The organism is Streptomyces sp. A18 (genome assembly GCF_059026065.1).
Window position 1 is genome coordinate 168571 of the sequence record NZ_JBWLKL010000008.1, and the last position, 55356, is coordinate 223926.

53 protein-coding genes and 1 riboswitch are annotated in these 55356 nt (G+C 70.8%); of the genes, 20 read left to right on the top strand and 33 right to left on the bottom strand.

Translation table 11 applies throughout. From position 1 onward, the window contains the following. Window positions 1-21 precede the first annotated feature (21 nt). Window positions 22-945 (top strand): SMP-30/gluconolactonase/LRE family protein, encoded by a 924-nt coding sequence (locus tag AC5P1C_RS16050; RefSeq protein ID WP_493866499.1) that lies wholly within the window; start codon window positions 22-24, stop codon window positions 943-945. 12 nt (window positions 946-957) lie between these two features. Here AC5P1C_RS16050 and AC5P1C_RS16055 read toward each other — a convergent pair whose 3' ends face one another. Next, window positions 958-3498: an MMPL family transporter gene (locus AC5P1C_RS16055; protein ID WP_493866613.1), complete on the bottom strand. Its 2541-nt coding sequence runs from the start codon at window positions 3496-3498 to the stop codon at window positions 958-960. A 171-nt stretch (window positions 3499-3669) separates the two neighbouring features. Between AC5P1C_RS16055 and AC5P1C_RS16060 the strand changes: the two genes are divergently transcribed. Beyond that, window positions 3670-4446: a response regulator transcription factor gene (locus AC5P1C_RS16060; protein WP_493866500.1), complete on the top strand. Its 777-nt coding sequence runs from the start codon at window positions 3670-3672 to the stop codon at window positions 4444-4446. Between the two features lie 17 nt (window positions 4447-4463). Next, window positions 4464-5906 carry a sensor histidine kinase gene (locus tag AC5P1C_RS16065; protein ID WP_493866501.1) on the top strand — a complete coding sequence of 481 codons (1443 nt, stop codon included), beginning with the start codon at window positions 4464-4466 and terminating at the stop codon, window positions 5904-5906. Window positions 5907-6133: 227 nt separating this feature from the next. On the opposite strand, the gene AC5P1C_RS16070 is transcribed toward AC5P1C_RS16065, so the two are convergent. The 3 genes from AC5P1C_RS16070 to AC5P1C_RS16080 form a co-directional block, all read right to left on the bottom strand. After that, window positions 6134-6547, bottom strand: coding sequence for an ATP-binding protein (locus AC5P1C_RS16070; protein ID WP_493866502.1), 414 nt, complete (start codon window positions 6545-6547; stop codon window positions 6134-6136). A gap of 146 nt (window positions 6548-6693) precedes the next feature. Further along, window positions 6694-8022, bottom strand: a complete 1329-nt coding sequence (locus AC5P1C_RS16075) for a metallophosphoesterase (protein WP_493866503.1) — start codon at window positions 8020-8022, stop codon at window positions 6694-6696. 29 nt (window positions 8023-8051) lie between these two features. Next, complete coding sequence (locus AC5P1C_RS16080) at window positions 8052-8294, bottom strand: SCO4848 family membrane protein (RefSeq protein ID WP_493866504.1); 243 nt, start codon at window positions 8292-8294, stop codon at window positions 8052-8054. Between the two features lie 118 nt (window positions 8295-8412). On the opposite strand from AC5P1C_RS16080, the gene AC5P1C_RS16085 reads away from it, so the two are divergent. After that, window positions 8413-9672, top strand: a complete 1260-nt coding sequence (locus tag AC5P1C_RS16085) for a D-alanyl-D-alanine carboxypeptidase family protein (protein ID WP_493866505.1) — start codon at window positions 8413-8415, stop codon at window positions 9670-9672. On the opposite strand, the gene AC5P1C_RS16090 is transcribed toward AC5P1C_RS16085, so the two are convergent. Genes AC5P1C_RS16090 through AC5P1C_RS16105 form a run of 4 tightly spaced genes read right to left on the bottom strand, consistent with a single transcriptional unit; the run spans window position 9620 to window position 12507 of the window. After that, window positions 9620-10594, bottom strand: a complete 975-nt coding sequence (locus AC5P1C_RS16090) for a YihY/virulence factor BrkB family protein (protein WP_493866506.1) — start codon at window positions 10592-10594, stop codon at window positions 9620-9622. The genes AC5P1C_RS16085 and AC5P1C_RS16090 overlap by 53 nt on opposite strands. Continuing rightward, entirely contained in the window at window positions 10582-11016 is a 435-nt protein-coding gene (locus tag AC5P1C_RS16095; protein ID WP_493866614.1) for a GtrA family protein, read from the bottom strand. The genes AC5P1C_RS16090 and AC5P1C_RS16095 overlap by 13 nt, the downstream gene beginning before the upstream one ends. 26 nt (window positions 11017-11042) lie before the next feature. Beyond that, window positions 11043-11993, bottom strand: coding sequence for a decaprenyl-phosphate phosphoribosyltransferase (locus AC5P1C_RS16100; protein WP_493866507.1), 951 nt, complete (start codon window positions 11991-11993; stop codon window positions 11043-11045). Next, window positions 11986-12507 carry a phosphatase PAP2 family protein gene (locus tag AC5P1C_RS16105; RefSeq protein WP_493866508.1) on the bottom strand — a complete coding sequence of 174 codons (522 nt, stop codon included), beginning with the start codon at window positions 12505-12507 and terminating at the stop codon, window positions 11986-11988. The genes AC5P1C_RS16100 and AC5P1C_RS16105 overlap by 8 nt, the downstream gene beginning before the upstream one ends. A 166-nt stretch (window positions 12508-12673) precedes the next feature. Here AC5P1C_RS16105 and dprE1 point away from each other — a divergent pair, with 166 nt between their 5' ends. Continuing rightward, window positions 12674-14083: a decaprenylphosphoryl-beta-D-ribose oxidase gene (dprE1, locus tag AC5P1C_RS16110; RefSeq protein WP_493866509.1), complete on the top strand. Its 1410-nt coding sequence runs from the start codon at window positions 12674-12676 to the stop codon at window positions 14081-14083. Window positions 14084-14103: 20 nt separating this feature from the next. After that, on the top strand, window positions 14104-14859 hold the full coding sequence (gene dprE2, locus AC5P1C_RS16115; protein WP_493866510.1) for a decaprenylphospho-beta-D-erythro-pentofuranosid-2-ulose 2-reductase: 756 nt from the start codon (window positions 14104-14106) through the stop codon (window positions 14857-14859). Window positions 14860-14926: 67 nt separating this feature from the next. Here the strand turns inward: dprE2 and AC5P1C_RS16120 are convergent, their stop codons facing one another. After that, window positions 14927-15514, bottom strand: coding sequence for a 2'-5' RNA ligase family protein (locus tag AC5P1C_RS16120; protein ID WP_493866511.1), 588 nt, complete (start codon window positions 15512-15514; stop codon window positions 14927-14929). A 75-nt stretch (window positions 15515-15589) separates the two neighbouring features. After that, window positions 15590-16603, bottom strand: a complete 1014-nt coding sequence (trpS, locus tag AC5P1C_RS16125) for a tryptophan--tRNA ligase (RefSeq protein WP_493866512.1) — start codon at window positions 16601-16603, stop codon at window positions 15590-15592. A gap of 226 nt (window positions 16604-16829) precedes the next feature. Here trpS and AC5P1C_RS16130 point away from each other — a divergent pair, with 226 nt between their 5' ends. From AC5P1C_RS16130 to AC5P1C_RS16140, 3 genes are all read left to right on the top strand, one after another. Next, a complete protein-coding gene (locus AC5P1C_RS16130; RefSeq protein WP_493866513.1) occupies window positions 16830-17453 on the top strand; it encodes an RNA polymerase sigma factor in 624 nt (207 codons plus the stop codon). Continuing rightward, on the top strand, window positions 17446-18321 hold the full coding sequence (locus tag AC5P1C_RS16135; protein WP_493866514.1) for a hypothetical protein: 876 nt from the start codon (window positions 17446-17448) through the stop codon (window positions 18319-18321). The genes AC5P1C_RS16130 and AC5P1C_RS16135 overlap by 8 nt, the downstream gene beginning before the upstream one ends. A gap of 78 nt (window positions 18322-18399) precedes the next feature. Next, window positions 18400-19248: a hypothetical protein gene (locus AC5P1C_RS16140; protein ID WP_493866515.1), complete on the top strand. Its 849-nt coding sequence runs from the start codon at window positions 18400-18402 to the stop codon at window positions 19246-19248. A gap of 61 nt (window positions 19249-19309) precedes the next feature. Here the strand turns inward: AC5P1C_RS16140 and glyA are convergent, their stop codons facing one another. Continuing rightward, window positions 19310-20641: a serine hydroxymethyltransferase gene (gene glyA / locus AC5P1C_RS16145; protein ID WP_493866516.1), complete on the bottom strand. Its 1332-nt coding sequence runs from the start codon at window positions 20639-20641 to the stop codon at window positions 19310-19312. 40 nt (window positions 20642-20681) lie between these two features. Next, a riboswitch (ZMP/ZTP riboswitch) is annotated at window positions 20682-20772 on the bottom strand. Between the two features lie 111 nt (window positions 20773-20883). Here glyA and rocD point away from each other — a divergent pair. Next, window positions 20884-22086 (top strand): ornithine--oxo-acid transaminase, encoded by a 1203-nt coding sequence (gene rocD, locus AC5P1C_RS16150; protein WP_493866517.1) that lies wholly within the window; start codon window positions 20884-20886, stop codon window positions 22084-22086. 105 nt (window positions 22087-22191) lie between these two features. Here the strand turns inward: rocD and AC5P1C_RS16155 are convergent, their stop codons facing one another. From AC5P1C_RS16155 to AC5P1C_RS16165, 3 genes are all read right to left on the bottom strand, one after another. Further along, a complete protein-coding gene (locus tag AC5P1C_RS16155; RefSeq protein WP_493866518.1) occupies window positions 22192-22980 on the bottom strand; it encodes an SAM-dependent methyltransferase in 789 nt (262 codons plus the stop codon). 84 nt (window positions 22981-23064) lie between these two features. Beyond that, window positions 23065-24258, bottom strand: a complete 1194-nt coding sequence (locus tag AC5P1C_RS16160) for a glutathionylspermidine synthase family protein (protein ID WP_493866519.1) — start codon at window positions 24256-24258, stop codon at window positions 23065-23067. A 56-nt stretch (window positions 24259-24314) separates the two neighbouring features. After that, entirely contained in the window at window positions 24315-24665 is a 351-nt protein-coding gene (locus AC5P1C_RS16165; protein WP_493866615.1) for a hypothetical protein, read from the bottom strand. 240 nt (window positions 24666-24905) lie between these two features. Here AC5P1C_RS16165 and AC5P1C_RS16170 point away from each other — a divergent pair, with 240 nt between their 5' ends. Next, window positions 24906-25757: a hypothetical protein gene (locus AC5P1C_RS16170; protein ID WP_493866616.1), complete on the top strand. Its 852-nt coding sequence runs from the start codon at window positions 24906-24908 to the stop codon at window positions 25755-25757. A 319-nt stretch (window positions 25758-26076) separates the two neighbouring features. On the opposite strand, the gene pdxR is transcribed toward AC5P1C_RS16170, so the two are convergent. Then, complete coding sequence (gene pdxR, locus AC5P1C_RS16175) at window positions 26077-27579, bottom strand: MocR-like pyridoxine biosynthesis transcription factor PdxR (RefSeq protein ID WP_493866520.1); 1503 nt, start codon at window positions 27577-27579, stop codon at window positions 26077-26079. Between the two features lie 47 nt (window positions 27580-27626). Between pdxR and AC5P1C_RS16180 the strand changes: the two genes are divergently transcribed. The 3 genes from AC5P1C_RS16180 to AC5P1C_RS16190 are packed head-to-tail and all read left to right on the top strand — an operon-like array spanning window position 27627 to window position 29298. Then, a complete protein-coding gene (locus AC5P1C_RS16180) occupies window positions 27627-28136 on the top strand; it encodes a carboxymuconolactone decarboxylase family protein (protein WP_493866521.1) in 510 nt (169 codons plus the stop codon). A 44-nt stretch (window positions 28137-28180) separates the two neighbouring features. Continuing rightward, a complete protein-coding gene (locus AC5P1C_RS16185) occupies window positions 28181-28582 on the top strand; it encodes a carboxymuconolactone decarboxylase family protein (protein ID WP_493866617.1) in 402 nt (133 codons plus the stop codon). Next, a complete protein-coding gene (locus AC5P1C_RS16190) occupies window positions 28579-29298 on the top strand; it encodes an isocitrate lyase/PEP mutase family protein (protein WP_493866522.1) in 720 nt (239 codons plus the stop codon). Before AC5P1C_RS16185 ends, AC5P1C_RS16190 begins: the two co-directional genes overlap by 4 nt. 158 nt (window positions 29299-29456) lie before the next feature. Here the strand turns inward: AC5P1C_RS16190 and AC5P1C_RS16195 are convergent, their stop codons facing one another. From AC5P1C_RS16195 to AC5P1C_RS16215, 5 genes are all read right to left on the bottom strand, one after another. Continuing rightward, window positions 29457-30422 (bottom strand): ABC transporter substrate-binding protein, encoded by a 966-nt coding sequence (locus tag AC5P1C_RS16195; protein WP_493866618.1) that lies wholly within the window; start codon window positions 30420-30422, stop codon window positions 29457-29459. An 8-nt stretch (window positions 30423-30430) separates the two neighbouring features. Continuing rightward, complete coding sequence (locus AC5P1C_RS16200) at window positions 30431-32407, bottom strand: ABC transporter permease (RefSeq protein WP_493866523.1); 1977 nt, start codon at window positions 32405-32407, stop codon at window positions 30431-30433. After that, window positions 32407-33528 carry a quaternary amine ABC transporter ATP-binding protein gene (locus tag AC5P1C_RS16205; RefSeq protein WP_493866619.1) on the bottom strand — a complete coding sequence of 374 codons (1122 nt, stop codon included), beginning with the start codon at window positions 33526-33528 and terminating at the stop codon, window positions 32407-32409. Before AC5P1C_RS16205 ends, AC5P1C_RS16200 begins: the two co-directional genes overlap by 1 nt. A 29-nt stretch (window positions 33529-33557) precedes the next feature. After that, window positions 33558-35093, bottom strand: coding sequence for a GMC family oxidoreductase (locus tag AC5P1C_RS16210; RefSeq protein WP_493866524.1), 1536 nt, complete (start codon window positions 35091-35093; stop codon window positions 33558-33560). Window positions 35094-35228: 135 nt separating this feature from the next. Next, window positions 35229-36749 (bottom strand): aldehyde dehydrogenase family protein, encoded by a 1521-nt coding sequence (locus tag AC5P1C_RS16215; protein WP_493866620.1) that lies wholly within the window; start codon window positions 36747-36749, stop codon window positions 35229-35231. Window positions 36750-36914: 165 nt separating this feature from the next. On the opposite strand from AC5P1C_RS16215, the gene AC5P1C_RS16220 reads away from it, so the two are divergent. Then, on the top strand, window positions 36915-37697 hold the full coding sequence (locus tag AC5P1C_RS16220; RefSeq protein ID WP_493866525.1) for a hypothetical protein: 783 nt from the start codon (window positions 36915-36917) through the stop codon (window positions 37695-37697). A 47-nt stretch (window positions 37698-37744) separates the two neighbouring features. Here AC5P1C_RS16220 and AC5P1C_RS16225 read toward each other — a convergent pair whose 3' ends face one another. The 11 genes from AC5P1C_RS16225 to AC5P1C_RS16275 all read right to left on the bottom strand — a co-directional run bounded on the left by AC5P1C_RS16225 (window position 37745) and on the right by AC5P1C_RS16275 (window position 48263). After that, window positions 37745-38302 (bottom strand): hypothetical protein, encoded by a 558-nt coding sequence (locus AC5P1C_RS16225; RefSeq protein ID WP_493866526.1) that lies wholly within the window; start codon window positions 38300-38302, stop codon window positions 37745-37747. Continuing rightward, the gene (locus AC5P1C_RS16230) at window positions 38299-38547 is read right to left on the bottom strand and encodes a helix-turn-helix transcriptional regulator (RefSeq protein ID WP_160506754.1); all 249 of its coding nucleotides are present in this window, start codon (window positions 38545-38547) and stop codon (window positions 38299-38301) included. The genes AC5P1C_RS16225 and AC5P1C_RS16230 overlap by 4 nt, the downstream gene beginning before the upstream one ends. 90 nt (window positions 38548-38637) lie before the next feature. Further along, on the bottom strand, window positions 38638-39387 hold the full coding sequence (locus AC5P1C_RS16235) for a serine/threonine kinase C-terminal domain-containing protein (protein WP_493866527.1): 750 nt from the start codon (window positions 39385-39387) through the stop codon (window positions 38638-38640). Between the two features lie 10 nt (window positions 39388-39397). Beyond that, window positions 39398-39778: a hypothetical protein gene (locus AC5P1C_RS16240; RefSeq protein WP_493866528.1), complete on the bottom strand. Its 381-nt coding sequence runs from the start codon at window positions 39776-39778 to the stop codon at window positions 39398-39400. Then, on the bottom strand, window positions 39775-41598 hold the full coding sequence (locus AC5P1C_RS16245) for an AbeC-like domain-containing protein (RefSeq protein WP_493866529.1): 1824 nt from the start codon (window positions 41596-41598) through the stop codon (window positions 39775-39777). The genes AC5P1C_RS16240 and AC5P1C_RS16245 overlap by 4 nt, the downstream gene beginning before the upstream one ends. A gap of 201 nt (window positions 41599-41799) precedes the next feature. Continuing rightward, window positions 41800-42789 (bottom strand): malate dehydrogenase, encoded by a 990-nt coding sequence (locus tag AC5P1C_RS16250; protein WP_493866530.1) that lies wholly within the window; start codon window positions 42787-42789, stop codon window positions 41800-41802. A gap of 399 nt (window positions 42790-43188) precedes the next feature. After that, complete coding sequence (locus tag AC5P1C_RS16255; protein ID WP_493866531.1) at window positions 43189-44337, bottom strand: XRE family transcriptional regulator; 1149 nt, start codon at window positions 44335-44337, stop codon at window positions 43189-43191. A gap of 426 nt (window positions 44338-44763) precedes the next feature. After that, on the bottom strand, window positions 44764-45447 hold the full coding sequence (locus AC5P1C_RS16260) for a response regulator (protein ID WP_493866532.1): 684 nt from the start codon (window positions 45445-45447) through the stop codon (window positions 44764-44766). Next, on the bottom strand, window positions 45448-46602 hold the full coding sequence (locus tag AC5P1C_RS16265) for a sensor histidine kinase (RefSeq protein ID WP_493866533.1): 1155 nt from the start codon (window positions 46600-46602) through the stop codon (window positions 45448-45450). It abuts the gene before it with no gap. Between the two features lie 272 nt (window positions 46603-46874). Further along, complete coding sequence (locus AC5P1C_RS16270) at window positions 46875-47378, bottom strand: DUF3017 domain-containing protein (RefSeq protein WP_493866534.1); 504 nt, start codon at window positions 47376-47378, stop codon at window positions 46875-46877. Window positions 47379-47396: 18 nt separating this feature from the next. Further along, complete coding sequence (locus AC5P1C_RS16275; RefSeq protein ID WP_493866535.1) at window positions 47397-48263, bottom strand: bifunctional methylenetetrahydrofolate dehydrogenase/methenyltetrahydrofolate cyclohydrolase; 867 nt, start codon at window positions 48261-48263, stop codon at window positions 47397-47399. 253 nt (window positions 48264-48516) lie between these two features. On the opposite strand from AC5P1C_RS16275, the gene AC5P1C_RS16280 reads away from it, so the two are divergent. The 4 genes from AC5P1C_RS16280 to AC5P1C_RS16295 all read left to right on the top strand — a co-directional run bounded on the left by AC5P1C_RS16280 (window position 48517) and on the right by AC5P1C_RS16295 (window position 51975). Then, window positions 48517-49239, top strand: coding sequence for an RDD family protein (locus tag AC5P1C_RS16280; RefSeq protein WP_493866536.1), 723 nt, complete (start codon window positions 48517-48519; stop codon window positions 49237-49239). Between the two features lie 116 nt (window positions 49240-49355). Further along, window positions 49356-50144 (top strand): FHA domain-containing protein, encoded by a 789-nt coding sequence (locus AC5P1C_RS16285; RefSeq protein ID WP_493866537.1) that lies wholly within the window; start codon window positions 49356-49358, stop codon window positions 50142-50144. Further along, complete coding sequence (locus AC5P1C_RS16290) at window positions 50141-51541, top strand: serine/threonine-protein kinase (RefSeq protein WP_493866538.1); 1401 nt, start codon at window positions 50141-50143, stop codon at window positions 51539-51541. The genes AC5P1C_RS16285 and AC5P1C_RS16290 overlap by 4 nt, the downstream gene beginning before the upstream one ends. Before the next feature lie 77 nt (window positions 51542-51618). Next, a complete protein-coding gene (locus tag AC5P1C_RS16295; protein ID WP_493866539.1) occupies window positions 51619-51975 on the top strand; it encodes a hypothetical protein in 357 nt (118 codons plus the stop codon). Here AC5P1C_RS16295 and purH read toward each other — a convergent pair. Beyond that, window positions 51947-53515: a bifunctional phosphoribosylaminoimidazolecarboxamide formyltransferase/IMP cyclohydrolase gene (gene purH / locus AC5P1C_RS16300; protein WP_493866540.1), complete on the bottom strand. Its 1569-nt coding sequence runs from the start codon at window positions 53513-53515 to the stop codon at window positions 51947-51949. The two genes, AC5P1C_RS16295 and purH, sit on opposite strands and share 29 nt — an antisense overlap. After that, the gene (gene purN / locus AC5P1C_RS16305) at window positions 53512-54141 is read right to left on the bottom strand and encodes a phosphoribosylglycinamide formyltransferase (RefSeq protein WP_493866541.1); all 630 of its coding nucleotides are present in this window, start codon (window positions 54139-54141) and stop codon (window positions 53512-53514) included. The genes purH and purN overlap by 4 nt, the downstream gene beginning before the upstream one ends. A gap of 250 nt (window positions 54142-54391) precedes the next feature. On the opposite strand from purN, the gene AC5P1C_RS16310 reads away from it, so the two are divergent. Then, complete coding sequence (locus AC5P1C_RS16310) at window positions 54392-55228, top strand: hypothetical protein (RefSeq protein ID WP_493866542.1); 837 nt, start codon at window positions 54392-54394, stop codon at window positions 55226-55228. Window positions 55229-55356: the final 128 nt, after the last annotated feature.

Sequence of the window (55356 nt, forward strand, 5' to 3'; positions counted from 1 at the left end):
CTCCGTCAGACAGGGGTCGTCATGTCCTCCCAGAAAGTCCCGACGTCGTACGAGGTTCTGGACGAGCGCTTCCGCACAGGACGGTGCGCCAACGGCGACGCCAAACTCGAAGTGCTGTACGACGACTGCCGGTGGGCCGAAGGGCCGCTCTACCTGCCCGCCTGGCGGCAGCTCATCTGGAGCGACATCCCCAACGACCGGCTGCTGCGCTGGGACGAGGCGACCGGCACCGTCGGCGTCTTCCGCGCCCCCGCCGGATACGTGAACGGCAACACCCTCGACCGGGAGGGGCGTTTGATCAGCTGCGAGCAAGGCAATCGGCGCGTGACCCGCACCGAGCACGACGGCCGCGTCACCGTCCTCGCCGACCGCTTCGAGGGCAAGCGGTTCAACAGCCCGAACGACGCCGTGGTCCGCTCGGATGGGTCAGTTTGGTTTTCCGACCCGGACTTCGGGATCACCAGTGACTACGAAGGGTTCCGCGCGGCCCCCGAGATCGGTGCCTGCAACGTCTACCGGATCGACCCCGTGACCGGTGACGTGCGGATCGTCGCCGACGGCTTCGACGGACCGAACGGGCTCGTCTTCTCGCCGGACGAGCGGCAGTTGTACGTATCCGACACGCGCGCCGCAGCGATCCGCGTCTTCGATGTGCGCGATGACGGGACCCTCGCGGACGGCGCCGTCTTCGCCGAGGCCAAGGACTCCGGCTTCGACAACATCCGCTTCGACGACGGAGGCCGCCTGTGGGCAGCCGCCTTCCACAACGGAGTGCACTGTTACGACCCCGACGGCACTCTCATCGGGCGGCTCACCGTCCCCGAGCCCGTCTCGAACATCGCCTTCGGAGGGCCGAAGAACAACCGGCTCTTCATCACTGCGACGACCTCGCTCTACTCGCTGGTGATGTCCGTGACGGGGTTGCCGAGGGTCCGGGTCCTCTGATCCGAGGGCCGGCTAGTTCACCGTGTCCATCTCCCCCACCGCCAGCTCCACGTCGTACACCAGCGGTTCGCCCGCGACCACGATGTGGCGCGCGCGGGACACGTATCCCGGGGCCGTGACGGCCAGCAAGTAGGCGCCCGCCGACGGGGCAGCGACGATGTACGAACCGTCGGCAAGAGAAGTGACGCGGTCCAACTGACGGCCCCCCTTGGAGAGGAGGGTCACGATCGCGCCCTCCACCGGTTCGCCCTCAGCGGTGCGGATGAAACCGTGCACTACTGAGGCGGCGCTTTCACCGTCGGACTTCGAGGACTTCGGGTACGCCTCGGACTTCGGGTACGCCTCGGACTTCGGGTACGCCTCGGACTTCGGGTACGCCGCGGACTCCGGGTACGCCGCGGACTCCACCACGCGCGCGTGGGGCACCGGTGCCGTACTCTCCGGCGCTTCCCGCGGCTCCACCGCCAAGTGCGGAAGGCGCTTCTCCAGGCCCGCGGGAAGCCACCAATTGGAGCGCCCGAGCAGGTGCATGGCGGCCGGGACGAGGGCCGTACGCAGGATGAACGCGTCCAGGGCGACCGCCGCCGCCAGGCCGATGCCCGCCATCGCTCCCTCCATGTCGCCGCTCAGGACGAAAGCGGAGAAGACGCAGATCATGATCAGGGCCGCACAGTTGATGACCCGGCTCGTCTCCGCGAGGCCGACGCGAACCGCTCGCGCGTTGTCCTTCGTGTGCACCCACTCCTCGTGCATACGGCTCACCAGGAACACCTGGTAGTCCATCGAGAGCCCGAAGAGCAGCGACAGCATGATGACGGGCAGGAAGGCCGTGATCGGGCCCTCCTTGCCGATGCCGAGGATCTCCGTGCCCCAGCCCCATTGGAAGACCGCCACCAGTACGCCGAAGGACGCCGCCGCCGCGATCAGGTTCATCAGGGCGGCCATCAGCGGCACCACCAGCGAGCGGAACGCGATCAGCAGCAAGAGGAAGCCGAGCGCGATGATCGCTCCTACGAAGTAGGGCAGTCGGTCTCCCGTCACCGCGGCGAAGTCCTTGAAGACAGCCGTGACGCCGCCTACATGGGCCTCGACGCCGGATTCCGGGATCACGTCTCCCCGTAGACGGTCGATGAGTTGATCCGTCTCCTCGGACTGAGGGGACGTGGTCGGGACGACGTTGATGACGGAGATGCCGTCCGAGGGTGGCGCCGCCGCCACCCTCGCGACGCCCTCCGTGTCGCGGATGGTCGCCACCAGGCTCCCCGTGTCCGCTTCTTCGGCCACTACTTGCAGTGGGCCGTTGAATCCCGGACCGAATCCCTCGGCGAGCATGTCGTACGCCTGACGGGTCGTCGTCGACTCCTGGTGGTTGCCCTGGTCGGTCGCGCCGAGCCGCAAGGAGAGCAACGGCAGCGCCAGGAAGGCCATCACCACGAAGGCGAGCGCCGCGATCGAACGCGGGCGCTTCTGGACGTACGAGGACCAGCGCGCCGCGAGGCCGCTCGCCTCGACGGGCTCCGGCCCCGTAGCGGCGAGGCGGCGACGCTGCCTGCGGCTGAGCACCCGAGGGCCGAGCAGGCCCAGGAGCGAGGGCAGCAGCGTGATGGCCGCGAGGACGCTCAGAACGACCGTCAGGGAGGCCGCGATGACGACGCCGTCCAGGAACCGCATGTTCATCACCAGCATCCCGGCGAGCGCGATACACACCGTGCCGCCCGCGAAGAGCACCGCGCGGCCCGAGGTGTTCAGGGCCTGCACCGCGGACTCCTCCGGCTCCATCCCGCGCAGGATGCCGCGCCGGTGCCGGGTGACGATGAAGAGCGCGTAGTCGATGCCGACACCGAGGCCGATCAGCGAGCCGAGCAGCGGGGCCACTTCAGGGATGTCCGTGACGTGACTGAGGAGCATCGTCGACAGCATGCCGAGGCCCACTCCGAAGACGGCGATGACGATCGGCAGAACCATCGCGAAGAGCGAGCCGAAGGCCAGGAAGAGGACGATGGCGGCGGCCCCGATGCCGACCATTTCGGCGACACCGGTGGGCGGCTCCTGGATGCGGGTGATCGCCTGGCCGCCCAGTTCGACCTGGAGACCGGAGCGTTCGGCGCTCTGAGCCGTGTCCACGACGTCCTGGACGAGCTCCTTGGGGACCGAGTTGGCCTCCTCGGCGAAGGTCACCCGGGCGTAGGCGGTGCGCCCGTTCTCGCTGGTCTGGGCCGCACCCGCCTGCCCGGACGCGTACGGGCTCTCGACCCCGCCGACGCCCTTCATGCCGGCGATCTCCTTCAGCACGGGCTCGATCCGGGAACGTACGTCCTCGTCACGAGCCGACGCTCCCTCGTCGACGCGCCAGACGACCGTGTCGGTGTCTCCGGAGCTCTCCGGAAAGGCCTGCGTCATGAGGTCGTACGCGCGCTTGGAGTCCGTGTCCGGCAGGGAGAACACGTTCGAGTAGTTGGTGCCCGCTGATGTCCCCGCCGCCCCCAGACCGAACAGTGCCGCCACCCACAGCACAAGGACCACCAGACGGTGCCGATAGCACCACCGCGCCAATGCCGCCACGATCCACTCCTCCTCAGCGTCGCCAGGTCCCCCGGGTCCGTGCCTTCAGGAGCCTCAGCATCGGCGGCAGCGCGCTCCTACGGCGCGAAGCGGCCATGATTCTCAAGTAACTCCAAGGCACGGACCGAGACTTCGTACAACGCGCGTGCCGATACTGAGGGCATGAGCCACGCCGAAGGCGAGCAGGGAACAGATGTCGGAGTGCGGACCGGTCCGGGTGTCGGGGGCCATGGCCCGGCTGTCGGGGTCCATGGTCCGGCTGCCGGGGCCACCGTCCTCGTCGTCGAGGACGAGCCGAGCATCGCCGACGTGCTGGCCATCGCCCTGCGCTACCACCGCTTCGACGTGATGGTGGCGGGCACCGTGCGCGACGCCCTCGCGCTCGCCGAGCGCACCCGGCCCGACGTGGCGCTCCTGGACGTGATGCTGCCGGACGGCGACGGCCGCGCCCTGGCCAGGGAACTGCGCGCCCGGCGTCCCGAACTGGCCCTGCTCTTCCTGACCGCGCGGGATTCGCCCGCCGAGGTCGTGGGTGCGCTCGGCTTCGGCGACGACTACATCACCAAGCCGTTCAACATCGACGAGGTCGTCGCCCGCATCGGGGCCGTCCTGCGCCGCACCAGGGCGGGCGACGTACTCCCCCAGCGCCCGCCGCTGCGCTACGGGGACCTGGAGCTGGACGAGGCGACGTACGTGGTGCGCCGCGCGGGACGCACGGCGCAGCTCACACCCACCGAGTACGCCCTGTTGCGCTTCCTGGTCCGCAACGGCGGCCGTGTGGTGCCCAAGGAGCAGCTTCTGCGCCATGTGTGGCAGTACGAGCACCAGGCCGAGTCGACCGTCGTGGAGACCTACATCAGCTATCTGCGGCGCAAGCTCGACGCGCTGGGCCCGCCGGTGATCACGACCCGGCGGGGTGTCGGATACGGCCTCGCATGAGGCGTGCGCACCGTGGCATGAGTTCGCTGCGCGCCAAGCTCACGTGGGTGAACGTGGCCCTGCTCGCCCTCGGCGTCGTCGTGGCGACCGGCGTGAGCGTCATGGGCATGCGCCACTACCTCCTGGACAGCGTGGACGCCGAGCTGACGCAGTCGCGCAAATCGCTGCTGAGCACCGGGCTCACCATGAAGGACATCGAGAGGCTCAGCGAGCTGGGCATCGCGCTCGACAAGCTCTCGCCCGGCGGCAAGGAGCGCGTCGGCGCGCTCCCGCGCGGGGACACGGTGTTCGTGGCGGTGGACGGTCGCGGCGAGCCCGTCTCCATCGGCGCGCTCGCGCCGACCGCGCGCCAACGCGCCCTGGCCGCCGCCGTCGACGACCCCGAAGGGGTCGCGGGCAGGTCCGGGCCGCAGAACATCACCCTGGACGGCGACTCCCACCGCATGGTGGGCGCGGAGCTCGCCGACGGCACGACGGTCCTGATGGCCGCGGCCACGCAGAACGTCGAATCGGGCATCAAGAAGGCGCTCAAGCTCGACGCCGCCTTCGGAGTGGTCCTGTTGGGGCTGCTCGCCGTCCTGACGATGCTCTCCGCGCACCATCGGCTCCGCCCCCTGGAGGACATGGTCGAGACGGCGTCCGCCATCGCGGAGGGCGACCTGACCCGGCGTGTGCCGTCGAGCCGCGCCCCGACGATGGAGACCGAGCAGCTGCGTCTCGCCCTCAACTCCATGCTCCACCAGGTCGAGTCCGCCTTCGAGACCCGCGAACGCAGCTCGGCACAGCTGCGCCGCTTCGTCGCCGATGCCTCGCACGAACTGCGTACGCCCTTGTCGGCGATCCGCGGCTACCTCCAGCTGTACGACAAGGGGATGCTCCGCGATCCGGCGGAACGCACGCGCGCGTGGAGCCGCGTGATCGCCGAGACCGACCGGATGGGGCACCTCGTGGACGAGCTGCTCACCCTGGCCCGCCTGGACCAGCAGCCGGAACTGCGCTTCAAGAACGTGGACTTGAGCCGCCTGGTACGGGACGCCGCCGACGACCTGCGGATGCAGGAGCCGGAGCGCCCGCTGACGGTGCGTGCCGACGGGGCGGTGCTGATCCGCGCGGACGAGTCGGGGCTGCGGCAGGTGCTCGGCAATCTGCTGGGCAACGTACGCGTGCACACTCCGGTCGAGGCGCCGGTCACGCTGGGGGTGGAGCGGCAGGGCGGGGTGGTGCGGCTGCGCGTCGCCGACCGGGGGCCGGGCCTCGCGGAGGAGGACGCGGCACGGGTGTTCGACCGCTTCTTCCGCGCGGGCGGGGGCGGGGGGAGCGGTCTCGGCATGGCGATCGTGCAGGGGGTGGTGGTGGCACATGGCGGTGAGGTGGGGGTGGAGACGGCACCCGGCGAGGGACTTTTGGTGACGGTGACGTTGCCTGCGGGGGCGCCGGGAGCGCCGGGAGCGCCGGGGTAAGGGGGCGTTTCGGTTGTGGGGCGGGGCTGTGCCGGTATGCCCCCCACGTACGCTCCCGGCTGCGGGTTCGCGGGGTGGGCGGGAAAGGCCTGTTCGTGCAGGGGCGGATGCGGGGTAAGCGAGCGGGCGGGCGGGAAAGGCCTGTTCGTGCAGGTGAGGCTGCGGGGTAACGGGCGGACGGGAACGGGTGGGAGAGCCCCGCGGCAACGCACAGGGCAAGGCAAGCCCTAGTGGCTCAGAGGCCTAGCAACCCGTACAAGCGCCCACACCGTCTTCCCATGCTGCCCCCGCTGCCAGACTCCCCACGCCTCGGCGAGCGCGTCGAGCAGGCGCAGCCCGCGGCCGTTATCCGCCCAGGGGCCCACGTCCCGCAGCGCGGGATCGGCGGGGCTCTCGTCGGAGACCTCTATGAAGCAGTCGCCGTCGGCAAGCACCGTCACCGCGACCTCGAACTCCCGTTCAAGGACGTGCCCGTGGCACACGGCATTCGTCGTCAGTTCCGACACGAGGAGCACGGCGTCCTGCAGCGCCACGCTCTCTTCCTTGTGCCCCCACGCGGCGAGATGATCACGCACGCGGAGCCGGGCGAGCGAGACGGATGCCGGGTGCGGTGGCAGCCGGAAAGCCTGACGTCGCAACAACGTTCCCCCTATGGCACACCAAAGCCCCAACTACCGCACACACTTCCGACACTTAATGCTGCGCAGAGGTAGTGCCCTGTGTCACACCGTCACCTCAAGGCCCGGCAGTATCCAGCCAGTTCGTCCTGCATCGAACCAACACGCGATCACGCCTGGCGGGAGGCCAGTTCGACGACCGTGATGTCGGACGGCGCCCCGACCCGCACCGGTGGTCCCCACGCACCGGCGCCACGCGTCACGTACAGCTGCGTGTCGCCGTACCGCTCGAGCCCCGCGAGCGTCGGGTTCGCCAGGTCGGCGATGAAATTGCCTGGCCACAGCTGTCCACCGTGGGTGTGCCCGGAGAGCTGGAGGTCGACGCCGTGCTTGACGGCGTCGTGGATGACGACCGGCTGGTGGGCCAGCAGGACGGAGGCCCGCGAGCCGTCCCGGTCACCCAGCGCCTTGGCGAAGTCGGGCCCGCGCCCCTCGCGCTCGCCCGCCACGTCGTCCACACCCGCGAGGTCGAAGCCGGGCAGTTCCGTGCGGGCGTTCTCCAGGGGACGCAGCCCGAGTTCGCGCACGTGATCGACCCACTGCCCGGCCCCCGAGAAGTACTCGTGGTTGCCGGTCACGAAGTACGTGCCGTGCCGCGCGCGGAGCTGTGCGAGAGGTGCTGCGGCGGGCCCGAGGTCCTCGACGCTGCCGTCGACCAGGTCACCGACTACCGCCACGAGGTCGGGCTGCGTGCCGTTGATCGTGTCGACCACGCGCTGGGTGAAACCGCGTCCGAGAATCGGCCCCAGGTGGATGTCGCTGACCACGGCGATCCGGAACCCGTGCGCCGCGCGCGGCAGCTTGGCCAGCGGCACGGTGACGCGCTTCACCTGCGGCCCGCGCAGCACGCCGTACGTTCCGTAGCCGACCGTTCCCACGGCGACGGCCGCGGCGGTCCCGCCGACGATCCGGGAGACGAAGAGGCGGCGCGAGGGCGCGGCCCGGTCCGCCCGCACTTCCGCGGCGGCGGGCTCCGCGGACTCCACGGACTCCACGGACTCCGCGGACTCCGCGGACTCCGCGGACTCCTGCGGGGCGGCGTCCTCTACGGAGAGGGCCTCCGTGGAACCGGCGCCCTCCGTAGGGGCGGGTTTCGCACGACGTCCCAAGAAGCGGCGTCTCAAGAAGAGACGTCTCAAGAAGAAGGGCCGTACGAGTTCCGCCGCAAGAAGCGCGAGGAAGAGATAGATCGACAGCGCCATCCACATGAAGCCCGGCCAGGCCAGCACCTGCTGGAGCCAGAACGGCGCCCCGGTCTGCTCGGCGACGATCACCCCGAACATCAGCAACGGCCCCGCAACGAAGGCCACGGAGCCCGCGCGCCGGGCGAGCCCTGGCCCGGCCGTGGTGTCCCGCACCAGGCGCCGCCACACGTACCACTGCATCCCGGCGAGAGCCGCGAGCGCGGCGACAGCGGCCAGCACGGACAAGACAATCACGGAGCGCGCCCCTCAAAGTGACCGATCAGTCATGACGTACGCCGCAGAGCACGCACTCCGCGCAACCCGATGGTCCCTACCACCGTCCCCAAGACAAAGGAGGCGACGGCGAGCGTCAGGTGGACCCAGAAGTACGCGCTCGGGTCGCCTGCGTCATCGAAGGCGAGCCCGCTGCCGTCCTTCCACAGGTTCTTGACGAAAGTGATCCAGATGAACCAGCTCCACACACCGAAGGCGAGCAGGAACCAGGAGACCGGGCGGCTGAGCTTCATACGTTCAGTATCGCGAGCCTTCCTTCCGCACCGCCGCCGGGGTGGGGAGCCCGCGCCGTCGAGGACACAGACCACCTCGGCGGCGACTCCCACAGCAGCGCCCTGTACGTTCTCGTCCGTGCCTGCCGCAAAAAAGACCGCCTTGTTGGTCACTTCCGTCGCATTGCTGACCATGTCGACCACTGCTCCCGCGTGGGCGGACGACAAGCCGGGAGGCGAGAAGAAGCCCGAGCCGCCCGCGTCGATGTCGACCGTCGGCGGCGCCAAGCTCGGCAAGCCGGGCACACAGGTGAGCCTGAAGGCGGGCGCGCCCGTCCTCCCCAAGGACCTGTCCGCGCGCTCCTGGATGGTCTCCGACGCCGAGACGGGCGAGGTGCTCGCCTCGCACAACTCGCACTGGCGGCTGCCCCCGGCGAGCACCCTGAAGATGCTCTTCGCGGACACGGTCCTGCCGAAGTTCCCCAAGACGCAGAAACACAAGGTCGAGCTCTCCGACCTGGCGGGCATCGGCGCGGGCAGCAGCATGGTCGGCGTCAAGGAGAACGAGACGTACACGGTCCACGACCTGTGGCTCGGCGTCTTCCTGCGGTCGGGCAATGACGCGGTGCACGTCCTGTCGGCGATGAACGGCGGCGTCCCGCAGACCGTCAAGGACATGCAGTCCCACGCCGAGGAGCTCCAGGCCCTCGACACGCATGTGGTCAGCCCGGACGGCTACGACGAGAAAGGGCAGGTCTCCTCCGCGTACGACCTGACGCTGTTCGCCCGGTCCGGGCTGCAGAAGAAGGACTTCCGCGAGTACTGCTCGACGGCCACCGCCAAGTTCCCCGGCGAGACCAAGAAGGTCACGAAGGGCAAGGACAAGGGCAAGAAGAAGCGCGAGCCCTTCGAGATCCAGAACACCAACCGGCTCCTCACGGGGGACATCGGTCTCGACGCCTACAAGGGCATCGCGGGCGTCAAGAACGGCAGCACCACGAACGCGGGCAACACCTTCACCGGTGTCGCCGAGCGCAACGGCAAGGTGCTGCTCGTCACCGTCATGAACCCCGACTCCGGGGAACAGCACGCGGTCTACAAGGAGACCGAACGCCTCCTCGACTGGGGCTTCAAGGCCTCGGGCAAGGTCGAGCCGGTGGGCGAACTGGTCGCCCCGAAGGGTGCCGGTACGGGCAGCGGCAAGGGCGCTCCCGGCGCAGGCAAGGACGGGTCGGACTCGTCCAAGAACGTGGCGCACGCCTCCGGCAAGGAGTCGGGCGGCGTCGGCATCGCGCTCGGGGTCGCGGCGGGCGTCCTGGCGCTCATCGCCGCCGGCTGGTTCGTGATCAGCCGCCGGATGCCGCTGCCGGACCGGGTGCAGCGGAAGAGCCGCCGCTGACGTCTCCGGGCTCTTCCTGCTGCTTCTTCCGCTCTTCTTGAGCTTCTGCTTCCCGGGCTTCTTCTTCTGTACGTCGCTCCTTCCGCGTCGCCGTCCAGGCGGCGCAGAAGAGCAGGAGTTTCGCGGTGAAGTTGATCCACAGGAGCAGCGCGACGGGCACTCCGAAGGCGCCGTACATGTTCTTGGACGCGACGCCCTTCATGTAGCCGCCGAGCAGCAGCTTGAGCAGTTCGAACCCGGCCGCGCCGATGAGACCCGCGGTGATCAGGTGGCGGCGGGGCGGCTGGACGCCCGGCAGCAGCGTCAGGACGTAGAGCAGCAGCAGGAAGTCCGCGAGTACGGCGATGGCGAACGCGATCGCCTGCAGCAGCACCCCGCCCCAGCCGTCCTCGGAGACCCCGACGAGGTCGGCGCTCCAGCCGACGGCGGTCGACGCGAGGGTCGAGGCGGCGACGGACGCGAGTCCGGCGCCGCCGAGTCCGACGAGCACCCCGGCGTCCTTGATCTTGCGCATGACGGGGTTCTCTTCGGTGTCCTCGAGCTCCCAGACGGCCCGCAGGCACTCCCTCATCGAGCCGACCCAGCCGATGCCGGTGAAGAGCAGCAGGGCGCCCGCGACGAGGCCGATGGTGCCCGCGTTGGCGACGAGGGCGTCCAGGTTCAGCTGATCGGAGATGCCGGGGACCTGCTTGGAGATCGTGTCCTCGAGCTTGTTCTGCTGGCTCTTGGAGAGCGTCGCGGCGGCGATCGCGGCGGCGACGGTGATCAGCGGGAAGAGCGCCAGGAAGCTGATGAAGGTCATCGCTGCCGCGAGGCGGGCCCAGTGCACGCTGTCGAGCCGCTCGTACGCGCTCCACGCGTGCGTGCGCATCAGGCGCTCCACCAGGGGCCCGATGCCGGGGAGCTTTTTCAGCCAGTCCATGATGCCTCCCTGCCCGCTGTACGGAAGACCAAGGTCCGGGTACCCCAAAAACGCAGGACCGTGGCGAGTGCCATACCGACTCCCGCACCGGAGACGGTGTCCGCGCGCTGTGAGGTGAGGCCCAGGCCGTAGTGGGAGACCGCGATGCAGAGCAACTGCACCAGGGCGCCCGCGATGTTGACGGCGAAGAAGATCCCGTACTGCCGAAGCCGCGAGGCTCGCGCCACTCCGGCTCCCTCGCGCCGCCGGTAGGTGCCGAGCGCGTTGCCCGCGTACGCGACCGTGCAACCGGCCAGGAAGGACAGCGCCTTGGCGGTCAGCGGGTCGAGGCCGACGGGGCCGCGCAGCCAGATGAACAGGCCGAGGTCGACGGCGTACGCGCAGATCCCGGCGGCGGCGAAGCCGAGCAGTTCGGGGCCCATGGCCCGCAGCCGCTCCCTGAAGGGGCTCACCAGTCGGCGACCGCTAGGCCGTACATGGCGATCCACACGAGGCCGATGACGGCGAGCGCCCGGTCACGCAGGACGACGTCCTCGGGCTCACCGGCCGTGCCCCGGTCGGCGAAGACGGCGTACCGCAGGACCGCGAGGACGAAGGCGGCCATGGACAGCTGCCGCCAGGGCAGCAGGCCGTTGCCGGTGCCGCCGCTCTCCATGGCCCACAAGCAGTACGCGAGGACGGCGACGCCCGCGGCAAGTTGCCACACGAAGCGGAGGTATCCGGTGGTGTATTCGGTGAGCAACGCGCGCGTGGCGCCCAGCTTCTCGGCACTCCCGGACATCTGGACGGCTTCGGAGTAGCGCTTGGCGGAGACCATGAAGAGCGCGCCGAAGCCCGTGGTGATCAGGAACCAGCGCGAGAGCGGAATGTCCAGGGCCACTCCCCCGATCATCGCCCGCATCAGGAAGCCGGTGGTGACGACGGCGAGATCGACGACGAGCACGTGCTTGAGGCTCACGCAGTAGGCCAGTTGCATCACTACGTAGGCGGCGAGCAGCCCCGCCGTCAGGGGCGTGCAGAACGCCGCGGCGGCCAGGGGCGCGAGCACGGCGAGCAGCCCGCCGACCGCGTACGCGACCGTCACCGGCACCTGACCGGCGGCGACGGGCCTGCGGCACTTGGTGGGGTGGGCGCGGTCGGCATCGGCGTCGCGCGCGTCGTTGATCAGGTAGACGGCGGACGCGGCGGCCGTGAACAGCGCGAACACCAGGACGAGTTGGATCAGCGCGTGCCGCGAGAAGAGTTCGCCCGCGGCGGCGGGGGCCGCGACGACCAGGACGTTCTTCACCCACTGGCGGGGACGCGCGGTCTTCAGGAGGCCGAGCGGCAGGGCGAGGGGGTTCGGTCCCGGCGGCCGGGGCGGCTGGGGGCGTTCGAGCAGGACGGTGCGCTCAGACATGCTTACGGCCCCCGTTCATCCAGGTGGAGCCCAGGCGCGCGGTGAGGGCGCCGAGGGCCGCGCCGGCCGCCACGTCCGTCGGGTAGTGGACGCCGACGACCATCCGCGAGACACACATCGCGGCGGCGAGCGGCGGGACGACGCGGGCTCCGACGGGACTCAGGGCGCCGTACGCGACGGTGGCCGCGGCGGCCGAAGTAGCGTGCGAGCTGGGGAAGGAGTGCCGTCCCGCGGTCCTGACGAGGGGCGCGGCGCCCGTGTCGCCGCCGGGGCGCGGGCGCCGTACGACCCGCTTGACGCCCATGCTGGCCAGGTGGGCCGCGGCGGTCAGCGCCGTGCCGCGCAGCCAAGCGCCGCGCCGCTCGCGGTCGACCGCGGCGCCCGCGAGCCCGGCGGCGATCCAGAGGGCGCCGTGTTCTCCGGTCCAGGACAGGGCCCGTGCGACGGCTGCCACGCGCGCGTCGGAGCCGCAGTCGCGCAGGGCCGACAGCAGCCGGTGGTCCATGTCGTGCATGTGGCCTCCTTCTCCGGGGACTTCAAGGACCTGACCTCCCGACTCTTCTAGCCAATCTCTCAATATTTACGGCAATATAGGACGACACTCCATCAATCACCCATTTCGGTGAGGGCTCTGACGAATAAGGGCAAACTGTCCTTGCTCGGGCGATACGGTCACGCCTATGCCTGCCGACTCCGCTCCGCCCGCCGACTCCGCGACCGCGACCGAGGCCGCGTCCATGGCGACGACCGAGGCCGTTTCCGTGTCGGGCTGGGGGCGCACCGCCCCCTCCACCGCCCGCCTGCTCCGCCCCCGTACGCCCGACGAGGCCGTGGCGGCACTCCGGGCCTGCGGGGAGCGCGGCGGCATCGCCAGGGGCCTTGGACGGGCCTACGGGGACGCCGCACAGAACGCGGGCGGCTCGGTCCTCGACATGACCGGCATGGACCGCGTGCACGCCATCGACGCGGACGCGGGCACCGTCCTGTGCGACGCCGGGGTCTCCCTGCACCACCTGATGGAAGTCCTGCTCCCGCTCGGCTGGTTCGTGCCGGTCACGCCCGGCACGCGCTACGTGACGGTCGGCGGCGCGATCGGCGCGGACATCCACGGCAAGAACCACCACGGGTCCGGGTCGTTCTCGCGCCATGTGATGGCGGTGGAACTACTCACCGCCGACGGCACGGTGCAGGCGGTCGAGTGCGGCACCCCCCTGTTCGACGCGACGGCCGGCGGCATGGGCCTGACCGGCGTGATCCTCGCCGCGACGCTGCAACTCCAGCCGGTCGAGACCTCCTTGATGACGGTGGACACGGAGCGCGCCACCGACCTGGACGACTTGATGGCCCGCCTCACCGCCACCGACCACCGCTACCGCTACTCGGTCGCCTGGATCGACCTCCTGGCGCGCGGCGCCGCGATGGGACGCTCGGTGCTCACACGCGGCGACCACGCTCCCCTGGACGCCCTCCCGGCACGCGCGCGTAGAGCCCCGTTGGCGTTCCGGCCCGGCCAACTGCCTTCCGCCCCCCGTTTCCTGCCCGAAGGGCTGCTCGGCCGGAAGTCGGTGGGCCTCTTCAATGAGCTCTGGTACCGCAAGGCACCCCGCTCCCGGGTGGGCGAGCTCCAGAAGATGTCGACGTTCTTCCACCCCCTGGACGGCGTCCCGCACTGGAACCGCGTGTACGGCCGCGGCGGCTTCGTGCAGTACCAATTCGTCGTCGGGTACGGCAAGGAAGAGTCCCTGCGGCGCATCGTGCGGCGCATCTCGGAGCGCGGCTGCCCGTCCTTCCTCGCCGTGCTGAAGCGCTTCGGAGAGGGCGATCCGGGCTGGCTCTCCTTCCCGATGCCCGGCTGGACCCTCGCCCTGGACATCCCGGCGAACCTGCCGGGCCTCGGCGCCTTCCTCGACGAACTGGACGAGGAGGTCGCCGCGTCCGACGGCCGCGTCTACCTGGCCAAGGACTCCCGCCTGCGGCCCGAGATGCTCGCCGCGATGTACCCGCGGCTCGACGACTTCCGCGCGCTGCGGGCGGACCTCGACCCGCGCGGCCTGTTCCGCTCGGACCTCTCGCGCCGCCTCGCCCTCTAGCACCTCCAGGAGTTGGTCCCATGAAGGACGCCTTCGGCACCCCCCAGTCCCTGCTCGTACTCGGCGGCACCTCCGAGATCGGGCTGGCCACGGCCCGCCGTCTGGTCGCGCGGCGCACCCGCACGGTGTGGCTTGCCGGGCGGCCGTCCCCGGGCCTGGAGAAGGCCGCTGCGGGCCTGCGCGACATCGGCGCGGACGTCCGCACCGTCGCCTTCGACGCGCTCGACTCCGAGTCCCACGAGTCCACGCTGGGCAAGATCTTCGCCGAGGGCGACATCGACATGGTGCTGCTGGCCTTCGGCATCCTGGGCGACCAGGCACGCGACGAGGACGAGCCCCTGTCGGCGGTGCGGGTCGCGCAGACGAACTACACCGGCGCGGTCTCGGCGGGCCTGGTCTGCGCGCGGTCGCTGCAGGCCCAGGGGCACGGCTCCCTGGTGATGCTCTCGTCGGTCGCGGGCGAGCGCGCCCGCCGCACGAACTTCATCTACGGGTCCAGCAAGGCGGGCCTCGACGCCTTCGCCCAGGGCCTGGGCGACGCGCTGCACGGCACAGGGGTGCACGTGATGGTCGTACGCCCCGGCTTCGTACGCTCCAAGATGACGGCGGGCCTGGAGGAGGCCCCGATGGCGACCACTCCGGAGGCCGTCGCGCTGGCCATCGAGACGGGCCTGCGGCGGCGCTCGGAGACCGTGTGGGTGCCCGGCGCGCTGCGGGTGGTCATGTCGGCGCTGCGGCACGTACCGCGGACGGTGTTCCGGCGGCTTCCGGTGTAAGGCTTCTCTTCCGGTACAAGGCTTCTCGGAGGCCGCGTCCAGGTAAGCGGGCGGGCAGCGCTTGAGCTCAGCGGGCGGGCAGCACGCCGTGCGCGGCCGGGGCCGCCGCCTGGGGTGGCACCAGGGGGCCACCGCCCCCGAAGACGAACTCGCGCAGCTTGCGCCACACTCCGTCGGCACCCTGCTCGTAGAGCGCGAAGCCGGTGCAGGGCCACTCGGCCTCGTACTCCGAGAGCTCCGCGTAGGCCCGGTCCATGGCCTCTTCGGAGATGCCGTGCGCCACGGTGACGTGCGGGTGGTACGGGAACTGCAGCTCGCGCGCCATGGGCCCGGACGCGTCCCGCACCCGCTCCTGCAGCCAGCCGCAGGCCGAGCCGCCCGCCATCACCTGGACGAAGACGACGGGCGACAGCGGACGGAACGTGCCCGTCCCGGAGAGGCGCATCGGGAAGGGGCGCCCGGCGGCCGCCACGGCCCCCAGGTGCGCCTCTACCGCGGGCAGCGCCGCGGAGTCCACCTCGGTCGGCGGCAGCAGCGTGACGTGGGTGGGGATGCCGTGCGCCGCGGGGTCCCCGAAGCCCGCGCGCCGCTCCTGGAGCAGGCTGCCGTGAGGCTCCGGAACCGCGATCGACACACCGATCGTTACGGTCCCCACGTCGTACTCCTGTCGGTCGGGTGGCGGGCAGAGGGCGCTGTTGTACCTGGGGTGGTGCAGGGGGGGCTGTGTGGGTCAGTGCTTGGCGGGCAGGAGGCCCACCTTGTCGTACGCCTGGGCGAGGGTCTCCGCGGCTACGGCGCGCGCCTTCTCCGCGCCCTTGGCCAGGATCGAGTCGAGCGTCTCCGGATCGTCCAAGTAGGCCTGGGTGCGGTCCCGGAAAGGAGTCACGAAGTCGACCATGACCTCGGCGAGGTCCGTCTTCAGCGCACCGTAGCCCTTGCCGGCGTACTTCTGCTCCAGTTCCGGGATACCGATGCCGGTGAGCGTCGAGTAGATGGTGAGGAGGTTGCTGACGCCCGGCTTGTCCACGGTGTCGTAGCGCACGACCGTGTCGGTGTCGGTGATCGCGCTCTTGACCTTCTTGGCGGTGGCCTTGGGCTCGTCGAGGAGGTTGATCAGGCCCTTCGGCGTGGACGCCGACTTGCTCATCTTGATCGACGGGTCCTGAAGGTCGTAGATCTTCGCCGTCTCCTTGAGGATGTACGCCGCCGGGACGGTGAACGTCTCGCCGAAGCGGCCGTTGAAGCGCTCCGCGAGGTCGCGGGTCAGCTCGATGTGCTGGCGCTGGTCCTCACCGACCGGGACCTGGTTGGCCTGGTAGAGCAGGATGTCCGCGACCTGGAGGACCGGGTACGTGAAGAGGCCCACGGAGGCGCGGTCCGCACCCTGCTTGGCCGCCTTGTCCTTGAACTGCGTCATGCGCGACGCCTCACCGAAGCCTGTGAGGCAGTTCATGACCCAGCCGAGCTGGGCGTGCTCGGGTACGTGGCTCTGGACGAAGAGCGTGCAGCGCTCCGGGTCGAGTCCCGCCGCCAGGAGCTGGGCGGCGGCGAGCCGGGTGTTGGCGCGCAGCTCGGCCGGGTCCTGCGGGATCGTGATCGCGTGCAGGTCCACCACCATGTAGAACGCGTCGTGGGACTCCTGCAGCGCCACCCACTGGCGGACCGCGCCGAGGTAGTTGCCGAGGTGGAACGAGCCCGCGGTGGGCTGGATTCCGGAGAGCACGCGAGGACGATCAGAGGCCATGAGGCTCATTCTCTCAGGTGTCTCTCATTGCTCGGAAACAGACGTGTGACGGGTGTGCCGCGATCTTGTGATCCGTCACCTCGATCCGTCGCTTCGGTCCGTCGCTTCGCCCCGTCGCTTCGGTCCGTCGCTTCGGTCCGTCGCTTCGGTCCGTCGCTTCGGTCCGTCGCTTCGATCGGGTCGGGCGAATGCGGAACCGATCTCGTCCGGCCGGTGTATCAAGAGTGTGAGGGCACAGGGGGAGGTCCTGGAGGGGGGCCGCGTCGACGAGGGTGCGGTGATCGCGCGTGTGCGCGCCGGGGAGCCGGAGGCGTACGCGGAACTGGTGCGCGCTTTCACCGGGATCGCACTCAGGGCGGCAGTGGCACTCGGGGCGGGATCAGACGCGGAAGACGTGGTGCAGCAGGCCTTTCTCAAGGCGTACTGCTCCTTGGGGCGGTTCAGGGACGGCTCGGCGTTCAAGCCGTGGCTGCTGTCGATCGTCGCCAATGAGACGAGGAACACAGTGCGTTCGGCGGTGCGGCAGCGCTCGCTCGTCGGGCGCGAGGCCGCGCTCGCGGAGGCGGAGCCGCTGATACCGGAATCGGCGGACCCCGCGGTGGCCGCGCTGGAGCGCGAGCGCCGGTCGGCTCTGCTCACCGCGCTCGACCGGCTGAGCGAGGAGCACCGCCTGGTCGTCACGTACCGCTATCTCCTGGAGATGGACGAGGCGGAGACGGCCGAGGCGCTGGGCTGGCCACGGGGCACGGTCAAGTCCCGGCTGAACCGCGCGCTGCGGAAGCTGGGGCGGCTGCTGCCGCAGGGGCCGGACGCACCGGAAGGACCGGAGGGAGGCGACGGGCATGAGTGAGCGGGGCGACGGTCAGGGCGGGGGCTCCGCCGAACGGGCCGGAGGCAGCGACGCCCGTCGGCTTCCCGAGGAGCTGCGAGCGCTCGGCAGATCACTCGACCCGCTGGGGCCCACCGGCGAGTCGATGGCCGAGCGGGTCCTCGCGCAGATCATCGCGGAGTCGTTGCCGGTGCCGGGAACGGCGCCGGGAACGGTGCCGGTGGCCGAGCGGCCCGGTCGCCTCACCCGGCTGCGGTCGTGGCTGCGGGCGCGGTGGCGGGTCCTGACGGCGGCGCTGTGCGGTCTCCTGACGGCCGCGGTGCTCACGCCGCCGGTGCGGGCCGCGGTCTTCGAGTGGTTCGACTTCGGCGGGGTCGAGGTGCGGTACGACCCGTCGGCTCCCCCGCCGGCCAAGGGCGTGCCCGGGTGCGGCCGGGGGGTGAGCCTTTCCGAGGCCGAGCGGCGGGCCGGGTTCGTGCCCGCGGTGCCGGACGCTCTGGGCGCGCCTGACGCTGTCGCGGTGACACGGGAGCCGGGCGCGCGCGTCCAGGTCACCCTGTGCTGGCGCGACGAGGGCCGGACGATACGACTCGACGAGTTCGGGGCACGCCTCGACCTCGGCTTCAGCAAGACGGTGACGGAGCGCCCCGACTGGGTGCAGGTCGGCCGGGAGACCGGGGTGTGGTTCCCGAGCCCGCACCGGCTCACGTTCTGGATGGTGGAGGGCGACGGCGACAGGTGGACGCGCTCCGAGCGGATCGCGGGGCCGACGCTGCTGTGGACGCGGGGGGCGGAGCTCACGCTGCGGCTCGAGGGCGTGGCGTCCAAGGAGCGGGCGCTGGAGATCGGGAAGTCCGTCTCGGCTCGTCCTGGCGAATCGGGAACCTGAACGGCTCGGGCGGTGTACCAGAAGTGACGCGGTGCGGACGGGTCGTGCCGGAGAGCGGCTGGGGGATCGGACATGCGGATGAGGACGACGCGGAAGACGCGGACGGCCAGGGGAATGTGCGGGTCGGTGGCGGGGCTCGCGGCAGCACTGGCACTGGGCGTGATGGGCGCGCCGGAGGCGATGGCAGGTGGGCCGACGAGCGTCCTGGTGGTCTCGCCCGAGAGCGGTCAGAGCACGGCGCTCTATGTGAGCGACAAGGCGTACGGCGAGCTGGAGCGCTGTCTCGGCGACATCGGCGGCGTCGGCGGCATCGGCGGCATCGGCGAGGGCAGGCGCGAGCGGCCACCGGGCCTGGACATGGGCGACGGAAGCCGTCAGATCAACGTGACGTGGATGGTCCACGACGTGCGGCCGTGGCGGGTGGACCGGGCCTATCCGGTGACGTCCGGCTCCAAGGACGGGAAGGACGGGAAGGACGGGAAGGACGGGAGGAACGGCAAGGACACCGCGGTCGTGTGGATCCACACGACGACGGACGTGGATTCCATGACCGGCGCCTGGCACAAGGCGAAGGATCCGGCTCGCCTGACGGCCCTGTTCAAGAAGCTCGGGGTCATGGGCGCGCCGACGGGCAAGGGCAATCAGGGGATAGCCCCCGGGGCGGACTCAGCCCCGCCACCGACATCGGCCTCGACATCGGCCTCGGACCCGGAGGCCGAGCCCGAGCAGGCCGCCTCCGGACGGACCGATGGCGCACCGGGCGACGGTGGCGCGGGCTGGTGGTGGGCGATACCGGGCGCCGCGGCGGGAGCCGTGGGAGCGCTGCTGCTGCGGGGGCCACTCGTCGAGCGCCGTCGCGTCCTCGCCTTGCTGCGCGGACGGCGGTCTCATGAGGACGGCCCGCGGCAGGAATTGAGGGACGTGTGAGGGGTGCGGCACCCCCCGGCCGGCGAGTCGGCCGCCCCGGGGGGGCGGTCCGGCCGGTGAGTCAGTGCGCCGGCAGGCCCGGGGCCGGGTGGGCGGCCATCAGGTCGGCGACCTCGGAACGGATCTTCGTCAGGGCGTCCTCGTCACCGGCACGGGCCGCGGCGACGCCTCGGTCGATCCAGTCGGCGACGGTCGGCATGTGCTGCGTCCCGAGACCGCGGGAGGTGAGCGAGGGGGTTCCGATGCGGACGCCGGAGGGGTCGAACGGCTTTCGCGGGTCGTACGGCACGGTGTTGTAGTTGACGACGATTCCGGCCCGGTCGAGCGCCTTCGCGGCGACCTTGCCCGGGACGTCCTTGGGGGTGAGGTCCATCAGGATCAGGTGGTTGTCGGTGCCGCCGGAGACCAGGTCGAAGCCGCGGGCGAGCAGTGCTTCGGCGAGGGCTTGGGCATTGGCGACGACCGCGTGGGCGTAGTCGCGGAAGGAGGGCTGCGAAGCCTCGTGCAGGGCGACGGCGATGGCGGCGGTGGTCTGGTTGTGCGGGCCGCCCTGGAGGCCGGGGAAGACCGCCTTGTCGATGGCCTTGGCGTGCTCCTCGCGGGACATCAGCATCGCGCCGCGCGGGCCGCGCAGGGTCTTGTGGGTGGTCGTGGAGATGACGTCGGCGTGCGGGACCGGTGAGGGGTGGGCGCCGCCCGCGACCAGGCCGGCGATGTGTGCGATGTCGGCGACGAGGACGGCTCCGGCCTCATGGGCGATCTCGGCGAAGGCGGCGAAATCGATGGTGCGAGGGAGGGCGGTGCCACCGCAGAAGATCAGCTTGGGGCGTTCCTTGAGGGCCAGGTCGCGCACCTCGTCGAAGTCGATGCGGCCCGTGTCGTGGCGGACGCCGTACTGGACGCCGCGGAACCACTTGCCCGTGGCGGAGACACCCCAGCCGTGGGTGAGGTGGCCGCCCATGGGGAGGGCCATGCCCATCACGGTGTCACCGGGGTCGGCGAAAGCGAGGTAGACGGCGAGGTTGGCCGGAGAGCCGGAGTAGGGCTGGACGTTGGCGTGCTCGACACCGAAGACGGACTTCGCGCGGGCGACGGCGAGGCGTTCCACGGGGTCGATGTTCTGCTGGCCCTCGTAGTAGCGGCGGCCCGGGTAGCCCTCGCTGTACTTGTTCTGCAGGACCGTGCCGGAGGCTTCGAGGACCGCGGTGGAGACGTAGTTCTCGCTGGGGATCAGGCGCAGGGTGTCGGCCTGGAGCTGCTCCTCGGCGCCGACGAGCGCGGACAGCTCGGGGTCCTGCGCGGCGAGCGCGGGATGGCTGAGGGTGTTCGGAGAATGCGAGGAACTCGCAGATACGGAGTTCGAGGAAGAGGAAGAGGAAGAGGAGTCGGTCATGGTGGCCTCCGGGGCGAGCGGTCTGTGTCCGGTCGTGGTCCCGGGGTGCCCAGGCGGGCGGCACCTCGAAGGTTCAGCCTCGCACGGCTCCCTCGGGGTCCGTTCCCCGTGCGCCAGTCGCCGTGCTGTGGAGACCAGCCTATCGGGCACGCCGGGACGGCAGGTTTCCTCGTCCACGATCCGAGCGACGATAGAACTTGGGCGCCACACCCGCCCCACACCGCAGGACGAACGGAGACCCCGTGTCGACTACCGCAGAGTTCATCACCTCGTCCGAGGCGCACAGCGCGCACAACTACCACCCGCTGCCCATCGTGATCGCGTCGGCGGAAGGCGCCTGGATGACGGACATCGAGGGGCGCCGCTACCTCGACATGCTCGCCGGGTACTCGGCGCTGAATTTCGGGCACGGCAACCGCCGCCTGATCGACGCGGCCAAGGCGCAGCTGGAGCGGGTGACGCTCACCTCGCGGGCCTTCCACCACGACCGGTTCGCCGAATTCTGTACGCGGCTCGCGGAGCTGTGTGACAAGGAGATGGTGCTGCCGATGAACACCGGGGCGGAGGCGGTGGAGACGGCCGTGAAGACCGCGAGGAAGTGGGGGTACCAGGTCAAGGGCGTGCCCGACGGGCGGGCGAAGATCGTCGTCGCCCGCGACAACTTCCATGGCCGGACCACGACCATCGTCAGCTTCTCGACGGACGCCGAGGCGCGGGCGGACTACGGTCCGTACACCCCGGGTTTCGAGATCGTGCCGTACGGCGATCTGACGGCGCTGCGGGCGGCGGTCACGGAGAACACCGTGGCCGTGCTCCTTGAGCCCATCCAGGGTGAGGCCGGGGTTCTGGTGCCGCCGGCCGGATATCTGGCGGGCGTGCGGGAGTTGACGCGGGAGCGGAACGTCCTCTTCATGGCGGATGAGATCCAGTCGGGGTTCGGCAGGACGGGCAAGACGTTCGCGTGCGAGCACGAGGGCGTGGTGCCGGACGTCTACATCCTGGGCAAGGCACTCGGCGGGGGTGTCGTGCCGGTGTCCGCGGTGGTGGCGGACGCGGATGTGCTGGGGGTGTTCAAGCCGGGTGAGCACGGGTCGACGTTTGGCGGCAATCCGCTGGCGTGCGCGGTGGCGCTGGAGGTCATCGCCATGCTGAGCTCGGGCGAGTTCCAGCAGCGGGCCACCGAGCTGGGCGAGCATCTGCACGCCGAGCTGGGGCTGCTCGCCGGGACGGGCGCGGTGACGCAGGTGCGGGGCCGCGGGCTGTGGGCGGGCGTCGACATCGACCCTTCGCACGGAACGGGCCGCGAGATCTCCGAGAAGCTGATGGACCGGGGTGTGCTGGTCAAGGACACCCACGGCTCGACGATCCGGATCGCCCCACCGCTGGTGATCAGTAAGGAGGACCTGGACTGGGGGCTCGATCAACTGCGGGGGGTGCTGGCCTAGTTCAGAAGCACCTCCGGAAGCGCCTCCGGAAGCACCTCCGGAAGCGCCCCTGCCCTCATCGGAAGCACCCCTGCCCGCCCCCTTCCCCCCCACCGGCGCCCAGTCTCAGCGTTTGACGCCGACCCCGCCGAACATCGCCACATCCTCGGCGTCCGCCGCCTCCGGTCCTGTGCGCCAGCGGTTGCAGGACACCACGCCGGGGTCCAGCAGCTCCAAGCCGTCGAAGAAACCGGCGACTTGCTCGGGGGTGCGCTGTGTGAGCTTGGGGGTGCCGTTCTCGTTCCAGAACGCCACCGCCTCGTCCACGTCGGGCATCGCGGGGCTGGCGATCGTGTGCGACAGGACCAGGTGGCTGCCGGCCGGCAGGGCGTCGAGCAGGCGGCGCACGATGCCGTACGCCTCGGAGTCGTCCTCGATGAAGATGACGACTCCGAGCAGCATCAGTGCGACCGGCTGGTCGAAGTCCAGGGTCTTGGCAGCGTGTTCGAGGATCGTCTCGACGTTGCGCAGGTCCTCGTCGAGGTAGTCGGTCTTGCCCTCGGGGGCGCTGGTGAGCAGGGCGCGCGCGTGGGTGAGGACCAGCGGGTCGTTGTCCACGTAGACGACTCGGGACTCGGGGGCGATCGACTGGGCGACCTCGTGCGTGTTGTCGGCGGTCGGCAGTCCCGTGCCGATGTCGAGGAACTGCCGTATGCCGCACTCGGTCACGAGGTGGCTCACGGCGCGCCCGAGGAACTGCCGGTCGGCGAGCGCGTACGCGCCGATGCCGGGGTGCAGGTTACGGATCTGGTCACCGGCGGCCTGGTCGACGGGGTAGTTGTCCTTGCCGCCGAGCCAGTAGTTCCAGATTCGGGCCGTGTGAGGCTGCGTGGTGTTGATCCTGGGGTCGGCCATGTCCGGTTCGCCTCCGAGTGCGTCGTCGCGATCAACCGGCAGCGTACTCGGGGCACTTCACCTACCTGCTCCCCCGCCCAGGCCTCAGAGGATCACGTGCGGCAGGAACCTCGCGTACTCGTCCGTGATCGGGCCCGCCGACTCCCGGATGCCGAGCCCCGCCGCCTCGTCCTCGACGACCCACGCACCGAGCACCACACGGTTGCCGTCGAAGTCGGGCAGGGGTGCCAGCTCCTGGTAGCAGCAAGCCTCTTCACGTACGGGAGAGGGCGCCGCGTCGCCCGGTGGATGGATCGTGACTCCGGCTCCTTCGCGGCCGAGGAGGGGTTTGGCGACGTAGCCCCGCTCGGAAGCGAGCTCCCGGGGGCCGTCCAGATAGGCGGGGAGGAGGTTGGGGTGGCCCGGGTACAGCTCCCAAAGCACCGCGAGCAGCGCCTTGTTGGAGAGGAGCATCTTCCAGGCGGGTTCGATCCACAGGGTGGAGCCGGTGCCGCCGCCGTTGTCGAGGGTCTCCAGGACATGCGGGGCGAAGCGGTCGGTGGTCAGCCACTCCCACGGGTAGAGCTTGAAGCAGCTGCGGATGAAGCCGAGCTTCTTGTCGACGAAGCGCCGCGAGAGCCTGTCCCAGCCGATGTCCTCCATGGAGATCGCCTCGGTGTCGAGCCCGGCCTGCTGAGCGGTCTCGCGCAGATACGCGACCGTCATCAGGTCCTCGCCGAGTTCGTCGCCCGCCGAGTGCGCGAAGTACAGCGGGCCGCCCGGCGGAAGCAGCGAGGCCTGCTTCTTCCAGGCGTCGACGAGCCGTTCGTGGAGCGAGTTCCACTGGTCGGCGCCCGGGAAGCACTCCTCCATCCAGAACCACTGGGGACTCGCGGCCTCGACCAGGGATGTGGGGGTGTCGGCGTTGTACTCCAGCATCTTCGCCGGGCGGCCCGTTCCGTCGTAGTGCAGGTCGAACCGACCATAGACGGAAGGGAGTTCGGCGCGGCGGCGCCAGGCCTCGGTGACCGCTTCGGCCACTCGGGGGTCCGTGATGCCGAGGTCGGCGAGGCGGTCGTGCTCGACGATGTGCTCGGCCGCCGCGAGGCACATCGCGTGCAGCTCCTCGACGACCTCTTCGAGGGCCTCGACCTCGGGAAGAGAGAAGACGTAGTACGCCGACTCGTCCCAGTAGGGGCGGAGCGAGTCGTCGGGGTATCGGGTGAGGGGGTAGATGAGCCCCTGGTCCTCGACGGTCTGCTGCCAGCCGGGGCGGGGGGTGCGGGTGCGGCGTTCCATGGCCTCGGTCTCGGTCGTTCTCTGTCTCGATCTCGGTCCCGGATCTCGCGTCCGGCTCAGCCGCCGCCGCTGCCCGAGCAGCCGAAGCCGTCGCGGTCGACTGCCTCGCTGCGGCTGAAGGTGCCGTAGTCGGCGTAGCGGCCGTCGATGTCCGCGTCGTAGTACCAGTCGGCGTCCATACGGCCGGACTTGCCGGCGCCCGTGCCCGTGCCTGAGCCCGCCCCGTAGGAACTGCCGCCGGACTGGCGCCCCTTGCCATACGAAGAGGACCCGGACGAGGAACCGCTCTTGCAGTTCTTGTCCGCCACGATTTTGTAGCCGGTGAGGTAGTCGTAGCTGTCGCGGTCCACGCACCGCTTGTCCGGCTCGGAGCCGCAGGAGCTCAGGGCCGCCGCGAGGACGCCCATTCCGCCGAGTACGACCGTGCTGGACCGCAGCCTCCGCCGCTGCGTGCCGCTCTTTTCCTTCACGGCCTCTTCGGCCTTCTCGTACTTCTCGTACTTCTCGGCTGCCATCTGCGTGCCGCTCCCCCGTTGTCGTACATGTGTCAACACGTCATCGGCGATCAGCGTAGGTACGCGCCCGGCCACCATGCCAATCGGCCCAGCCGAATCCCCCTCCTCTACAGTCACTTCGTGTCTCTTGGGATGATTTGCGCACTCGGTTCAGCGGTCTGCTTCGGCACGGCCTCCGTCTTCCAGGCCGTGGCCGCCCGCGCCACCGCGCCGGGAACAGGCTCCGGGGTCGACCCCGCGCTGCTGCTGCGCGCGGTGAAGCAGTGGCGGTACATCGTGGGGCTCGGGCTCGACGGGCTCGGGTTCCTGCTGCAGATCGTGGCGCTGCGTTCCATCCCCATCTACGCCGTCGGAGCGGCACTCGCCGCGAGCCTCGCCGTCACGGCGGTGGTGGCCTCGCGGTTGCTGCGGGTGCGGTTGAGCGGGATGGAGTGGTCAGCGGTGGGGGTGGTGTGCGCGGGGCTCGCGATGCTGGGGCTTGCGTCGGGGGACGAGGGGGAGGACGTCGGGTCGACGACTCTGCGGTACGTGATGTTGGGCGTGGCGGTGGGGGTGTTGGTGCTCGGAGCCGTGGCCGGACGGTTGCCGGGGCGGGGGCGGGCGCTGGCTCTGGGGCTCGGGGCGGGGTTCGGGTTCGGGGTGGTGGAGGTGGCCGTGCGGCTGATCGACGACGTCTCGCCGGGGGCGTTGGTGGCGAATCCGGCTGCTTATGCCTTGCTGGTGGGCGGGGGCGCGGCGTTCCTGTTGCTCACGTCCGCCTTGCAGCGGGGGTCGGTGACGACGGCCACCGCGGGGATGGTGATCGGGGAGACGGTCGGGCCCGCGGTGGTGGGTGTGGTGTGGCTGGGGGACCGGACTCGGGAGGGGCTGGGGTGGCTGGCCGTACTGGGGTTCGTGGTGGCTGTGGCGGGGGCGTTGGCGTTGGCACGGTTCGGCGAGGCGCCGGCTCCTGCGGAGAGCGTGCCGGTGGAGGGGGCGCGGTAGGGGCGGGGGCTCGGTAGCTCCGGGGAGGCCTGTAGCTAGGGTCGGGGGCTCGGGAGGCGCGGACCCTGCGGGGCTTTCCCCGGTCCCGCCCCTTCCCGGAACTGGAGCTCCGCCCCAGGCCCTGCTCCTCGAACGCCGGAGGGGCTGAAACATTCCGGCCGGGACTGGATGGCTCCAGCCCGTCCGGCGCTTGAGGACGAACTCGGCGAAGCCGGTGATCGACGGTACGCACGCACAGCCGGTTCAGCCCCACAGCAACACCGGCACCCACAACCGGTTCAGCCCTACAGCAACACCGGCACCCACAACCGGTTCAGCCCTACGGCAGCACCCTGCACAACGCCTCCAACGCCCCCGCCCACCCATGGTCCGCCGGAGTCCCGTACCCCACCACCAGCGCGTCCCGCCCCGGGACCCGCGCGGCGGGATGCCGGAAGCTCGCGAGACCCTGCACCGCGAGGCGTTGCCAGCTCGCCGCCTGGACCACCGATCCTTCGGTGCCCGGTGGCAGTTCGAGCACCGCGTGCAGCCCCGCGGCGATCCCCGTGGCCCGTACCTCCGGTGCCCTCTCCGCCAGCGCGGCGACCAGTTCGTCCCGCCGGCGGCGGTAGCGAAGGCGCGCGCCCCGCACATGGCGGTCGTACGCACCCGAAGTGATGAACTCCGCGAGCGTCAGCTGGTCGAGCGCCCCGCATGCCCATTCCGCGCCCCCCTTCGCCTCGATGACCTCGGCGGCGATCGGCGCCGGGAGCACCATCCAGCCGAGCCGGAGGCCCGGGGCGAGGGACTTGCTAGCCGTGCCGAGGTAGACCACGCGGTCCGGGTCCAGGCCCTGGAGAGCGCCCACCGGCTGCCGGTCGTAGCGGAACTCCCCGTCGTAGTCGTCCTCCAGGATCAGCCCGCCCTCGCGCCGCGCCCAGTCGACGGCGGCCGCGCGCCGGTCGGGGTGCAGCGGAACCCCCATCGGGAACTGGTGGGCGGGTGTCAGCAGCGCCACCTTGGCCGACCCAGACCCAGACCCAGACCCCGAACCCGGCCCTGACCCAGCTCCCGATTCCGATCCCGATCCCGCTCCCAACTCGTCCGTGGACGTGCCCAGTTCGTCGAAGGGCAGCGGTCTCGTCCGCAGCCCCGCCCGCTTCAGCAGATTCCAGTGGACGTCCAGGCCGTACGACTCGACCATCACCTCCCGCAGACCCCGCGCCCGCAGCACACCGCCCAGCAGGCTGAGCCCCTGCGCGAACCCGGCGCAGACGACGATGCGGTCCGGGTCCGCGTGCACGCCGCGCGCGCGGGAGAGGTAGTCGGCGAGGGCGGTACGCAGCTCGATCCGGCCGCGCGGGTCGCCGTAGCCGAGTGCGTCGTTCGGGGCGGCGGCCATGGCCCGGCGGGCGGCCTTGAGCCAGGCGGCGCGCGGGAAGGAGGCGAGGTCGGGGGTGCCCGGCATCAGGTCGTACGTGGGGCCGCCCCCGGCCCTGCGGCGCGGCGCGGGATCGGCGGGGCGCGGCACGGCGCGTTCGGCGACGCGGGTGCCGGAGCCCTGGCGTGCGGTGAGCCAGCCTTCGGCGACGAGGTCGGCGTACGCGTCGGCGACGGTGTTGCGGGCGATGCCCAGGTCGACGGCGAGGGAACGGGAGGAGGGGAGGCGGGTGCCCGGGGCGAGCCTGCCGCCGCGTACGGCTTCGCGCAGGGCGTCCGTGAGGCCCTTGCGCACGCCGGAGCGGGCGGCCTCTCCCCCGGTCTCGGCCCAGTTCTCGGCCCCGGTCCCGGCCCGGGTCTCCAGGTGGAGGTCGACGCCCAAAGTGGCCCAGGATTCTTCCATGGGAATGGACCATACAGTTGGGCTACTCCGCCCGTACGGTCGTTGGCATGACGACGCATGACAGCACCCCCGTACAGAAGCAGTACGTCCACGAGCACACCCCCCGCCTCGACTGGCACCAGCACGCCCCCGAGGTCTTCAAGGCGATGATCAGGCTCGACGCGGCGGCCCGTAAGGGCGTCGATCCGGTGATCCTCGAACTCGTCAAGATCCGCGCCTCGCAGCTCAACCGCTGCGCGCTCTGCATCGACATGCACAGCAAGGACGCGCTCGCGGCGGGCGAGAGCGTGGAGCGGATCATCCAGCTCAGCGCGTGGGAGGAGTCGCAGCACTTCTATACGGCGAAGGAGGTCGCCGCCCTCGAGCTGGCCGAGGCGATCACCGTCCTGACGGACGGCTTCGTGCCGGACGAGGTGTACGAGAAGGCCGCGGCCCTCTTCGAGGAGCAGGAGCTGACGCAGCTGATCGCCGCGATCACGGTGATCAACGCGTGGAACCGCTTCGGCGTCTCGACGCGTCAGGTGCCGGGTCACTACAAGGCCGGGGACCACAAGTGAGCGCTGCTCGGACCAGCCACCTGGACAAGGGTGTCGCGACCGCGATGGCCGCTCTGAGCGCGTCCGCGAAGAAGGGGCTCGGCGACCCCGTGCTCGCCGAGCTCGTGATGATCCGGGCCTCGCAGATCAACGCGTGCGCGTTCTGTCTGGACATGCACGTGGACATCGCCCTGCGGGGCGGCGAGACGCCGAAGCGGATCGCGCTCCTCAACGCGTGGGCGGAGGCGGGCCAGGTCTTCAGCGAGCGGGAGCGGGCCGCTCTCGCGCTCACCGAGGCAGTCACGGTCCTGACGGACGGGTTCGTGCCCGACGAGGCGTACGAGGCGGCGGCCAAGCACTTCGCCGAGGCGGAACTCGCCCACCTCATCGGGGTGATCACCGTCATCAACAGCTGGAACCGGGTGATGGTCAGCCGCCGTATCGAGCCGGGCGGGTACGTGCCATGAGCCTCGTCGACACTTTCCGCGCCCTGCATCAGGGGCGTGCGCCCGGTGACCCGCTCGTCCTGCCCGGCCCCTGGGACGCGGCCAGCGCGCGGGTCTTCGAGGAGGCCGGGTTCCCGGCCCTCGCCACGCCGAGCGCGGGGGTCTCGGCATCGCTCGGGTACGCGGACGGCGAGGTGCCGCCGGACGAGATGTTCGCGGCGGTGGCCCGGATCGTGCGTGCGGTCTCGCGGTCCGTGCCGGTGAGCGCGGACATCGAGGGCGGCTACGGGCTGCAGCCGAAGGAGCTGGTGGAGCGGCTCCTGGAGACGGGCGCGGTCGGCTGCAACCTGGAGGACTCTTCCGCCGACGGTCTCAAGGACCCGCGGGAGCAGGCGGACTGGCTGGCGGAGGTACGTTCCGTCGCAGGGGACGCGGTGTTCATCAACGCGCGGGTGGACACGTTCATCCGAGGCGTCGCGGATCCCGAGCGGGCGATCGAGCGGGCCCGGCTGTACGTGAAGGCGGGCGCGGACTGCGTCTATCCGATCGAGGCGCCCCCGGAGGCGCTGCCCGCGCTGCGGGCGGGCATCTCGGGCCCCATCAACGCGGCCGCCAAGCCGTCAGGCCCTTCCCTCCGGGAGCTGGGCTCACTCGGCGCGACGCGGATCACCTTCGGCCCGGGGCTGCTGGTCCGTGCGACGGATGCGTTGCGCGAGATCGCCGCGGAGCTGCGCTGACCGCCTCCGGGCGCCGGACACGGGGCCTGCGGCACCGCCCCGCGCCGTCCAGCCCGGCATCTGGGGCGCCGCCCCAGACCGCCGCTTCGCGGCGGATGTCTCCCGCTCACCCACCCATTCCCCCCGCAGGGCAATCGGGTGGGTGAGCGCGGAGAGGCCTACTTGGGGAGCCAGCCCCGCCATTTCTCCTCATGGTCGGCGACCCAAGCCTCCGCCGCGTCCTCCGGCGACATCTTCTTGTCCGCGATCATCAGCGAGACCTCGTTCTGGTCTTCCTCCGACCATTTGAAGTTCTTCAGGAACTCCGCCGCGTCGCCGCCCTTCTTGGCGAAATCGGCGTTGAAGTACTTCTGCAGAGGCGTGTGCGGGTAGGCACACTTGATCTTGGCGGGGTCGGCGTCGCAGCCCTCCTTGTACTCGGGCAGCTTCACCTCCGTCATCGGCACCTTCTCGAACAGCCACTGCGGCTTGTACCAGTAGGACAGGAACGGCTTCTTCTGCTTGGCGAACTGCTCGATCTGCGTGATCTGAGCCGCTTCCGAACCGGCGAAGACGACCTCGTAGTCCAGGCCCAGGTTCTTCACCAGGGCCTTGTCGTTCGTGACGTACGACGGGGAGCCGTCCATGAGCTGGCCCTTGTTGCCGCTCTCGGAGGTGCGGAACTCCTTCGCGTACTTGTTCAGGTTCTTCCAGTCGGTGACGTCCGGGTGCTTCTTCGCGAAGTACGTCGGGACGTACCAGCCGATGTGGCCGGTGACCCCCACGTCTCCGCCGGGGACGATCGTCTTCTTGTCCTTGATGTAGCGCTGTTCCTGCTCCGGGTGGCCCCAGTCCTCCATGATCGCGTCGACACGGCCCTGGCTGAGCGCGTCCCAGGCGGGGACCTCGTCGATCTGGACCCTGTCGACCCGGTAGCCGAGCTCCTTCTTGAGGATGTACTCGGCGACGGCCACGTCCGCCTGCGCGCCGACCCACGACTGGACGGACAGCGTCACGGTCTTGGCGCCGGCCGCATTGGCGTACGGAGACGCCTGCTTGGTCATGTCGGCCGCGCCACAGCCGGAGAGCGCCAGCAGGGCGCCCCCCGCCGTCACGGCACTCATCACACGCGTACGTACTCGCATGCCGGACATCACGCACCCTTCTTCGCGCTGCGTTCCCGACGTGTCGTCGGCTGCGTGACCCGGTCCAGCATCAGGCCGAGGCAGACGATCGCCACACCGGCCACCAGGCCGGTCGCCAGGTCGCCCTGTGCGAGGCCGAACACCGCTTCGTAGCCGAGCGCGCCACCGCCCACCAGGCCGCCGATGACGACGACGGCGAGGATCAGGACGACCGCCTGGTTCACGGCGAGCAGCAACGCGGGGCGGGCCAGCGGGAGCTGGACCTGGCGCAGTTGCTGCCAGCTGGTGGCGCCGAGGGAGCGGGAGGACTCCATCGCGGCGCCGTTGACCTGGCGCAGACCCTGGGTGGTGATGCGGATGACGGCGGGCAGCGCGTAGACGATGGCCGCGGCGACCGCGGGGGCGCGGCCGATGCCGAAGAGGGCCACGACCGGGATCAGGTACACGAACTGCGGCATCGTCTGGAAGACGTCGAGGACGGGCCTGAGCACCTTTTCCAGTCTCGGGCTCCGGGCCGCCGCGATGCCGATCGCGAAGCCGAGGACCACGGTGACGGCGACGGCCGCGAGGACCTGCGCGAGCGTGTCCAACGACGGTTTCCACACACCGAGTACGCCGGTCGCCGCCATCGCGAGGACGGCGGTGAGCGCGGTCTGCCAGGTGCCGATCAGCCAGGCCAGGGCCGCCACGATGAGCAGGACCGACCACCAGGGCAGGCCCTGCAGTCCGTCACGGACCGGGTCGAGGATCCACGTCGTGAAGTGGGCCGCCCAGTCCGCGGTGCCGCCGACGACGGGCACGCCGGTGTAGATGTGGTCGACCATCCACTCCTTGGCGGTGTTGACCGGCTCGGCGATGTTCACGATCCAGGTCTCGGGCCACTCCAGGCGGTCCGCGAAGCGCGCGGCGAGCGCGGCCACGACGGTGATCACCGCGGCCACGGCCCAGCCGCGCCGTCCGCGCAGCGGGGAGTCGTCCTCGGTGTTGGCGCCGAGCCGTTCGCCCGCGGCGCCCGTCACACGGTCGAGGACCACGGCGAGCAGCACGATCGGGATTCCGGCGGCGAGTGCTGCGCCGACGTCCACCGAGCCGAGTGCCTGGTAGACGCGGTCACCGAGACCGGCGCCGCCGATCATCGACGCGATGACGGCCATGCCGAGCGCCATCATGATCGTCTGGTTGAGGCCGAGCAGGAGTTCCTTGCGGGCCAGCGGGAGGCGCGCCGAGAGCAGGCGCTGGCGCGCGGTGGTGCCGAGCGACGTCACCGCCTCCATGACGCCGCCGTCCGCTCCGCGCAGGCCGAGCGCGGTGAGCCGGGCCATCGGCGGAGCCGCGTAGATGACGGTCGCGATGACCGCGGCGGGCACGCCGATGCCGAAGACCAGGGCGACGGGCAGCAGGTACGAGAAGGCAGGGAGCACCTGCATGGTGTCGAGCACCGGCCGCAGGATGCGGTAGATCCGGTCGCTCAGACCGCCGGCGAGCCCGAGCAGCATGCCGAGCACGACGGAGGCGAGCACGGCCACGATCATCAGGGACAGGGTCTGCATCGTCGGCACCCACATGCCGAGCAGTCCGCACAGGCCGAACGAGGCGGCGGCGAGGACCGCGAGCCGCACGCCCGCGACCCGCCAGGCGACGAGCGCCGCGCCGACGGTCACGCCGGCCCAGCCGGCCGCGAGGAGCACCAGATAGACACCGCGGATGGAGAGCACGATGCCGTTGGAGACGTGCCCGAGGAAGTAGACGAACAGCGGGTGGCTGTCGCGGTTGTCGATGATCCAGTCGGTGGTCTTGCCCAGCGGCTCGGTCAGGTCGACGGTGAGCGCTTCGGGCCAGGCGCCGGAAGCCCACTTGGCGCTGACGATCGGCACGGCGATCGCTGCCGCGAGGGCGAGCAGGAGCAGCTTGTGGACGGCCCGGTGCCGGAGCAGGGCCGCGACGCCCGTATCTCGTACGGGAGATGAGGCGGTGGCGGACGCCATCAGGCGGTCACCTCGCCGCTGTCGGAGGCGGGAGCGGCCCGCCTGGGGGGAGCCTCGGTGGGCACACCGGCCACGACGCCGAGCAGCCGCTCGTGGTCCACCACACCCAGGCACCGCTTGCCGTCCATCACGCGCACGGGGAAGCCCGAGCGGGCGACGGCCTCGATGGCCTCGGAGATCTTGGCGTCCGGCGCGAGGGCAGCGCCGCGGCTCTCCTCGTCGGCGTCGGCGGGGCGCATGGCGGTGCGCACGCTCATCACGTCGGCGCGCGCCACGTCCCGTACGAAGTCGCGTACGTAGTCATCGGCCGGGGAGCCGACGATCTCCTCGGGCGTGCCGAGCTGCACGATGCGGCCGTCGCGCATCAGCGCGATGCGGTCACCCAGGCGCAGGGCCTCGCTGAGATCGTGGGTGATGAAGACCATCGTGCGGCCTTCTTCGCGGTGCAGGCGGATGACTTCTTCCTGCATGTCGCGGCGGATCAGCGGGTCGAGCGCGCTGAACGGCTCGTCGAACAGCAGGACTTCGGGGTCGACGGCGAGGGCGCGGGCCAGGCCCACGCGCTGCTGCTGGCCGCCGGAGAGCTGTCCGGGCTTGCGCTGCTCGAGGCCTTCGAGGCCGACCTTGGCGACGACTTCGAGGGCCTTGGCGCGGCGCTCGGCCTTGCCGACGCCCTGGATCTCCAGGCCGTACGCGACGTTGTCGAGGACGGTGCGGTGCGGGAGGAGGCCGAAGTGCTGGAAGACCATGGCGGCGCGGTGCCTGCGCAGTTCGCGCAGGCGCGCCTTGTCCATGGCGAGGACGTCCTCGCCGTCGATGGCGATGGAGCCCGACGTGGGCTCGATGAGCCGGGTGAGGCAGCGCACCAGCGTCGACTTGCCGGAGCCCGACAGGCCCATGACGACGAAGACCTCACCCTTCTTCACCTCGAAGGACACGTCGCGCACGGCGGCGGTGCAGCCGGTCTGCTCGCGCAGTTCGGCGGGGGTGAGGTCATGGACCGAGGTGTCACCCGGTATTCGGTCGGCCTTCGGGCCGAAGACCTTCCAGAGGTTCTCGACGGCGAAGACGGGCCCGTCGGCGGGATTCTGCTTCGGCTCCTGCTCGGGCTCCTGCGGCATGTCTTCCTTGTCCTTCACGGGGGCCTCGCTCATCGGCCGTCACCACCCAGCATCTCGGCACACTTCTCCCCGACCATGAGCACTCCGATCATCGGGTTCACGGCGGGCATCGTCGGGAAGACGGATGCGTCCGCGATACGGATTCCTTCGAGTCCCCGGATCTTCAACTCCGGGTCGACCACGGCGAGTTCATCGGTCGTGGCACCCATGCGGCAGGTGCCCGCCGGGTGGTACACGGTGTGCGCGGCCTTGCGCACGAGCTCGCTGATCTCGGCGTCGTCGGTGACGTCCGGGCCGGGGAAGACCTCGCGCTTGAGCCACTTGGCGAAGGGCTCGGCCTGCGCGACCTTGCGGGCCAGCTTGATGCCGTCGACGAGGGTCTGCCCGTCGTAGTCCTCTTCGTCCTCGAAGTACTTGAAGTCGAGGGCGGGCTTGACCTCCGGGTCGGCCGACGTCAGGTAAATACGGCCGCGCGCACGGGACTTGGTGATGTTCGGCGTCATCGATACGCCGTGCTCGGGGCGTTCGTAGCCCAGGCGCTCAGGGTTGTCCGTGAACGGGATCTGGTAGAAGTGGAACATCAGGTCCGGGCCCTTGTGGTCCGGGTCCCGCTTCACGAACAGGCCCGCGTCGGAGTCCATCGCGGAGTTGCCGGGGATCGGCCCGTTGGTCTCCCAGACGATGACCGACTCGGGGTGGTCGATGAGGTTCTCGCCGACGCCCGGCAGGTCGTGCACGACGGGGATGCCGAGCGCCTGGAGGTCCTTGGCACGGCCGATGCCGGAGTGCATCAGCAGACGCGGGGTGTCGACGGCCCCCGCGCACACGAGCACCTCGCGGCGGGCGGTGAGCAGCTGCGCCTCGCCCTCCTTCGTACGGATGTGGACGCCGCGCGCGGTCTTGCCCTCCAGCTCCAGCTTGGTGGCCCACGTCTCCAGGAAGAGGTGGAGGTTCGGGCGGTCGCCGGCCTCCATGTGGGGGTGGAGGTAGGCGACGGACGCGGAGGAGCGCTTGTTGTTCTCCGGGTGGTACGACAGGTCGAAGAAGCCGACGCCCTCGTCGAAGGGCTTGTCGTTGAAGCCGATGACCTCGGGGATGCCGAGCGCGTCCTGCGCGGCCTCGACCCAGTCGGTGGCGATCTGATTCTGGTCCTTCTTGGCGACGCGCACGATGTTGTTGCGCAGCTTGCCGAAGTAGGGGTCCATCGCCTTGGCGCCCCAGCCGGCGGCGCCCGCCTCTTCCCACTCGTCCCAGTCGGACGGCAGCGGCTTGAAGGAGATCAGGGTGTTGTGCGACGAGCAGCCGCCGAGGACCTTGGCGCGGCTGTGCAGGATGTGCGAGTTGCCGCGCGGCTGCTCGGTGGTCGTGTAGCCGTAGTCGAGGTCGCCGCCGAGCAGGCCGAGCCAGCGGCGCAGCGTGAGGACGTCCTCGCGGTCGATGTCGCTGGGGCCGCCCTCGATGACGGCGACGGTGACGTCAGGGTCCTCGGTGAGGCGGGATGCGATCACCGAACCGGCGGTGCCGCCGCCGACGATGACGTAGTCGTACTCGGTGGTCTCAGCCATGCGTGCTGCTCCTCATTCCTCGAGGTGTGATGCAAGGTGCTTGCGCGTAGTGAGCGGGGGGTGCTCGGACGTACGGACATACACGTGCGCGGGGGCGGGACTGCCGCCCCCGCGCACGCCTCTACGGGTGGGGCCTCAGCCGGCGAACCAGCGGACCGGCCGCGGTGCGAGGTTCTGGTAGATGTGCTTGGACTCGCGGTACTCGGCGAGCCCGGCGGGTCCGAGCTCGCGCCCGACGCCGCTCTTGCCGAAGCCGCCCCACTCCGCCTGCGGCAGGTAGGGGTGAAAGTCGTTGATCCAGACCGTGCCGTGGCGCAGGCGCCGGGCCATGCGGCGGCCGAGGCCCGCGTCGTTGGTCCAGACGGCGCCCGCGAGGCCGTACTCGGTGTCGTTGGCGAGCGCGACGGCCTCGTCCTCGGTGCGGAAGGTCTCGACGGTCAGGACCGGGCCGAAGACCTCTTCGCGCACGACGCGCATCTCGCGGTGGCACTGGTCCAGGACGGTCGGCTCGTAGAAGTAGCCGGTCGCCGGGCGGACCTCGCTGGGCTCGGGGCGCTTGCCGCCGGTGCGCAGGACGGCGCCTTCCTCAAGGGCGGATGCGACGTACGACTCGGTCTTCTCGCGCTGCTGCTGCGAGACGAGCGGGCCGCACTCCACGCCGTCCTCGGTGCCGCGGCCGAGCCTGATCCGGCTCGCGCGGCGGGCGAGTTCGGCGACGAAGCGCTCGCGCACCGACTCCTCGATGATGAGGCGGCCACCGGCGGAGCAGACCTGCCCGCTGTGGATGAAGGCGGCGTTCAGCGCCTGGTCGACGGCGGTGTCGAAGCCCTCTTCGGTGGCGCAGGCGTCGGCGAAGACGACGTTCGGGTTCTTGCCGCCGAGTTCGAGGGCGACCTTCTTGACGCCGAGGGCCGCGGCCTGCGCGACCTTCGTGCCGGAGACGAGGCCGCCGGTGAAGGACACCAGGTCGACGTCGGGGTGGTCGGACAGGCGTGCGCCGACCGTGTGGCCGGGGCCCGTCACGATGTTCGCGACACCGGTCGGCAGGCCCGCCTCGACGAGCAGCTCGATCAGCGCGACCGTCGTCAGCGGAGTGACCTCACTCGGCTTGATGACGAAGGTGTTGCCCGCGGCGAGCGCGGGGGCGATCTTCCAGCTGGCCTGGAGGAGCGGGTAGTTCCACGGCGTGATCATCGTGCAGACGCCGATGGGCTCGTGCACGACAACGCTGTGGATGTCGTCGGACCCCGCGTCGACCACGCGGCCCGCGCCCTCGCCGATCACCAGGTCGGCGAAGTAGCGGAAGGCGTCGGCGACGCAGTCGACGTCGACGCGGCCCTCCTCGACCGTCTTGCCGGCGTCGCGGCTCTCCAGGAGCCCGATCTTCTCCCGGTCGCGTACGAGGAGGTCCGCCACGCGGCGCAGCAGCGCGGCCCGTTCGGCGACGGGCGTGGCCGGCCACGGTCCGTGGTCGAAGGCCTCACGTGCGGCGGCGATGGCCGCGTCGGTGTCCTCGGTGCCGCCCTCGGCGATCAGTGCGAACGGCTTGGCATCCGCCGGGTCGAGGATCTCGCGCGTGGCGCCGGAGATGGCGTTGCGCCACTCTCCGCCCACATGGATGGTCTGTTGTGCGGACACGTCCCGTTTGCCTTCCATTCCTGTCATACGCCCCGCCTGTCACTCGCGGTAGCCGGGTGCACATGCCCCGCGGCGAAGAAACCATGCGCATTAGATAACTGAAAGTGCGCTGTGTCACTGCGCGTGCAGGCACCTGGGGCGAAACGTAAGCTCAAAGAGGGGTTTGTCCATGGAGGTGGCGCTATGCGTGGAACATCCAGGAAGCGCGCTTGGGGTACCGCGGCCTGTACGGCGACCTGTACGGCTGCCGCGCTCCTGGTCGCACCGTCTCTGGCGCTCGCCGACACGGAGGACCTGAGCGCACAGGAGATCTCCGACAAGGCGGAGCAGGAACTGCTCGACGCGAAGTCGGTCCACCTGAAGCTGGAACAGAGGGGCACGGACACCGACGGTGACGAGCCGGTCTCCATGGACCTCACCCTCGACCAGGACGACAACTGCGTCGGCTCGCTGCGCATGGCCGACGACGGCGGCAGCCTGGAGCTGATCAAACAGGGCGAGAAGGTCTGGATGAAGCCCGACCTCGCCTTCTGGAAGGCCCAGCTCCCCGGCGGCCAGGGCGAGGCGGCCGCCGAGGTCATCGGGGACCGCTATCTGTACGGCACGACCGACGACGCCCTGCTCAAGGACATGGCCGGGGTCTGCGACCTCAACACGATCCAGGATGAGATCAAGGACAAGTCGGACGACAACACCGCCCTCAAGAAGGGCGCCACTACCAAGGTCGACGGCACGTCCGTGATCCCCGTCTCCGGCACGGAGGACGGCAAGACCACCACCCTGTACGTGGCGACCGAAGGCACTCCGTACCTGATCAGGGCCACGGAGAAGGGTCAGGGGACCGACTCGACGCTGACGCTCGGCGAGTACGACAAGCCGGTCCCGACGAAGACTCCGTCGGAGGAGGACTCCGTGGACGTCTCCCAGCTGCAGGGCCAGGTGACGGACAAGCCGAACACCTATTGAACGCCGGGCGCCTACTGAATGCCGGGCGCCTACTGAACGCCGGGCGCCTACTGCGTCTCGAACCGCGGCTCGTCGTCGAGGTCCGCGGGCTCGTCCTGCACGGCGAGCCCCGCCACCCACAACGGCATGAGCCAGTGCACGACGAACGCGGTGAAGAGCGCGGGGAAGAGCAGCCCGTCGGTGTCCCATCCCAGGTGCGTGGCCAGGCCCGCACCGGCCGCCGCCGCGAGGAGCAGCCACAGCATGACCTGACGGGCACGCGCCGCGACCCGGACCCGCTCCGCGCGCTGCCGCTCGTCGAGGGCGCGTTCGCGCAGTTCGAGGAGGCCGCGCGTGGCGCTGTTGATCACGCCGGTCGCGACGCACCACGGCAGCAGCAGGCCGAGCATCGTCCACATCGCCCAGCGCTGACCGCCGTCGACGGTCAGCAGCCAGGCGGCGACGCTCGCCACGGTCAGCGTGATGTGGGCAACGACCGCGATCCTCCTGCGCGTGGCGGTCGCGTACATCGGCGCCCCCTCGCGCCGGTTCATGAGCGCAAGCATCCGCCGGTCGTACCCGGTCATCCGCCGTGCCGGCTTCTCGCGCACCTGCTGACCCGTCATCCCTGACTCCTCCCGTAGACCTCGTCCGTGAGCGGGCGGAACGGCTCGAGGGAGAACAGCGCCTCCACCGGAAGCCCGAAGAACACCGCGATCTTCAGCGCCAGGTCGAGGCTCGGGTTGTACTGCCCGCGCTCGATGTAGCCGATGGTCTGGTAGTGGACTCCCACCGCCTCGGCCAGGCTCTGGCGCGACACTTTCCGCTCCGCGCGCACCATCGCCAACCTGTTGTGCACTTGCTCGCTCATGTATAAGAAGTACTACATTGGTGAGCAGGTTGGCAACGGAAGGCACGCTGTTGTGATCAGCACGCGGTTGTGATCAGCGCGCTGTTGTGATCAAGGCTCGGGGCAGATCTCGCCCGGAGGGCAGAACCACGACAGGGCGGTCGCCATGAACTCCTCCTCGTCGTCCCTGCCGTCCGCGTCGGCGCCGTACACGGCCAGGGCGTACAGCTCGCCGTCCACCGCCTCGAAGCGGTGGTCGATGACATGCCACGTGCCGATGTCCTGCTCGCCCTTGAAGCGGTCGGCCACGTACTCCAGCCGGGCCGCGGGGCGCCCTTCGTCGTCCGTCCGCTCCACCGGGGCGAGCTGGTCAAAGCCGCCGGGCATCGGCGTCTCGTCCAGCCAGGTCCGCAGCGACTTGTACGGGGACGCCTCCCCCACCCGGTACACCTGCAGCCGCCGATCCCCTTCCGGACTGCGGTAGTTGACGACGTTGAAGCCCTCGGTCGGTTCGACGAGGTCGCGCACCCACCCCCGCGGCACCGCGAGCCGGAAGCCCTCCTGGTCGAACACCTCCTCGTACGGGGCCGGCGGCACGCCCGCGGGGGACGGCGCCGCGGTGTCGCCCTCGGGGTCCGCGCTCGGCGAAGGTTCAAGAACCGTCAGGTACGCCGTAGGCCGCGGCTCGTCCTTCCAGCCAAGGGCCCAGGCGCCGAAGCCCAGGCCGCACACCGCCAGGACCGTCACGACACCGCGCAGCGCCTTGCTCTGGCGCACCGCGTCCCGGTCGTGGAGCTCGGCGATCCGCCGTTCCTGCTCGTGGCCGACCCACTCCTGGCGGTCGGCGTCGAAGATCCGCACCGCTCGTCCCTCAGCCCGCGACCTGGGCGATCGCCTGCAGCACGGCCGTCACCGACGCGGCCGTCGCGGCGGCGGCCCCGTACTGCTCCAGACGGTCGCGGAGCCTGCCGAGCAGCCCGGCGTCACCGCGTCCCGCGCGGCCGATCTCCCGCTCCACCTCGGCCAGTTCGGCGTCGAGCGCCGCGTCGTCCGCCGTGCGCTCCGGCGCCTGGCGCAGCTCGCCGCGCAGGGCCCTGACCTGGGTGAGGAGATGCTGCTGCCTCGGGTCGGAGACCACCACCGTGTGGTTGGTGGACTCGGCCTTGCCGTGCGCGCCGAAGGCCTGTGAACCACCGGTGATCGACCCGATCTGGACGTGCGCGCCGCCGCCGTTGTCCCCGTCGCCGCTCATGCCGTGCTCCTCTCGGTGGTGTGCGTGGCCTGGCCGTGGGAGCCGGTGGCGAGGGCGCCGCCCGACATCTCCGTGATGTAGACCCCGCTGTTGTTGATCTGCGTGATGTTCTGTTCGAGGCGGTCCGTACGGAAGCCGCCCGCCCGCAGCGCGTCACGGACGCCCTCGCCGATGCGGTCCTGGAGGGTGCGGGTGTAGCGGGCGACGTCCATCTCCTGGAAGAGCGAGAGGTCTTCGGTGCTCGCCAGTTCGCGCAGCGAGACCACCGGGGCGTCCGGCGGCGCCTGCACGGGACGGACGATGCCGAGCCAGGCACACGCGGACCGCAGGGCGCGCGCGGCGGGAGCCGCTTCTCCGGGGGCCTCGGGCTGCGCGAGCCAGAGCCGGAACGAGGGGACGAGCGAGGGCAGCGCGCGCAGGGCGGCGACGCCGATCGCCACGCCGACCGCGGGTCCGTCGACGCAGGCGCGCAGGGCGTCACGGACCGGGCCCTCCGGCTCGCTTGCCACGATCGTGTCGACCTCGCGGAACTCGGGGACGATCGGCCCGAGGACGTGCGGCACCACTTCGAGGACCAGCATGCCGCCCTGTGTGTGCACCCGGACCAGGAGCGATACGACGACCTGTTCGTTCCAGGCGCCCACCCGGATCCGCAGGAAGTGGCGCCGCGCCTCCCCGCCCTCGCCGGCCGCCCGTTCGAGATGCCGGGCGGCCTGCCCGGCGTCGTAGAGCCCCGCGGTCTCGTACCCCCGTCCGGTGTAGAGCTGCTCGTCGCGGCCCGCGCCCGCGGGGAGGTAGACGAACTCCTCGATCTCCAGGTCACGGAGCCGGTCCACGCTGGTGGCGGCGGCGGACCGGCGCAGGTCCTTCAGGCGTGGCTCGATCATCTTGATGACCTCGCGTGCGGCCAGCGGTTCGTACGCGCGCTGGGCAGGGACCCCGCCGTCCAGATCCTTGCCCTTCTCGGCACGCTGCAGTTCGAGGACGACGGACCACGGTTTGCGGGGCTTTCCCGCGCCGACGAAGGGGCGGTTCGCGTCGTAGAGGGTGACCGGCGCGTTCTGCTCGCGGTGGATGCAGTCGACGATGCGGCTGAACCGCCGGGGAATGCCGGGCTGTTCGGTCTCGGCGAAGGCCTGCCGGGCGAGCCGCGTACGCAGGGTGCGCTTGCGCAGGAACTGGTGGCGCCACACCACGGCCGCGATCAGGAGCGGGAAGATCAAGGGGTACGGAGTGTCCCTGACCACGTAGACGGCCGCGAATCCGTACGAGGCGGCGCACCACCACACGAAGGCGGTCACCAGCCAGCCGATCCGGCGCCGCAGCCAGGCCAGCGGCGCCGGGAGCTCCATGCGCCGCAGGATCCCGCCGTCGGTGCCGCGCCCGGAGACGACCCGCGCCAGCCACAGCAGCAGGACCACCACGGCGTACGCGATCGCCCAGCCGCCCGGCACGAAGGCGCCGAACGTGCCGTTCGGGCCCGAGTCGACGAGGTCGTCCGGGTCGAAGGCGAGGAGTGCGAGGTCAGCGCCGGAGACACCCGACTCCCCGCCCCTGGAGTCCTCAAGGGCGTCCCAGGTCATCACCGCGTCGGTGACGAGGAACCCGATCCACACGGCTGCCAGGAGCAGCGCGGAGACCAGTTCCGCACGCCGGGCGCGCAGCGCGTGCGCGAGCACGGGAAGTACATCGGCACCGAGCGGCGGCGCCACGGGACGCTCCGCGTGCCCTACGAGCTCATGGACGACCCTCCTGCGGAACACCGCGTCCAGGTGGACGCCGGCGCACAGCAGTCTGGTGGCCTCGGTGTTACCTGCCATGGCCAACTCCGTTGGGATGAAGCGGAATTGGAGGGTAACGGAGTGTGCATGCGGGGGCCACGGAAAGGTGACCATGCCGCTCGAATAAGTGAAAGCCCGGCCCTCGTGCGGGTGAAGACGGGGCACGAAGGCCGGGCACGGGGCCGGACGCACGTCGCCCCCGGCTGCCGGTCGAGCGGCTGCCGGGGGCGAGGTGGGGTCTTAGATGAGACCGAGGCCGCGGACCGCCTCGCGCTCCTCGGTGAGCTCCTTCACCGACGCGTCGATGCGCGTGCGCGAGAACTCGTTGATCTCCAGGCCCTGGACGATCTCGTACTTGCCGTCCTTGGTGGTGACGGGGAAAGAGGAGATGAGGCCCTCCGGAACGCCGTACGAACCGTCCGACGGGATACCCATGGAGGTCCAGTCGCCGGCCCCGGTGCCGTTCACCCACGTGTGGACGTGGTCGATGGCGGCGTTGGCGGCGGAGGCGGCCGAGGACGCGCCACGGGCCTCGATGATCGCGGCGCCACGCTTGGCGACGGTCGGGATGAAGTCGTCGGCGAGCCAGGACTGGTCGCTCACGACGTCCGCGGCGTTCTTGCCGGCGATCTCCGCGTGGAAGATGTCGGGGTACTGGGTGGCCGAGTGGTTGCCCCAGATGGTCAGGCGCTTGATGTCGGAGACCGGGGCGCCGGTCTTCTTCGACAGCTGCGACAGCGCGCGGTTGTGGTCCAGGCGCGTCATCGCGGTGAAGCGCTCGGCCGGTACGTCCGGGGCGGCGGCCTGCGCGATGAGCGCGTTCGTGTTGGCCGGGTTGCCCACGACGAGGACCTTGATGTCGTCCGCGGCGTTGTCGTTGATCGCCTTGCCCTGCGGCTTGAAGATGCCGCCGTTGGCGGAGAGCAGGTCACCGCGCTCCATGCCCTTGGTGCGGGGGCGGGCGCCGACGAGGAGGGCGACGTTGGCGCCGTCGAAGGCGACGTTCGGGTCGTCGCTGATCTCGATCGAGTTCAGCAGCGGGAAGGCGCAGTCGTCGAGCTCCATCGCGGTGCCCTCGGCGGCCTTCAGGGCCGGCGTGATCTCGAGCAGTCGCAGATTGACCGGCACGTCCGCGCCGAGCAGGTGGCCGGACGCGATGCGGAAGAGCAGCGCGTAGCCGATCTGGCCGGCCGCGCCGGTGACGGTGACATTCACGGGAGTGCGGGTCATGGCGATCTCCGTAAGACAGCTGGCGGTGGGGGTCCCTGCCCCTTGTGCGGGGTCCCCTTGTGCTGGATCCCCTGCCGACGCCCTCGTCGATCGCCTCTCGATGATCGATCTCTTGGCATCAAGAGAGATCCGCCGCCAGGCTATCGCGCCCCGCCTACCCCCGAACCCCGGGAGGGTGTGGCCCACCCCACAAAGATCCACCCTCGCTGCTCGACGGGGGCGCACAGGCCTCGTTCAAGACTCCCCGAAATTTCTGCGCGTCGGACAGGCATGTCTTCCGAAAGGCCGGGCACACGGAGCAGTACCCCCACGGGAGTGGTCACACCCCCGGGCGGCCGCCACGCTCCCCCCCTGTGGTGGCCGCCACCTCCCGGGGTCACCCCCACTCCGTACGGCCCGTTACTTCGTGCAGCCCGTCTGCCCGGCCTTGAGCGTCGCGCAGGCCTCCGCCGACGCGCTGTCCTTGACGGCCACCATCGGTGTGTAGGCGTCCAGGTCGGCGTTCACGGTGCCGTTCTCCTTGGCGCCCTGGCCGGCGATGGTGACCTTGTCGCCCGGCGCGGCCTGCGTGATCCGTGCCCACGCCGCCCCGCACGTCTTGCTGTAGCGGACCTCGACCAGGGCCTTGCCCACCGTCGCGCGCGCCGTCGTACTGGCCAACTCGCCGCCGCAGCCCATGATCTCCGGGTCCTTGCCGGTGCAGCTCTTGCCGCTGCACTCGACGCCCTCGGGCAGATCCTTCTCGCTCGTGCTCGGCGACGCCGGCGGCTTGGCGCTCTCGCCGCCCTTGTCGTCCTTGCCGAAGTCCGTCAGGAAGACGGCGGCGGCTATGACGACGAGCGCGCCGACGACGCCCGCGAGGAACATCGTCAGCTTCCTGCGCCGCCGCTGCCGGTCGGGCGAGTCCCCGCCGCGGCCCGGCTCGACCGGTCCGGGCGGCGCCGCGACGGCCCCCCGGCCGCCATCTCCGCCCCCAGGTCCGTACGAAGGTGTCTGCGGCGGCACCACGGGCGAGATGCCCGCGGGGCCCGCGACCCCGGTGGCCCTCCCGCCGGGGCGGTCGGAGGGGCCGGGGCGGTCGGCACGGCCGGGGCGGCCAGGATCGGCGGCACCGACACCGGCACCGGCGCCCACGCCCGTACCTGCCCCCGCGCCCGCCGCGCCATTGCGCGCCGCGCCGCTTCCCTTGCTCTTCGCCGGATTCGGCCCCAACTCACCCAGCGCGGCCCGCGCCTGGGAGATCCGGATCGCCTGCATGGTCATGTCGTGCCGCATCTCGGAGCGGCTCCACGCACGCTCGGCGAGTTCCCACATGGTGATGAGGTGCACGGGATTGGTGCCCGTCACCTCGGCGAGCGCGACGATCGCACCCTTCGGGGCGAGCAGCCGCCCGTTCAGATACCGCTCCCACGACGTCTTGCTGTACCCGGTGCGGTCCGACACCGCGGCGATGCTCAGACCACTGCGGTCGACGAGCCTGCGCAACTGACTGGCGAACTCCCTGACCTGCGGATCGAGCTCATCCGGTAGTGCCTTCCAACGAGGCATTACTCCCCCTATTCCCCCCGTACGTGCCAACTTGCCCCCGCGCGTGGTGCCCCCCGCCCTGCCCATGAGGCAGCCCCCACTGCTCCTGTCATGGACTACCCAGAGGGATGCCAAAAGTCAGGATGTCAGTTCCCGGTCCGGGGGCGCACGGGAGCATTCGGGCCACCGGCGTGCACCGTTGCACTCCGTGCGGTCCGGCGTCCAGTGTCCCACCGCTGTTGCGGGCCGGGAACACCGTTGCGGAATGGTCACCTCCGTGCCACAGGGGCAAGGCTTCCCTTGAACGGAATTGGCGGGGGCATGACGCTGGATCCCGTTGGAACGGAGCCCCACAGACCGGCGGCGCCCGTCCTCCCACGGGGGAGAGGACGGGCGCCGTCTTCCGTGGGTTCCGAGACACTCCGCCGAGGCGAGCGTGCCGGGCCTTCAGCGCCCGCCGCCGCCCGGAGTGACGAGGCCCGTCTCGTACGCCACCACCACCGCCTGCGCCCTGCTGTCCAGGTCGAGCTTGGACATCGTGCGGTTGAGGTGGGTCTTGACCGTGGCCTCGCTGATGTAGAGGCGGTCGGCGATGTCCGCGTTGGACAGGCCCGTGGCGATCAGCTTCAGGACCTCGACCTCGCGCAGGGTCAACGTCCGCAGATCCGGCGGCGGGGCCGCGGGCTCACCGGACCCGGAGCCGCCCTGCCGGGCGAAGGCCTCGACGAGGCGGCAGGTGACGCTGGGCGCGAAGAGCGCGTCACCGCCGCCGACGGCGGCCACGGCGGCGAGCAGGCGCTCGGGCCCGGAGTCCTTTAGCAGGAAGCCCGACGCTCCGGCTCGCAGCGCCCCGTACACGTACTCGTCGAGATCGAACGTCGTCAGGACCAGGACGCGCGGCACGGGTTCGGGGGCCTCGGCGAGGATCTTCTCGGTGGCCGCGATGCCGCTCATGCCGGGCATGCGGATGTCCATCAGGATCACGTCGGGCCGGGTCGTCGCCGCGAGCTCGACGGCCTCCGCACCGTCGCCCGCCTCGCCGACGACCTCGATGCCGGGGGCGGCACGCAGCAGCCCCACGAGGCCTGCCCGGATGAGGAACTGGTCGTCGACCACGAGCACCCTGGTCATCTAAGTCGCGTCGTCCCCCTGCGATGCGGCCCGCGCGGAGGTCGGCAGAGTCAGCCGCACGGCGAACCCTCCTTCGCTCAGCGGGCCGATGCTGATCGTCCCGCCGTAGAGCTTGGCCCGCTCCCGCATCCCAATCAACCCGTGGCCGCTCCCCGTACCCACTCTGTCCGGAATCACCCCCTCCCCGTCATCGGTGACCGACACCGTCACGTGGTGCGGCAGATAACGCAGTTCGACCGCCGCGCCGGCTCCTCGCGCGTGCTTCAGTACGTTGGTCAGGGCCTCCTGCACCACGCGGTACGCGCAGAGTTCGATCCCGGGGGCGAGCTGCCGCGGCGTCCCCTCGACACGCAGCTCGACGGCGACGCCTCCGGCCCGCACCCGCTCGACCATCTCGCCGAGCCGCGCGAGACCCGGCATCGGCGCCTCGGGCGCGCCGTCGCCGTCCTCCCGCGCCCGCAGCACCCGCAGCATGCGGCGCAGTTCCTCGAGGGCCTCGCCGCTGGTGCCGGAGATGGTGGAGAGCGCGGCGTGTGCGGTGGCCGGATCGGAGGTGAAGACGAACTTCGCGAGGCCCGCCTGCACGGAGATCACCGACATGTGGTGGGCCACGACGTCATGCAACTCCCTTGCTATGCGCCCGCGTTCCTCGGCCACCTCGCGCCGCGCGCGCTCGTCCTGCTCGCGCTTGAGCTGCCGGGCCAGTTCAGCGGACCGGCGCGCGACATACCCGAACCGCCAGATCACCAGGGGGAAGCCGATGGCCTGCCCGACCACGGACGCCATCGCTGCGCCCTCGCTCACCACGCCCGCGTAGATCCAGACGGCGCTCATCAGCGCGGCGCAGGGGACGGAGACGCGGGCGGGCCGCAGGGACGCGACCGTGTAGACGGTGAGCATGGGCGCGAAGGTGTTCACGACGGGCCAGTAGCCGGCGGTGACGTACCCGGCCCACACCAGGTGCACCAGGAGCAGGACGGCGAGCGGCGCCCTGGAGCGGAACGCCACCGGCAGATTGGCGAGCGCCACCAACGCGTGGCCCCACGGGTCGAGTTCCGGCCACCCCTGGCGCGCCGACTCCTGCCCGAGGAGTACGGCGACCGTGGTCAGGGCGACCGCGATCGACGTGTCGGCGACGAGGGGGCGGATCCGCATCGCCGCAGCGTAGCCCCGGTGCGGGCGGCGGTACGTCAAACCATCGCGGTACAGCGGAAGTTGCAGGAACCACCGGCGTACGTCGCGGGGCGTGCCCGAAGCTCAACCCGGCACGGGACGACACCCCCGCCCCGCCGCCGTAACTTCTTCAGGGCTGACGGCCCGCACGGCAGCTGCGCTCGTAGCGCACCCGAATACGGCGGCGGCCCGTCCTCCCGGGGGGAGAGGACGGGCCGCCGGCCATGTCGTGCGAGGGCATACGCCCCGTACCGCTAGGTCGTGATCGTGCGATGCAGCGTGTCGCCCAGGAACGGCAGCTGCAGCCAGGGATTCGGCTGCGCCATCAGCGCGAGCAGCACGATGACGACGCCGAGGGCGCCGTACGTGACCATGTCCGTGAAGCGCGAACGCACCGCGAGCATGCCGACGCCGGGCAGCGCCCAGCGCATGACGGCGCCCGCGATCAGCGCGACGCCGATCAGTATCGTGCCGACGCGGAACACGTCGAAGGCCGTGAGCACGAGGCCGAGCCCCACCGTCGAGAGCACGCTGAGCAGCGGCCACTGCCGGGCGGGCGCGGGGGCGCCGCCGGGCGCGGCCCGGCCGCCGCCCTCGGGGCGCGCGGTGTCCCGGGTCAGGAGCGGGAAGCGCCGCGTGGTCTTCTTCGGCCCGTCGGGACCCGGGCCGCTGACGGCACCCTTGGCCTCGCCGTTCTCCAGGGCCTCGGCGTCCGTCACGTCGGCCGGCGATGCCCCTTGATCGGGTTCTGTGCTCATGGGCTCACCCTTCCCGGTTCAGCTCGCGGCGGCGGACGCGGCGCGCTCGGCGGCCTCGACCACGTTGACGAGCAGCTGGGCCCGCGTCATCGGGCCGACGCCGCCCGGGTTGGGCGAGATCCACCCGGCGACCTCACTGACGCCCGGGTGCACATCGCCGACGATCTTGCCGGACTCGTCGCGCGAGACGCCGACGTCCAGGATCGCGGCGCCCGGCTTCACGTCCTCGGGCTTGATCAGGTGCGGGACGCCCGCGGCGGCCACGATGATGTCGGCCTTCTGCAGGTGGAAGGCGAGGTCGCGGGTGCCGGTGTGGCACTGCGTGACCGTCGCGTTCTCCGAGCGGCGGGTGAGCAGGAGCGGCATGGAGCGGCCGATGGTGACACCGCGGCCGACGACCACGACCTCGGCGCCGTTGATCTCCACGCCGTGCTTGCGGAGCAGCGTGATCACGCCGTTCGGGGTGCAGGGCAGCGGCGCGGGCTCGTTCAGGACGAGGCGGCCGAGGTTCATCGGGTGCAGGCCGTCGGCGTCCTTGTCCGGGTCCATCAGCTCCAGGACGCGGTTCTCGTCGATGCCCTTGGGCAGCGGGAGCTGCACGATGTAGCCGGTGCAGGCCGGGTCGTCGTTGAGCTCGCGGACGACGGACTCGATCTCTTCCTGCGTCGCGGTGGCGGGCAGCTCGCGCTGGATGGAGGCGATGCCGACCTGCGCACAGTCACGGTGCTTCCCGGCCACGTACTTCTGGCTGCCCGGGTCGTCACCGACCAGAACAGTCCCGAGGCCGGGGGTGAAACCCCTCTCCTTCAGGGCCGCCACGCGGGCGGTCAGTTCGGACTTGATCGCGGCTGCGGTGGCCTTGCCATCGAGAATCTGGGCGGTCATGACTCCATCTTCCCGGATGAGGCCCGCCCGGTACCAATCAGGGCGTCGCCGCGGCCCGGCTGTGTCCCGAGACCTGACCAGCTCTGTTGCACTTGCACAACACCTTCGGCAGCCGACTGGACAGAACGGTGTCCCATTGAGAACCATGACCGGGCAATGCCGCGGGCAGTGTCGGGGGGCAAACCGCTCAGCAGCACGTATTCCTCCGCTCGAACCGCGTCGTCCCCGCATTGAACAACGGAGGAATTCCGCCATGAGCTTTGGCGACCCCAACAACCCGTACGGCCAGCAGCCTCAGGGCCAGCCCGGCTACGGCCAGCCGCAGCAGCCCCCGCAGGGCCAGCCCGGCTACGGCTACCCGCAGCAGGCCCCGCAGGGCGTCCCGCAGCAGGGTTACGGCTACCCGCAGCAGCCCGCCCAGCCGTACGGCGCGTACCCGCAGACCCCCGGCGGCGGCTACGGCCACCCGGGCGGCGCGGGCCCCTTCGTCGCTTCCATGGGCCGCCGCTTCGGTGCCCGCGTGATCGATGGTGTGGCCTTCGGCATCATCTACACCGTCCTGGCCGTCGTCGGAGTGGCCGGTGCCGTCGGCGCCGCCCAGGACTGTGACCCGGGCTCCGTGGACTACAACAGCTGCATGGATGACGCGGGTTCGAGCATGATGGGCTCCATCGGCGCCGTGTTCGGTGCCCTCGCGGTCGTGGGTCTGCTCTACGAGTGGCTGATGACGGCCATGGTCGGCGGCACCCTCGGCAAGCTCGCCGTCGGCATCCGCGTCATCGACGCCCAGACCGGCCAGAAGCCCGGCATCGGCGCCGCGTTCATCCGCTACATCATCCCGATGGTCGGCTCGCTCGCCTGCGGCATCGGTTCGCTCCTGGTCTACCTGTCCCCGTTCTGGGACAAGACGGGCAACCAGCAGGGCTGGCACGACAAGGCCGCCAAGACCATGGTGGTCCAGCGCTCCAACAACTAGCCCGCCGGCTCCACCCGCTGTACCAGCCAAGGCCGCGCATCCCCCTTCCGAGGGGGCGCGGCCTTTGGCATGTCCCCCCTACTCTGGTGCCATCGGTGCGTTAGGGGGAACGGACCTTGTACAGCATCATCGTCGTGCCGCCACGGGAAATCGTCGTGCCGCCACGGGAAGCGGAGCCGGCCTCCCGCGAGGCCCAACTCCGCCTCGCCCCCGGCGAAAGGCTCACCTTCGGCAGATCGGCCGAGGCCAACGGCCTGCCCATCGACCACGAGGGCGTCTCGCGCGCGGCGGGCGAGATCACCGCGCACGGCGCCTTCTGGATACTGAGCAACCTCAGCACGCACCAGACGTACGTGGTGGAGAACCCCGAGGGCGCCGGCGAGCACATCAAGGTCGGCCCCGGCCGCCTCGACGCGCCCGTCCCCTTCGAGTTCTCCCGGATCGTGCTGCCCGCGTCGGGCGAGCTCCTGCACCTGGAGGTGTGGGCTCCGCGCCACGACTACATGTGCGACCGGGACCGGGCGGGGCTGGACGGCGCGACGACCCGTCCCGCCTTCTCCGTCGACCGGACCAAGCGGTACTTCGCCGTGCTGGCAGCCCTGTGCGAACCGCGCCTGCGCGGCGCCCCGCACGCCCCGCTGCCCACCGTCGACCAGGTCGTGGACCGCCTCGGTCCCGGCTGGCCCTCGGCGAACCGCGCCGCCGTGCAGTGGAACATCGACTACCTGGCGGTCAAGCTCCGCCTCAAACCGGGGCCCGACACGGCGGATTCGGGCCGGCGCCTCAACGGCAAGAAGGAGTCGTTGGTCTCCCTCGCGCTGCGTTTCGACCTCGTGCGCGAGGACGATCTCGCGGTGCTCCTGCCTCCCGGCGGCGGCGCCGGGAGCAAGGGCATGCGCCGATGAGTGGCGGTGCGTACGCCGTCGAGGTACCCAAGGGCTACCGCGTCGGACCCTGGACGGTCCAGCAACCGCTGGCGAGCGGCGCCTTCGGGAGTGTCTACGCGGCACGCCGGGCCGTGCCCACCGAAGGGCTGCCGCGCACCGTCGCGCTGAAGTTCCTGCCCACCGGCCTTCGCACCCCGCGTCAGCTGAACCATCTGCGCGAACTGGCCGAGCGCGAGGTCGAGTTGCTGCGCAAGCTGCGCTCCCCGCGCCTCATCCGGATGTACGACACCCTGACCGTCGACGACCCGGAGCACCCCGCTCTCGACGGCGCCACCGTCCTCGTACTGGAGAAGGCGGAGGGCTCGCTCGCGGGGCTCCTGGAGAAGCCGCGGCTCCCGGTGAACGGGCCCGTGCTGCTCGCCGAGGTGTGCGCGGGGCTGTACCAACTGCATCGGGCGGGGTGGGTGCACGGTGACCTCAAGCCCGCCAACGTCCTGCTGATGCAGGACGGTTCGGCCCGCCTCGCCGACTTCAGCATGGCCGCCGAGATGGAGGGCACCCACGCGTACACGCCCGCCTTCTCCACGCCCGACTACACCCCGCCCGAACTCCTCTGGTCCGAGATCGGCGAACGCGGGCAGCAGATCCGGCAGACCGCGGACATCTGGGCCTTCGGCGTCCTGGCCCACCTTGTGCTCACCGGCACCCACCCGATGCCCGGCGGCACTCCGTCGGTCCGCAGGGACGCCGCCGTGCGGTACGCGCGCGGCCTCGACGAGCTGCGCCTGTCGCCCGAACTCCCGGCGGAATGGCGGGAGATCGTCGCCGACTGTCTCGCCCGTACGCATGCGGCGCGGGCCGCGCACGACGCGGAGGCGCTGCTGCGGAGGGCCGAGCGGGCGGCCGGGGTCGCGTCCGTGCGGCGGCTTCCGCGGTGGTTCCGGGTGCGCAGGCCGGGGCGGCCCGTGCTGATCGGGGCGGGCGCCGTGGTGGTCGCCATGGGGCTCACGGTGGGGCTTGTGGAGATGCTGCGGGACGACCCCGTCACGTACGGCTATCACCGCTGTCCGAAGCTCTCCGTCTGCTTCTTCAGCGAGCGCTACGGCAACGGGGAGATGTGCTCGTGGGAGACCGACGACCGCGACTGGCTCGCGCGGGACGCCCGCGGCTGCCCCTGGACGCGCACCAAGAAGGTGCATTCGATCTTCAACAACGGCGACGCCGCCTCCCCGCTCCATGACGTCGCGTACTACGTGGGACGCGACTGGCGATACCGGTGGAAGGACCTCTACCGGGACGAGCACGATCCGGTGGGCTGCACGTCCGTCGGGCGGCAGGGGAATCTGACGGGCACGTACATCGTGCTCTCCCACCGCTGGGTCGAGGAGTGCGGCGCCGACCCTCAGAACTCATAGGTACCGCCCCGGAGTTCGCGCCCCCATGGTGGTCACGTGCCACCAAGGGGGGAGGCACAGCAGGGGGGAAGCACCACATGAAGCGCACGCTCACGCTGGCGTGCACGGCCGCGGTGGCCGCATCGATGATCGCCGCGGCCGGGTGCGCGGGGCCGTCCACGGGGGCCGCCGGGGACACGGCACCGGTCGGGAAGCGGGCCGCGGGGCCGCGCATCGACCTGCCGCTCGCTCTGCCGCTCACGCTCTGCATGGCAGCGCGCGGCCACGACCACACCGACCCGGGCTATGCCGCCCGGCTGTCCCGCGAGGCCCGTGTCCGGCACTCCCACGCCCTGGCCACCTGTGAAGCAGCGGTGGCCGCGCCCTCGGGGGAAGGGCGCGGCCACCGCTGGGAACAGGATCCGCTCAGTGGAAGAAGTGCCGCGTACCCGTGAAGTACATCGTCACGCCCGCCTTCTTCGCGGCCTCGACGACCAGCTCGTCACGGACCGAACCACCCGGCTGCACCACGGCCTTGACGCCCGCGGCGGTCAGGATCTCCAGGCCGTCGGGGAACGGGAAGAACGCGTCCGACGCGGCGTACGCGCCGTGCGCGCGCTCCTCGCCCGCCCGCTCGACGGCGAGCTTCGCGGAGTCGACGCGGTTGACCTGACCCATGCCGACGCCGACCGATGCGCCGTCCTTGGCGAGCAGGATCGCGTTGGACTTCACCGCGCGGGACGCCTTCCAGGCGAAGGCCAGCTCGGCCAGCTCGCCCGGGTTCAGGGCATCGCCCGTCGCGAGCGTCCAGTTGGCGGGGTTGTCGCCGTCGGCCTGGAGGCGGTCGGTGACCTGGAGGAGGGCGCCACCGTCGATCTGCTTGACCTCGACCGCGTTGGACGGGGCCTGGTGGGCGCGCAGGACGCGGATGTTCTTCTTCTTGGTGAGGGCTTCGAGCGCGCCGTCCTCGTACTCGGGCGCGACGATGACCTCGGTGAAGATGTCGGCGACCTGCTCCGCCATCTCCTTGGAGACCGGGCGGTTGACGGCGATCACGCCGCCGAACGCGGAGAGCGGGTCGCAGGCGTGCGCCTTGCGGTGCGCCTCGGCGACGTTCGCGCCGATCGCGATGCCGCAGGGGTTGGCGTGCTTGATGATCGCGACGCAGGGGTCGTCGTGGTCGTACGCGGCACGGCGCGCGGCGTCCGTGTCCGTGTAGTTGTTGTACGACATCTCCTTGCCGTGCAGCTGCTCGGCCTCGGCGAGGCCGCCATTGCCGTCGACGTAGAGGGCGGCGCCCTGGTGCGGGTTCTCTCCGTAGCGCAGGACGTTCTTGCGGGCGTACGCGCTGCCGATGAACTCGGGGTGGTCCGTGCCGTCCGAGGCGTAGTCGTCCGCGAACCACGAGGCGACCGCGAGGTCGTACTCGGCGGTGTGGCGGAACGCTTCGGCGGCCAGGCGCTTGCGCGCGGTCAGGTCGAAGCCGCCGTCACGGACGGCGGCGAGCACGTCCGCATACCGGGCCGGGCTCGTGATGACCGACACCGAGGGGTGGTTCTTGGCGGCGGCGCGGACCATCGAGGGGCCGCCGATGTCGATCTGCTCGACGCACTCGTCGGGCGTCGCGCCCGAGGCGACGGTCGCCTTGAAGGGGTAGAGGTTCACGACGACGAGCTGGAACGGCTCGATGCCGAGGTCGGCGAGCTGGCGCTGGTGGTCCGCCAGGCGCAGGTCGGCGAGGATCCCGGCGTGCACGCGGGGGTGCAGCGTCTTGACCCGGCCGTCCAGGCACTCGGGGAAGCCGGTCAGCTCCTCGACCTTGGTGACGGGCACCCCGGTGGCGGCGATCTTCGCGGCGGTCGAACCGGTCGAGACGAGCTCGACGCCGGCCTCGTGCAGCCCGCGCGCGAGCTCCTCGAGCCCGGTCTTGTCATAGACGCTGATGAGCGCGCGCTTGATCGGGCGCTGCGAACCGTGCGTACCTTCGGCGGTCACGGGATAAGTACCTTTCGTCCCTCAATGCGGTAGCCGTTGCGGGCCAGACGCCCCACGACATCGACGAGCAGCCTTCGCTCGACTTCCTTGATGCGCTCGTGCAGAGCGCTCTCGTCGTCCTCATCCCCGACCGGGACCACGCCCTGGGCGATGATCGGGCCGGTGTCGACGCCGTCGTCGACGAAGTGGACGGTGCATCCCGTGACCTTCGCGCCGTACGCGAGCGCGTCGCGCACACCGTGGGCCCCCGGGAAACTGGGCAGCAGGGCGGGGTGCGTATTGACGAACCTGCCGCCGAACCGTGCGAGGAATTCCTTCCCCACGATCTTCATGAACCCGGCCGACACGACCAGATCGGGGCTGTACGAGGCGGTCGCCTCGGCCAGCGCCGCGTCCCACTCGTCGCGGGTCGCGTGGTCCTTCACGCGGCAGACGAAGGTGGGGATCCCGGCGCTCTCGGCGCGCTCGAGCCCGACGATGCCATCGCGGTCTGCGCCGACCGCGACGATCTCGGCGCCGTATCCCGCCGCCCCATCCGTCGCGATCTTGTCGAGCAGAGCCTGCAGATTCGTGCCTGATCCGGAGACCAGCACGACGAGGCGCTTGGCCACAGGGCTCTTGGCCACAGCGGGGCCCTTTCTCGGGAGGTGCGTCTTTGTAGGGTCGTACAAAGGCTTCGCACCCCGCGATACGGGGAACTCTACGAAGCGGCCGACCGTCAGCAACGATACCGGCACACGGTGCGGCCCCTCACGGGACGGGGGCGCGGCCGGAAGGTAGCGTCTGCACCGAGACGTCACATGACGTCACGCCGCCCAGAAGCCCGCTCGATCACGTTCCAGTAGCTCGCTCGACCAAGGGGAAGACGCACACCTGATGCCGGACCGTAGCCTCCGCCTCCCGCTGTCCTTCGCGTTCGAGTTGACGCACGCAGGGGAGCGCGGCTCGACGCTGCTGCGCGACGGCCGCCCGTCGTCCCCGCCGCAGGACTCCCAGGACGGGGGTGGCTCCAGCGGTTCTTCCGGCTCGGGCGACTCCGGGAAGAAGTCCGGGAAGAAGAAGGACGACAATCCCTTCGCGCCACCGCCGGAGGGCGCCCCCGACCAGCCGTGGCGGCCCCGCCCCGGCAACGGCGGCGACCGCCCGGACTCGGACGGCCAGGGGCATTCCCCTTGGGGCAGCCAGTGGAGCGACCGGCAGCCCGGCCGCGCCCAGGGCGGCGGCTTCGGCGAGCGCCCCGGCCAGCAGGGCGGCGGGCAGGGCCCCGACGGCTCCTCCGGATCCGGCGGCGGCCTGCGCTGGGACCCGACCGACCCGGCCCAGCGCCGCGCCCGGTACGCCCTGCTCTCCGGCATGTGGGCCTTCTTCTTCGCTCTCTTCGGCTGGCGGTACGTGGCGCTGCTCCTGGGCGCGCTCGCGCTGAACTGGGGCATCAGCTCGCTGCGGGCGAAGCCGAAGCAGCCGGATCCGACGGCTGCCCCGCAGCAGCAGGCGGCCGAACCCGCGAGCACGAAGCCGCAGACCACGGCGGCGATCAGCGGCCTGGTGACGGCGTCGCTCGCGCTGGCGATGGTGGCGGCGACGTTCGCCGCACAGCTGGTGTACCGCGACTACTACACGTGCGTGAACGACGCGCTCACGAGCCAGTCGAAGCAGGAGTGCAGCGATCTCCTGCCGGGTCCGTTGCGCCCGCTGCTCGGCGAGCGCGACTGATTCTGGCCGGGGGCCTTGAGCGGCGTTCCTCCTGCGCTGCCGGGTCGGCTTTGCCTGATCGGCACTTCGCGGCGGGCTTTCCCCACCCACCTGATTGCCCCGGGTGCTCGGGTGGGTGGCGGCGGGAG

Excerpts from the sequence above, each read along its gene's own strand:
- AC5P1C_RS16050 (WP_493866499.1), top strand. The coding sequence starts at position 22 with ATGTCCTCCCAGAAAGTCCCGACGTCGTACGAGGTTCTGGACGAGCGC.
- AC5P1C_RS16060 (WP_493866500.1), top strand. The coding sequence starts at position 3,670 with ATGAGCCACGCCGAAGGCGAGCAGGGAACAGATGTCGGAGTGCGGACC.
- AC5P1C_RS16065 (WP_493866501.1), top strand. The coding sequence starts at position 4,464 with ATGAGTTCGCTGCGCGCCAAGCTCACGTGGGTGAACGTGGCCCTGCTC.
- AC5P1C_RS16080 (WP_493866504.1), bottom strand. The coding sequence starts at position 8,294 with ATGAAGCTCAGCCGCCCGGTCTCCTGGTTCCTGCTCGCCTTCGGTGTG.
- AC5P1C_RS16090 (WP_493866506.1), bottom strand. The coding sequence starts at position 10,594 with ATGGACTGGCTGAAAAAGCTCCCCGGCATCGGGCCCCTGGTGGAGCGC.
- AC5P1C_RS16095 (WP_493866614.1), bottom strand. The coding sequence starts at position 11,016 with ATGGGCCCCGAACTGCTCGGCTTCGCCGCCGCCGGGATCTGCGCGTAC.
- AC5P1C_RS16100 (WP_493866507.1), bottom strand. The coding sequence starts at position 11,993 with ATGTCTGAGCGCACCGTCCTGCTCGAACGCCCCCAGCCGCCCCGGCCG.
- AC5P1C_RS16105 (WP_493866508.1), bottom strand. The coding sequence starts at position 12,507 with ATGCACGACATGGACCACCGGCTGCTGTCGGCCCTGCGCGACTGCGGC.
- dprE1 (WP_493866509.1), top strand. The coding sequence starts at position 12,674 with ATGCCTGCCGACTCCGCTCCGCCCGCCGACTCCGCGACCGCGACCGAG.
- dprE2 (WP_493866510.1), top strand. The coding sequence starts at position 14,104 with ATGAAGGACGCCTTCGGCACCCCCCAGTCCCTGCTCGTACTCGGCGGC.
- trpS (WP_493866512.1), bottom strand. The coding sequence starts at position 16,603 with ATGGCCTCTGATCGTCCTCGCGTGCTCTCCGGAATCCAGCCCACCGCG.
- AC5P1C_RS16135 (WP_493866514.1), top strand. The coding sequence starts at position 17,446 with ATGAGTGAGCGGGGCGACGGTCAGGGCGGGGGCTCCGCCGAACGGGCC.
- AC5P1C_RS16140 (WP_493866515.1), top strand. The coding sequence starts at position 18,400 with ATGAGGACGACGCGGAAGACGCGGACGGCCAGGGGAATGTGCGGGTCG.
- glyA (WP_493866516.1), bottom strand. The coding sequence starts at position 20,641 with ATGACCGACTCCTCTTCCTCTTCCTCTTCCTCGAACTCCGTATCTGCG.
- AC5P1C_RS16155 (WP_493866518.1), bottom strand. The coding sequence starts at position 22,980 with ATGGCCGACCCCAGGATCAACACCACGCAGCCTCACACGGCCCGAATC.
- AC5P1C_RS16160 (WP_493866519.1), bottom strand. The coding sequence starts at position 24,258 with ATGGAACGCCGCACCCGCACCCCCCGCCCCGGCTGGCAGCAGACCGTC.
- AC5P1C_RS16165 (WP_493866615.1), bottom strand. The coding sequence starts at position 24,665 with ATGGGCGTCCTCGCGGCGGCCCTGAGCTCCTGCGGCTCCGAGCCGGAC.
- AC5P1C_RS16170 (WP_493866616.1), top strand. The coding sequence starts at position 24,906 with ATGATTTGCGCACTCGGTTCAGCGGTCTGCTTCGGCACGGCCTCCGTC.
- pdxR (WP_493866520.1), bottom strand. The coding sequence starts at position 27,579 with ATGGAAGAATCCTGGGCCACTTTGGGCGTCGACCTCCACCTGGAGACC.
- AC5P1C_RS16180 (WP_493866521.1), top strand. The coding sequence starts at position 27,627 with ATGACGACGCATGACAGCACCCCCGTACAGAAGCAGTACGTCCACGAG.
- AC5P1C_RS16185 (WP_493866617.1), top strand. The coding sequence starts at position 28,181 with ATGGCCGCTCTGAGCGCGTCCGCGAAGAAGGGGCTCGGCGACCCCGTG.
- AC5P1C_RS16190 (WP_493866522.1), top strand. The coding sequence starts at position 28,579 with ATGAGCCTCGTCGACACTTTCCGCGCCCTGCATCAGGGGCGTGCGCCC.
- AC5P1C_RS16195 (WP_493866618.1), bottom strand. The coding sequence starts at position 30,422 with ATGCGAGTACGTACGCGTGTGATGAGTGCCGTGACGGCGGGGGGCGCC.
- AC5P1C_RS16200 (WP_493866523.1), bottom strand. The coding sequence starts at position 32,407 with ATGGCGTCCGCCACCGCCTCATCTCCCGTACGAGATACGGGCGTCGCG.
- AC5P1C_RS16205 (WP_493866619.1), bottom strand. The coding sequence starts at position 33,528 with ATGCCGCAGGAGCCCGAGCAGGAGCCGAAGCAGAATCCCGCCGACGGG.
- AC5P1C_RS16210 (WP_493866524.1), bottom strand. The coding sequence starts at position 35,093 with ATGGCTGAGACCACCGAGTACGACTACGTCATCGTCGGCGGCGGCACC.
- AC5P1C_RS16215 (WP_493866620.1), bottom strand. The coding sequence starts at position 36,749 with ATGGAAGGCAAACGGGACGTGTCCGCACAACAGACCATCCATGTGGGC.
- AC5P1C_RS16220 (WP_493866525.1), top strand. The coding sequence starts at position 36,915 with ATGCGTGGAACATCCAGGAAGCGCGCTTGGGGTACCGCGGCCTGTACG.
- AC5P1C_RS16225 (WP_493866526.1), bottom strand. The coding sequence starts at position 38,302 with ATGACGGGTCAGCAGGTGCGCGAGAAGCCGGCACGGCGGATGACCGGG.
- AC5P1C_RS16230 (WP_160506754.1), bottom strand. The coding sequence starts at position 38,547 with ATGAGCGAGCAAGTGCACAACAGGTTGGCGATGGTGCGCGCGGAGCGG.
- AC5P1C_RS16240 (WP_493866528.1), bottom strand. The coding sequence starts at position 39,778 with ATGAGCGGCGACGGGGACAACGGCGGCGGCGCGCACGTCCAGATCGGG.
- AC5P1C_RS16245 (WP_493866529.1), bottom strand. The coding sequence starts at position 41,598 with ATGGCAGGTAACACCGAGGCCACCAGACTGCTGTGCGCCGGCGTCCAC.
- AC5P1C_RS16250 (WP_493866530.1), bottom strand. The coding sequence starts at position 42,789 with ATGACCCGCACTCCCGTGAATGTCACCGTCACCGGCGCGGCCGGCCAG.
- AC5P1C_RS16255 (WP_493866531.1), bottom strand. The coding sequence starts at position 44,337 with ATGCCTCGTTGGAAGGCACTACCGGATGAGCTCGATCCGCAGGTCAGG.
- AC5P1C_RS16260 (WP_493866532.1), bottom strand. The coding sequence starts at position 45,447 with ATGACCAGGGTGCTCGTGGTCGACGACCAGTTCCTCATCCGGGCAGGC.
- AC5P1C_RS16265 (WP_493866533.1), bottom strand. The coding sequence starts at position 46,602 with ATGCGGATCCGCCCCCTCGTCGCCGACACGTCGATCGCGGTCGCCCTG.
- AC5P1C_RS16270 (WP_493866534.1), bottom strand. The coding sequence starts at position 47,378 with ATGAGCACAGAACCCGATCAAGGGGCATCGCCGGCCGACGTGACGGAC.
- AC5P1C_RS16275 (WP_493866535.1), bottom strand. The coding sequence starts at position 48,263 with ATGACCGCCCAGATTCTCGATGGCAAGGCCACCGCAGCCGCGATCAAG.
- AC5P1C_RS16280 (WP_493866536.1), top strand. The coding sequence starts at position 48,517 with ATGAGCTTTGGCGACCCCAACAACCCGTACGGCCAGCAGCCTCAGGGC.
- AC5P1C_RS16290 (WP_493866538.1), top strand. The coding sequence starts at position 50,141 with ATGAGTGGCGGTGCGTACGCCGTCGAGGTACCCAAGGGCTACCGCGTC.
- AC5P1C_RS16295 (WP_493866539.1), top strand. The coding sequence starts at position 51,619 with ATGAAGCGCACGCTCACGCTGGCGTGCACGGCCGCGGTGGCCGCATCG.
- AC5P1C_RS16310 (WP_493866542.1), top strand. The coding sequence starts at position 54,392 with ATGCCGGACCGTAGCCTCCGCCTCCCGCTGTCCTTCGCGTTCGAGTTG.